Below are 55548 nucleotides of genomic sequence, written 5' to 3'. Positions count from 1 at the left end.
CCGCGCAGGTTGCGGCCGAGACCGCGCTCGAGGACCGGTTGAGCGAAGCGGACCAACGCCAACTCCTGCTGGAGCAGGCGCGAGACCGTCTGAACGCGGAAACCCAGCGGGCAACCGAGGCACAACGGCAGACCGAATTGCTCAATCAACAGGTGGGCGCGCTGCGGCGGCAATTGTCGTCGTTGCAGGCGCTTCTGGACGAAGCCCAGGCGCGGGACATGGAAGCGCAGATCCAGCTTGAGAGCCTTGGCAGCGAGCTCAACACAGCATTGGCGCGGGTGGCCGCAGAAGAACGGCGGCGGCGCCAACTGGAAGAGGCAGAGCGTATTCGGCTCGAGGAAGAGCGGCAGAGGCTTGAGGCAGAGAAACAACGCCTCGCGGGGGAAAATCAGGATCTGGAGCAATATCGGTCTGAATTCTTTGGCCGACTGCGCGAGGTTCTGGGCAACCGCGACGGCGTCCGGATCGAAGGCGACCGCTTTGTCTTTTCATCCGAAGTGCTGTTCCCTTCCGCACAGGCGTCGCTGTCGCCGGAAGGCCGGGCACAAGTTGCCAATGTTGCTGCGATCCTGCGGGATGTTTCGCAGGATATTCCCGAGGGCATCAACTGGATCATCCGCGTGGACGGACATACCGACAACGTACCCTTGTCCGGTCAGGGGCCTTTCGCGGACAACTGGGAATTGTCACAGGCGCGCGCCTTGTCTGTGGTGCGGTACATGATCGACGATCTGGGCATCCCGCCGCGCCGTCTGTCGGCCAACGGGTTCGGAGAGTATCAGCCGGTCAATACAGCAGACACGCCAGAAGCGCGGGCGCAGAACCGGCGGATCGAGTTGAAGCTGACCGAGCAATAGGCGCTATTCAACGATGACGTCGGCATGCCGGACAGCAAGAATGGTCCTGCCGCGCACCAACTGCACATAACCTCGATAGGCACCCTTGACCCAGCCAGCATCCGGCGCGCGTTTGCCATAGGCGCGCATGAGTTGCGCCTGATCGTCTTCCAGGTAGGCCGAGTGGGTGAAGACCTCACCGTCCGGCCCAATCATCGTAAAGTCGATCCGATCGTGGGCGTCACCGTGAAATGCGTGAGCATAAAGGACCATCGCATCCATTGGTGACAGCGTGGTCCGGCGGGCTGCCCCCGATTGGACCTGTGCGAGATCCGGCACCGCGTTCGAGACACCAACGGTGAAAAGGCCGGCATCTACATATCGAGGAGGCTCCAGCCATAACGTGTTTCGGGTCTCGGCGCAGGCATTGGTTTTGCCCGGCGCGAAGGGGTCAATGATGTCAGCGCCCTGGGTGATCGTCAGGTGCAGATGCGGGTAATTCGTCAGACCGCTCAGCCCAACCTCACCCAACAACTGGCCTTTGACCACGCGTTGGCCGGGCGTGACGCGCACGGACCCCAGCTTCATGTGGCAGTAGACCGATTGATAGCCGTTGCCGCGATTGATGCGAACCGCGTTGCCGCATTCCTGCCCGTTCAGGTCGGTCCCCGGAACATAGGGTTGATCGGGGCGCGTGTTGCGGATGGCCTCGACCCGGCCATCGGCTGCGGCAATCACACGAACGCCCGCATCCATCTGTTCAAAGCTGAGCAGGGCGAAATCCGTGCCGCTGTGCCCATCCCGGGTTTTCAGACCGCATCGGTAATCCGAAGTGGCGTCGGTTGGATCCACATCCGGGTAATCCTCGATCACGCAGGTTTCGCCCAGAACGCAATCAAGCGGCATCCCCAAAAAGGAAACGTCCGCCACAGCAGCTGTGGCGGACGCAAAGACTATGGCGATCAGACCGCGGATCACTCCGCCGTCAGAAGCGGGGGTTTCTTGCTGGACAGGCGCGGATTGTCCGGCCCGAAGGTTTCCAGCAACAGGTTGCCGTCCTTGATGGACACGCGCACCACACCGCCTTTGGCCAGCTTGCCGAAGAGCAGTTCCTCGGCCAGCGGTTTCTTGATCTCTTCCTGGATCACACGGCCCAAGGGACGTGCACCCATCTTGTCGTCGTAGCCTTTGTCGGCCAGCCATTCGGCGGCAGGCTTGGTCAGCTCGATGGTCACGTTGCGATCCATCAACTGCGCCTCGAGCTGCAGCACGAACTTCTCGACGACTTGCAGGATCACCGACTTCGGCAGCGGCGAGAACGAGATCACGGCATCCAGACGGTTGCGGAATTCCGGCGTGAACGTGCGTTCGATCGCGGCGGTATCCTCGCCCTCGCGGCGGTCACGACCAAAGCCGATGGCGGCTTTCGCCTGTTCCGCTGCTCCGGCGTTGGAGGTCATGATCAGGATCACATTGCGGAAGCTGACGGTGCGTCCATTGTGATCGGTCAGTGATCCGTGGTCCATCACCTGCAACAGGATGTTGTAGACATCCGGGTGCGCCTTTTCGATCTCGTCAAGCAGCAGCACGCAATGCGGATGCTGATCCACGCCATCGGTGAGCTGACCGCCCTGGTCGAAACCGACATATCCCGGAGGCGCACCGATCAGACGGCTGACGGCGTGTTTCTCCATGTATTCCGACATGTCGAAGCGCAGCAGTTCCACACCCAGCGTATCCGCCAGTTGCTTGGCAACCTCGGTCTTGCCGACACCGGTCGGACCCGCGAAGAGGTAGTTGCCGATGGGCTTCTCCGGTTCCCGCAACCCGGCACGGGCCAGCTTGATCGCCGACGACAATGCCTCGATGGCGGCGTCCTGACCAAAGACAACGCGCTTGAGCGAGCTTTCGAGATCCTTGAGCACCTCTGCATCGTCCTTCGACACGTTCTTTGGCGGAATGCGCGCGATCTTGGCCACGACTGCCTCAATCTCCTTGGCGCCCAGCGACTTGCGCCGCTTGGATTCCGCGACCAGATGCTGCGCCGCGCCCGCTTCGTCGATTACGTCGATGGCTTTGTCGGGCAACTTGCGGTCATTGATGTACCGCGCCGACAATTCCACGGCCGTCTTGATCGCGTCGGCGGTGTATTTGACGTTGTGATGCTCCTCGAAATAGGGCTTGAGGCCCTTGAGGATCTTGATCGTATCTTCCACCGACGGCTCGTTCACGTCGATCTTCTGGAACCGGCGGCTCAGCGCGCGGTCCTTTTCGAAGTGCTGACGGAATTCCTTGTAGGTGGTCGACCCCATCGTACGCAGTTTGCCACCCTGCAGCGCGGGCTTGAGCAGGTTGGAGGCATCCATCGCGCCACCAGAGGTCGCGCCGGCGCCGATCACCGTGTGAATCTCGTCGATGAAGAGCACCGCGTCGGGATGTTCCTCGAGTTCGTTCACGACCGCTTTCAGACGCTCTTCGAAATCACCGCGATACCGGGTGCCGGCGAGAAGCGCGCCCATGTCGAGCGAGTAGATGGTCGTCTTCGACAGAACCTCGGGCGTTTCGCCCGCAACGATCTTGCGCGCCAGACCTTCCGCGATGGCCGTCTTGCCCACGCCCGGATCACCCACCAGAAGCGGGTTGTTCTTGCGGCGGCGGCACAGCACCTGGATGCAGCGCTCCACCTCGGAATCCCGGCCGATCAGCGGGTCGATGTCGCCTTCGCGCGACTTTGCATTCAGGTCCACGCAGTACTTGGACAGCGCCGATTCCTTCTGTTCGCCTTGCGGTTCGGAAGACTGTGTTTCCTCTTCGTTTTCCGCAGCCCCCGTCACGGGGCGGCTTTCGCCATAGGCCGGGTTCTTGGCCACGCCATGTGCGATGAAGTTCACCGCGTCGTAACGGGTCATGTCCTGATCCTGCAGGAAGTAGGCGGCATTGCTTTCGCGTTCGGCAAAGATTGCGACCAGAACGTTCGCTCCGGTCACTTCGCTGCGGCCCGAGCTTTGGACATGGATCGCCGCGCGCTGAATGACGCGCTGGAATGCGGCGGTCGGGACCGCTTCGGACCCTTCGATATCGGTGACGAGGTTCGACAGATCGTCGTCAATGTAATCGACAAGCGTCGTTCGCAGCTCTTCGGTGTCGACCGAACACGCTTTCATCACGCGGACTGCGTCGGGTTCGTCGATCAGCGCCAGCAACAAGTGCTCCAGCGTTGCGAACTCATGCGATCTCGAATTGGCCAGAGCCAATGCCGAGTGGATTGCCTGCTCAAGGGTATTCGAAAATGAAGGCACGATTGAGTGCTCCTTCTTTTGGGTGTCGTGACGCACGCTACGGCACAACTGTCATCTTGGTATTAAACTGTGGTCGTTACCTACAAACCTTCAAGTTTTTTCTTCGTCTTGACAGGGTACTCTGGTGCGATTGCGCGCACGTTCTTGTGAAATTGCCTCAGAAGCGATCCTTACGGGCGCGAATTTCGGCAAATACGTCAACGGGCTCTGCGCCCAGCATGTCCAGATGCGCTTGAATCGCGGGGTCAGCGGCGCGCAGGAAGGGGTTTGTCGCCGCTTCGTCGGAAAGTGTGCTGGGAACCGTCGGTTCATTGTTATCCCTCAATGAACTTATGCGGTCCACCCGTGCTTTCAAGTCCGGATTGTCGGGGTCGATTGTGACGGCAAAGCGTGCATTGGCCTGCGTGTATTCATGTCCCGAGCAAATCAGGGTGTCAGGGGCCAGTGCGGCCAGTTTTTGCAGGCTGTCCCACATCTGCGCAGCCGTGCCTTCGAACAGGCGACCACATCCCAGCGCCATCAGGCTGTCGGCCGTGAACGCATAGCCCGAGCCTTTGGCGACGAACGCGACATGGCCCAGGGTGTGCCCCGAGACGTCGAGCACATCGATCGCCTCGCCCCCGAATTCGAAACGGTCGCCATCTTCCACTTCCCGGTTCAGCGGCGGGAGGCGGTGCCGGTCGGCCTTGGCGCCGGTGATCTTGGCATCGTGCACGGCCAGAAGATCATCGACGCCGCCGATATGGTCATGATGGTGATGCGTCAGCCAGATCTCGGTCAGCCGCCACCCGCGCAGGGACAACTCATCAAGGATCGGTTTCGCCTCAGGCACGTCGATGCAGGCCGTGTCGCCGCTGTCGCTGTCATGCAGCAAATACGTGTAATTGTCTGACAGCGCGGGCAAGGTGACGAGTTCAAGAGGCATGGCGTTTCTTTCCGTGGAGGTTACATTCGGTTTAACCTAGGCCAAATCAAGTGGAGGCCCAAATGCATCTCGACGTTCATCGGCTGCACGGCTTCTACTACCGCAGCGCGTTGGGACGGGTTGCGCAGCGTGTCGTTCGCGATCAGGTCACCGCCTTCTGGCCCGAAGCAAAGATGCAATCGGTCGGCGGGTTCGGGTTCGCCGTACCGTTGCTCCGTCCCTACCTGGCCGATGCCCGCAGGGTGATCGGGCTTATGCCGGCACAGCAGGGGGTCATGCCCTGGCCTGCGGGGATGCCCAACGTTTCCGTGCTGTGCGAGGAAACGCTCTGGCCGATCGAAAACGGGCGGTTCGACAAGTTGATCGTGATGCATGGGCTGGAAACCTCGGAGCGGCCCTCGGCCTTGCTCGAAGAATGCTGGCGCGTGCTTGGGCCGGGAGGGAAGGCGCTTTTCATCGTGCCGAACCGATCCGGTCTCTGGGCACGTTCGGATGCCACGCCCTTCGGGTATGGCCGTCCCTATTCGATGGGCCAACTCGAGGCACAACTCAAGGACCACAATTTCGCGCCCCAGCGCCATACTGCGGTGCTCTATCAACCCCCGTCCACGCGGCGCTTCTGGATGAAGACCGGCCGCTTCTGGGAAAAGATGGGGCGCAGCGTGTCCGCCTTGATCGCTGGCGGCGTGCTGATGGTCGAAGTCACCAAGACGAACCCGACACCCCGGGGCACGAAAGCGCAGAGCCGTGTGCTCAACCCGCTTGGCAATCTCGTTCCGACGCCATCGGCCAAGCCGGCGCGGGCGCGGGTGCAGGGCAAGAGCACGGTGTTGGAGCATGGGAAATCCTGACGTCATTCACAGTCTGCCTCGTTTTTGTGCAAGAGGGGTGCCATTCCAAACAGCCTCGGACATGCAGAACATGGCGTTGTGCGCGGGCAGGAATCGCCATTCATGACCAATCCGCTCGGAAAAGATGCAACTTTCTTGCGCGCAATAGGTCGCACTTGCACTTAACCCTTTGTTAACATGGTGAATGTGGCTGATTTCAAAATCACCATACCGTGTTGCGGGCTGAGGAAGCCTCTGCTACATCCGCGCTGATTTCTATGCCATGCGGCATTTGCCAAACTGAAAACGCCTCTGACCACCGGTAATTCGGGGGATCGGAGGCAGAATAGCGGAAGGGTGGACGTGTCTGAATCAGCATCCATTTCCTCGGGCATCGCGGATCGCTATGCCACGGCGGTCTTCGACCTCGCCAAAGAGGGTAAAGAGCTCGACAAGCTCGAAGCGAATCTCGACGATCTGTCGGCCGCGCTTGCCAGCAGCCCGGAATTGGCCGATCTGATCCATTCGCCTGTCTATACCCGCGAGGCGCAATCGAACGCGATCTCGGCGGTGGCTGCGAAAATGGGTCTGACCAAGACCATGCAGAATGTGCTGGCCCTGATGGCGTCCAAGCGTCGCCTCTTTGTTCTGCCGCAGATGATCAACCGTCTGCGCGATCAGATCGCGGAAGAAAAAGGCGAAGTGACAGCCGACGTCGTGTCCGCCGTCAAACTGACCGCCGCTCAATCGAAAGAGCTTGCCAGCACGCTCAAGGCCAAAGTTGGCAAAGATGTTAAGATCAATGCGACCGTTGATGAATCCCTCATCGGCGGTCTTGTCGTTAAAGTGGGCTCGAAGATGATCGACACGTCGATCCGCTCCAAGCTCAACTCCCTGCAAAATGCTATGAAAGAGGTCGGATAAATGGGTATCCAAGCAGCCGAGATTTCTGCGATCCTGAAGGAGCAGATCAAGAACTTCGGGCAGGACGCCGAAGTCACCGAGGTGGGCCGCGTCCTGTCCGTTGGTGACGGTATTGCGCGCGTTTACGGCCTCGACAACATTCAGGCCGGTGAGATGGTCGAATTCCCGGGTGGAATTCGCGGCATGGCTCTGAACCTTGAAGCCGACAACGTCGGTATCGTTATCTTCGGGTCGGACCGCGACATCAAAGAAGGCGACACCGTCAAGCGCACCAACGCCATCGTGGACGTTCCGGTGGGCGACGAGCTGCTGGGCCGCGTTGTTGACGGTCTGGGCAACCCGATCGACGGCAAAGGTCCGATCAAGACCGCCAACCGCTCCATCGCGGACGTGAAGGCACCGGGCATCATTCCGCGTAAATCCGTGCACGAGCCGATGGCAACCGGCCTCAAGGCCGTTGACTCGATGATCCCGATTGGCCGTGGCCAGCGCGAGCTCATCATCGGTGACCGTCAGACCGGCAAGACCGCCGTGGCTCTGGACGCCATCCTGAACCAGAAATCCTATAACGACGCCGCTGGCGACGACGAGAGCAAGAAGCTCTACTGCGTCTACGTTGCTGTCGGTCAGAAGCGCTCCACCGTGGCGCAGCTGGTGAAAAAGCTCGAAGAGAGCGGCGCAATCGAATACTCAATCGTCGTGGCCGCAACCGCGTCGGACCCCGCGCCGATGCAGTTCCTCGCACCGTACGCTGCAACTTCGATGGCCGAGCACTTCCGTGACAACGGCCGTCACGCGCTGATCATCTACGATGACCTGTCCAAGCAGGCCGTGGCCTACCGCCAGATGTCCCTGCTTCTGCGTCGTCCGCCGGGCCGCGAAGCGTATCCGGGTGACGTGTTCTACCTCCACTCGCGCCTGCTCGAGCGTTCGGCCAAGCTGAACGAAGACAATGGCTCCGGGTCGCTGACGGCTCTGCCGATCATCGAAACCCAGGGTGGCGACGTGTCGGCGTTTATTCCGACCAACGTGATCTCGATCACCGACGGTCAGATCTTCCTTGAAACCGAACTCTTCTACCAGGGTATCCGCCCGGCCGTGAACACCGGTCTTTCGGTGTCTCGTGTGGGTTCGTCCGCTCAGACAAGCGCGATGTCCTCGGTTGCCGGTCCGGTGAAACTGTCGCTCGCTCAGTACCGCGAGATGGCTGCCTTCGCCCAGTTTGGCTCCGACCTCGACGCCTCGACCCAGCAGTTGCTGAACCGGGGTGCGCGTCTGACCGAACTGATGAAGCAGCCGCAGTATTCGCCGCTGACCAACGCGGAAATCGTCTGCGTCATCTTCGCAGGCACCAACGGCTATCTCGACAAGATCCCGCTGGATCGCGTCAAGGATTTCGAAGCCGGTCTGCTGGGTCACATGCGTGGCAAGCGTCAGGACATCCTCGAGTGGATCACCAACGACGATCCCAAGATCAAGGGTGACGCCGCCGACAAGCTCAAGGCCGCGATTGACGAATACGCCGCCGACTTCTCGTAAGGAGACGAGGCAATGCCAAATCTCAAGGATTTGAAAAACCGGATCGCGTCGGTCAAATCGACCCGCAAGATCACCAAGGCCATGCAAATGGTGGCCGCCGCAAAACTGCGGCGGGCACAGGATGCGGCCGAGATGGCGCGTCCCTACACCGAGCGGTTCAATGCCGTGATGGGTGCACTTGCAGCCAGCGTCGGTGACAGCGACAGCGCGCCGAAGCTGCTGAGCGGCACCGGCAAGGACGACGTGCATCTGCTCGTCGTCATGACGGCGGAGCGTGGTCTGTGCGGTGGGTTCAATGCGAACATCGCGAAGCTGGCCAAGCAGAAGGCGACCGAGCTCAAGGCCAAAGGCAAGACGGTCAAGATTTTGACCGTCGGCAAAAAAGGCCGTGACGCGATGAAGCGGGACTTCGGCAACCTGTCCGTTGGTCACATCGACCTGAGCGATGTGAAGCGGATCGGTTACGCGGATGCACAGGGCATCGCCAAGGATATTCTTGGCCGCTTTGATGCGGGCGAATTCGACGTCGCAACGATCTTCTATTCGAAGTTCGTCAACGTCGTAAGCCAGGTCCCCACGGCCCAGCAGGTCATCCCGGCGGCATTCGATGCGCCCGAGGAAGGGTCGGCTGAAGCCACAACGCTTTACGATTATGAGCCGGACGAAGAGGCGATCCTCGCTGATCTTCTGCCGCGCGGAGTGGCCACGCAGATCTTTGCGGCGCTGCTTGAAAACGGTGCGTCCGAACAAGGCGCCCGGATGAGCGCGATGGACAACGCAACGCGCAACGCGGGCGAAATGATCGAAAAGCTCACCATCGAATACAACCGTTCGCGTCAGGCCGTGATTACCAACGAACTGATCGAAATTATCTCGGGCGCCGAGGCGCTCTAAGAACCGGAGACGAAACATGGCAAACGCAAAAGGCAAAATCACGCAGGTGATCGGCGCCGTCGTGGACGTTCAGTTCGACGACCACCTGCCGGCTATTTTGAACTCGCTGACCACGGACAACAACGGCAAGAAGCTCGTTCTCGAAGTGGCCCAGCACCTTGGCGAAAACACCGTGCGCACCATCGCGATGGACGCAACCGAAGGCCTCGTTCGCGGTCAGGAAGTTGTCGACACCGATGGCCCGATTTCGGTTCCGGTGGGTGCCGCAACGCTCGGCCGCATTCTGAACGTCGTCGGCGAGCCGGTGGACGAAGGTGGTCCGGTCGAGGCGGAAGAGTTCCGTCCGATCCACGCCCCTGCGCCCGAGTTCTCGGAACAGTCGACCGAGTCCGAAATCCTCGTCACCGGCATCAAGGTGATCGACCTTCTCGCACCCTACTCCAAGGGCGGTAAGATCGGTCTCTTCGGCGGTGCCGGCGTGGGCAAGACCGTTCTCATCATGGAACTGATCAACAACATCGCGAAAGTGCACTCGGGGTACTCGGTGTTCGCGGGTGTGGGTGAACGGACCCGTGAGGGCAACGACCTCTACCACGAAATGATCGAATCCAACGTGATCAAGCCCGACAACCTCAAGGAAAGCCAGGTGGCCCTTGTGTACGGTCAGATGAACGAGCCTCCGGGTGCGCGTGCCCGTGTGGCCCTGACCGGTCTGACACTGGCCGAACAGTTCCGTGACCAGTCCGGTACCGACGTTCTGTTCTTCGTGGACAACATCTTCCGCTTCACGCAAGCCGGTTCCGAGGTGTCCGCTCTCTTGGGTCGTATCCCGTCTGCTGTGGGCTACCAGCCGACACTGGCCACCGACATGGGCGCGATGCAGGAACGCATCACCTCGACCAAGGCTGGCTCGATCACCTCGATCCAGGCCGTCTACGTGCCTGCGGACGACTTGACCGACCCGGCGCCTGCAACGACCTTCGCACACCTCGACGCCACCACCGTTCTGTCGCGTGCAATTTCCGAGCTTGGCATCTATCCTGCGGTGGACCCGCTCGACTCGAACTCGCGTCTGATGGATCCGCAGATCGTGGGCGAAGAGCACTACCAGGTTGCCCGTGACGTTCAGGGTATCCTGCAGCGCTACAAGTCGCTTCAAGACATCATCGCGATCCTCGGCATGGACGAACTGTCCGAAGAGGACAAGATGACCGTTGCCCGTGCCCGCAAGATACAGCGCTTCCTGTCGCAGCCGTTCGACGTGGCGAAGGTCTTCACCGGATCCGACGGTGTTCAGGTCCCGCTCGAAGACACGATTGCTTCGTTCAAGGCGGTTGTGGCTGGCGAATATGACCACCTCCCCGAAGGTGCCTTCTACATGGTTGGCGGCATCGAGGAAGTGAAAGCCAAAGCCGAAAAGATGGCTGCCGACGCGGCATAATCCGGGCGCTCATCAGCCCTCGCGGGCTTTCTCGCGAGGGTGCCCGTAAGGGCAGACGAGCGCTTCACCCCAAAGGAGATCCCACATGGCAGAGACCATGCAATTCGATCTGGTCAGCCCCGAGCGCAGCCTGATGTCGGCGCAGGTCAAATCTGTGCAGATCCCGGGTGCCGATGGTGACATGACGGCGATGCCGAACCATGCGCCGCTGATCACGACGCTGCGTCCCGGCGTTCTCAAGGTCGAGACCGACAAGGGCATCGAGGAATTCGTCGTGACAGGTGGTTTTGCCGAGCTTGGCGAAGGCCTGTCGGTTCTGGCGGAACGCGCTGTGCCGAAAGCGGATGTTGATCAGGCCACCTACGAGGCGATGGTCGACGAGGCGCATGCGGCCTACAAGCAGACCAAGGAAACCTTCAAGAACGAACCCGGTCCGGTCGATGACGCGGCCAAGCTGCTGGCCGACATGGTTGCGGTCGGCACGCATATCGGCCTTTCGCCGAAACAACCGTCGCTCTGATCCGGTTGCCGTTTCCAGATCAAAAGCCCCGCAGCGATGCGGGGCTTTTTTCGTTTTGTCCCTCTTCGCGTTGCGGTAGAACATCGTGACTTCAACGGACGGTGACATGCAAATCATCAACAGCTCCCGGATCGGGATCGCACAAGGGGCGGTCGATCTCTTTTCCGATTTCGAGGAAGGGGGCGAGATGTGGACCGGAGAGGGGTCGCGCATGCGGAGCCAGTGGATCGGGTTCGATCGACCGTTCAGCACTCCACCGCTTGTGCATGTGTCGCTTACGCTTTGGGACATGGACAGCGCGCATAATGTGCGGGCCGATCTTGCGGCTGAAAACATTTCGGAAAGCGGGTTTGATGCGGTGTTCCGCACCTGGCTCGACACCAAGGTTGCGCGTGTCCGGTTGTCCTGGATCGCCATGGGTGCTGTGGCCGACGACGACGCATGGGACGTCGTTTAGCGCAGAGACGCGCCAAGACCTGTCAGTCCGGTATCACCAGTTGACGAACCTGCGCCATGATTGCCTGATGGCATTCCCGCGCCGTCGCTCCCTGGAACACTGCGGCTCTTGTTCCCCAGGTGTAGATCGCCCAGATCGATTTGGCCGTCAGCATCGGGTCAAGCGATGACCGAAACTCGCCACTGTCACAGCCCTTCTGCACGAGAAGAGCAACGGCGTCCTTGAACCCGGCGCGCACGGTTTCGTTGTCTTTCTCTGTCTCCGGGGGCCACACCCAGGCATAGGATTGCATCACCGCAAGCAAACGGGTGTCTTCGATATCGCCATCAAGCCACGCATGCAGCATGTCGTCCATTTGCGCCAACGCCGACTTGGCGGCGTCCCCGGTTGCAACCGTGTCCACGTATTGCAGCGCGTTGTTTTGCCGAATGATCTCGTACAGCAGACCCGGCTTGCCGCCGAAATAGACGTTTATCATGCCATGCGTGACACCGGCCGCGCTCGCGATCTCCGTCACGGATACGGAATCGTAATCGCGTTCCGCAAAGAGCCTCCGGGCGGCATCCAGAAGGCGCGCGCGGGTTTCTTCGCGACGAATGTCCTTGGCGGTCCGGCGAGGGTAAGGTGCGTTTTGGTTCTGCGTCACGTTATCTGGATAGCAACTGCGCGAAACCAGTCAATTCCAATCCTGTCGTGGCGTCAAAAGATACCACGGACATTGACAATGTCATAAACATTGATAATAACATTATCAGCAAGTGGAAATGATTGACCGATCTGCCTTGCTGGAGCCTGCTTTCGTTCTTGGGCAACCCCAACTGTCCAAGATCGGAAGCAGGACTTCCCGCGCCCTCCCAATGCTGCACGGGCGCATCTGCGCCGAACCATTCAACCAGGTCGGGGATGCCTTGTCAGAGGATGCCTTCATAGATCGGTCCCAGAGTTTCGGTCTCGAAGAGGGACGATACGGACGTACCATTCCAGATGTTCAGGATTGCCTGCGCGAACATCGGTGCGGTCGGAACGATGCGGATGTTCTTGGCGCTGGAAACCGCGTCTGTCGCCTGGATTGAATCCGTGATGACCAAAGACTTCATAACAGACTTGGTGATCCGCTCCACGGCGGGACCGGAAAGAACACCGTGTGTGATGTAGGAATGTACTTCGGTCGCACCGTGCTGCATCAAGACTTCGGCCGCCTTGCACAGCGTTCCGGCGGTATCGCAGATGTCGTCCACGATGATGCACTTCTTGCCGGTCACGTCGCCGATGACGGTCATCTCCGCGACCTCGCCGGGCTTCTCTCGGCGCTTATCCACGATCGACAGCGGCGCATTGATCCGCTTGGCCAACTCCCGCGCGCGGGCCACACCGCCCACGTCCGGCGAAACGATCATGATATCCGACATTCCGTCTTTGAACTGTTCCATGATGTCGAGCGCAAAGATCGGCGAGGCGTAGAGGTTGTCCACCGGGATATCGAAGAACCCCTGAATCTGCGCTGCGTGCAGGTCCATCGTCAGAACGCGTTCGATCCCCGCCTCGACGATCATGTTCGCGACCAGCTTGGCACTGATCGGCGTACGGGCCTTTGAGCGACGGTCCTGGCGGGCATAGCCGAAATACGGGATCACGGCGGTGATCCGCGCGGCCGATGACCGACGCAGGGCATCGGACATGATCAGCAGTTCCATCAGGTTGTCGTTCGCCGGGTTCGATGTCGGCTGGATGATGAACATGTCCTCGCCGCGCACGTTCTCGTACACTTCGACGAAGATCTCCTGATCGTTGAACCGCTCGACCCGCGCATCCACCAGTCCGACACTCATGCCGCGATACATCGTCATGCGGCGTGCGATGGCCTTGGCCAATGGCATGTTCGCATTGCCGGAAATCAGTTTGGGTTCATCAATGCTGGGCATGGCGGCAGGCTCCGTGGGCGGTCAGGTATGACAGATTCGTGACGTTGCGCTCGCCTTAGCATGGGCCTAACGTCGCGCAAAGCAGGTGAACCCCGGAAGGACCAAATGGCCCACATTGATTACTTTTTCTCAACACTGTCGCCATATGCCTATCTTGCGGGCACGCGGATGGAGGAGGTCGCCGCGAAACATGGCGCGACCATCACCTACAAACCACTCGACGTTGTTGCCCTGTTCGGGCGCACTGGCGGCACTCCGCCCAAGGAACGGCACCCCAGCCGTCAGGAACTGCGCGCACAGGAACTGACGCGCCAGTCGAAGAAGCTGGGAATGGCGCTCAATCTGCAACCGGCCTTCTGGCCGACCAATGGCGCGCCGTCGTCTTATGCCATCATCGCGGCGCAGAATGCCGGGGGTGGCGATCTGGGCAAGTTGGTGCATGGCTTCCTGCGGGCCGTCTGGGCCGAAGACAAGGATATCGCTCAGGACGACGTGGTGCGCGCCACGCTGTCTGACGCGGGGTTTGATCCGGCCCTGGCCGACAGCGGATTGCTCAGCGGTGCTGAAACCTATGCCGCCAATCTCGAAGAGGCAGCGTCGCGCGGCGTGTTCGGAGCGCCCTTCTATATCACCGACACCGATCAGCGGTTCTGGGGACAGGACCGGATCGAGGATCTGGACCTGCATCTGTCCGGAAAGATCTGATGCTTGACGAGGTCAAAGCCGGCTTTCCGGTGTTCACCCGGTCGTTCGGGACCGGGCCGCAACCGGCTGTCTTGCTCCATTGCGCCTTGGCCCATTCCGGGGCCTGGACGCCTCTGGCTGCGCGCTTGTCTGACGATCTGTCCATGATCGCGCCGGACATGCCAAGCCATGGGCGCAGCGCCGCGTGGGATCACCGGTCCGACCTGCACGATCAGGTCACGGCCATCGCACGGGAATGTCTGGGAGCAGGCGGGCATGTCATAGGGCACAGCTTCGGCGCGACCGTCGCGTTGAGGTTGGCGATGGAAACGCCCGAGGCCGTGCGCAGCCTGACCCTGATCGAACCCGTGTTCTTCGCCGCCGCGCGGGAAAGCGATCCGGACGTGTTTCAGGCCTACCATGAGACATCTCGTGCCTTTGGCGCCGCATTGGTGGAGACTGACTGGGTCTCGGCGGCGGCCGCATTTTTCACCGTGTGGGGCGATGGCCGGCCTTGGGATGCGCTCAGCGAGAAAGAGCAAACCGCGTTCTGCACCAAGATGCCGTTCATCGCCGAGACCGAACCGTGTCTGTTCGAGGATGACAAATCGCTTTTGGAACCTGGCCGCCTTGAGAGGATCACCTGTCAGACCCGACTGATCCGGGGCTCGAAGACGGAGCCCGTGATCGAAGCGATCCACAGAACACTGGAACGTCGCATCCCGAACGCGGTCGATGTGATCGTGGATGGTGCCGGACATATGGTGCCAATCACGCATCCTGACCAAGTGGCCCGCATCATCGCCGAGATCATAAGCGGCTGACCCCCTTGCAAGACGGGGTCCGGTGCGCCATCTACGCCGTGTCTGGACGGTAACGGCGACAGGAGACACAGATGATCGAACTTGGACAAAGCCCGGCACAGGCTGACCTGATCAAGGATGTGTCACAGGACGCCTTCATGGCCGAAGTAATCGATGGCAGCATGGAGACTCCAGTTATCGTCGATTTCTGGGCGCCGTGGTGTGGTCCGTGCAAGACATTGGGCCCGATGCTCGAAGCCGAAGTGCTTGGCGTGCGTGGTGCGGTCAAAATGGCCAAGGTCAATGTGGACGAGGCGCAGGGCTTGGTTCAGGCGCTGGCGCAACAGGGTCTGCCGATCCAGTCGATCCCAACCGTTGTCGCCTTCGTCAAGGGACGCCCGATCGACATGTTCCAGGGCGCCTTGCCGGGATCGGAGATCAAGGCCTTTGTCGAACGTGTCGTCAAGGCAGCGGGCGGCGATGCCAGCGGTGGTCTGGATGCGGCGGTGGACGCTGCGGAAGAAATGCTCGAAGCCGGTGCCGCCGCAGATGCGATGCAGACTTTCGCGGCAGTGCTCGAGGAAGACCCGATGCATGCCCGCGCCTATGCCGGTCTTGTCCATTGCGCAATCGCAGTCAACGATCTCGAGCAAGCTGAAGCGATCCTGAACGGCGCGCCGGCCGAGATCTCGGGCAAGCCGGAACTGGAAGCGGCGCATGCCAAGCTGGAACTCGCAAAGCAGGCGAGCAACTCGGGGCCCGTCGCGGAATTGCTTGCGGCAGTGGAGGCGGATCCGGACAATCATCAAGCCCGCTTCGATCTTGCGCAGGCGCTGTATGCCAAGGGTGACGGGCAGGGTGCGGTCGATCACCTGCTGGAGCTGTTCCGTCGCGACCGCGAATGGAACGACGCCGCCGCGAAAACGCAGCTCATGACGATTTTCGAAGCGCTGAAACCCAATGATCCGGTTGCCCTGAACGGACGTCGCAGATTGAGCTCGATGATATTTGCCTGAGCCGTCCGTCAGGCTAAGTCCTTTCGCATGACAAGAGTCACTGAACTTCCGGGGTCCATTCCCGTGTTTCCGTTGCCCGGGGCGCTGCTGCTGCCCCGCGCGAGGTTGCCATTGCACCTGTTCGAGCCGCGCTATCTGCAGATGCTTGAAGATGCACTGAAAACGCCCACCCGTTTGATCGGTATGGTCCAGCCCAACGCACGCCCGAATGGCGACAAGGGGGCGCTGCACCGCATCGGCTGCGCGGGTCGCGTGACGCAGTTCTCCGAGACCGAGGACGGGCGCTACATGATCACCCTGTCAGGCATATCGCGGTTCCGGCTTGGCGACGAGTTGGAAGGCTTTACGCCCTATCGGAAGTTCGAGGTCAATTGGGACGGGTTCGATCGGGATCAGGGCGGGCCCGAGCAGGACCGCGGGTTCGACCGTGATGCGTTTCTGGGCCTTTTGGACCGCTACTTCTCGGCGCGGGATCTGTCGGCGGATTGGGCAACGCTGAAAGAAGCGGATAACGAGCTGCTGATCAATTCGCTGTCGATGCTGCTGGATTTCGAACCGGAAGAGAAACAGGCCCTTCTCGAAGCGCCCTCGTTGTCCACCCGCCGTGAGACTCTGGTGACATTGATCGAATACGCCCTGCGCGGCGGACAATCCGAGGACATCCTGCAATGACAGACACTCCCGCATTCGACCGCAAGATGCTGGAAGCGCTGGTCTGCCCGCAAACGCAGGGCCGGCTTGAATATGACGCCACGCGCCAAGAGTTGATCAGCCACACCGCGCATCTGGCCTATCCGATCCGGGACGGGATCCCGATCATGCTCGCCGATGAGGCGCGCGAGATCGACTGACATGATCCTGTTGAATTGACAGCCATCCTGCCCTGAGCTACCTCGCCGGTCTTTCAAGGACGCGAGAGACAGAATGGCACGCAAACGCAAGGGGCGCGATATTTCCGGATGGCTGGTGGTGGACAAACCTGCCGGCCTCACCTCGACCGCCGTGGTAAACAAGGTGCGATGGGCGCTTGATGCGCGGAAGGCCGGACATGCCGGCACGCTCGACCCCGAAGCGACAGGCGTGCTGGCGGTGGCGCTTGGCGAGGCGACCAAGACCGTGCCTTATATCACCGACGCCCTGAAGGCGTACGAGTTCACCGTACGGTTCGGACAGGCCACCCGTACGGATGACGCCGAAGGCGACGTGATCGCAACCTCTGATCTGCGGCCCTCCGATGACGAGTTGAAGGAAGCACTGCATCGGTTTGTCGGAGAGATCGAACAGGTTCCACCGCAGTTTTCCGCAGTGAAGATCGACGGTGAACGGGCCTACAAACGCGCCCGGGACGGCGAAGACATGGATCTCGCAGCACGCCCGCTTTACGTCGACGAACTGACCCTGCTGGATCGGCCAGATGCAGATCATGCCGTCCTGATGCTGGTCTGTGGAAAGGGCGGATATGTCCGTTCAATTGCCCGCGATCTTGGTGAGGCTTTGGGGTGTTACGGTCATGTCCTGCAGCTGCGTCGTGTCTGGTCTGGGCCCTTTGAGGCCGAGGAAGGGTTAAGCCTCGAAGCGATCGACGCAATGGCGCGCAGTCCCGAATTGGACAGCCATCTCAAGCCGTTGGAGATTGGTCTCGCGGACCTTCAGGAGCTGACCTGTTCGCCGGAGTCAGCGGCGAAACTGCGCAACGGCAACCCCGCCTTGGTGATCGCCTCTGGTGTCGAATACGGCGAGGAGTGTTGGGTGTCCTGCGACGGTGTGCCTGTCGCGGTGGGGCGCTACAAGTCAGGCGAGGTGCATCCTTCGCGGGTTTTTGTCTTGGCATGACCGACTTGCCCCCAGACCTCCAAACCGGCCTGAGGTACCGCTCGCACGAGGCCGAGGGGAGCATGTCGCGGGTCTGGTATTCGGAATGCGATCAGTACCGCTTTGGTTTGTCCCGGCAATGGGATTCGGATCGACCCGCGCTTTTTTTCATCATGTTGAACCCGTCAACGGCGGATGAACACCGCAATGACCCGACCGTCGCCCGGTGTGAAAGCCGGGCAAGGGCGATGGGCTTTGGCGGTGTGGTCGTCGCCAACCTCTTTTCCTTTCGCGCGACGCGCCCCACGGACCTCAAGAGAGCTGACGCGCCGATCGGCGATCGGACGGATGCGGTGCTCGACCATTGGGCGCGCTCCTCCGGAATGACAGTGGCAGCGTGGGGCGTACACGGTGCGCATCAGGATCGGGGCAAGACGGTGGCCCGGCGTCTTTCGGCACCGATGCATCACTTGGGACTCACCAAAGACGGCCATCCGCGACATCCGCTCTACGTGGCTTTCGACACAGCGCCGATGCCTTGGCCGATGGCAGGCCGTTACACGCCGCACTGACAGCTGGATCGTCACCCAATTGGTTTCAAACCTTTCTTCACGGTTTTTCAGGTAGTCTGGGCAAGCCATTTGAACAGGGTTGATCCAGATGATGTCGCACTTTCGCAGACTGGCTGCCGTCGTTTCGGTCTTCGTGCGGTCCAGGCCTTCAGCCCGGATCACTGTGGTGCAAGGGGGTAGCGTTCCGGTGCGGAACCTGGGCCTTTTCCAACCTTTCGGACGCATTCACGAGCATCCGATCCGATCACGTCCGGTTCGGGTGTTTACGCTGGATGCGGCGCGCGCCTGCGTCCTCGAACGGGTGAAAACAGCCAGCCCGGACATGGCGCTGCGGTTGAGTCCCGGGGCACCCGACTGGATCGATGTGCTGCTTGACGGCAAAGTTGTGCTTCAAATGCCGACGCGGATCCTGAGGGCGCGATAGGGCAGATGTGCGACCCGTCGCAATAGTCTTTCCAAGACGGACTTTTTCGCCTATACGCCCGCATCCGCACGCGGTGCGGAGATTCTCCACGGGCCCTGCTGGACGACATCCCGGCTTGTGCCATCCACACAAACCTTCGAAAGGAGACCCCGATGTCGATCACTGTTGAAGAAAAGAACCGCCTGATCAAGGAATTCGCAACCAAGGACGGCGACACCGGTTCGCCCGAAGTCCAGGTCGCCATCCTGACGAGCCGTATTGCCACGCTGACCGAGCATTTCAAGACCCACAAGAAAGACAACCACTCGCGTCGTGGGTTGCTCAAACTGGTGGCACAGCGCCGTAAGCTTCTGGACTACACAAAGGCCAAGGATGAAGCGCGCTATCAGAACCTGATCCAGCGCCTTGGTATCCGCCGCTGATACGATCAGACGATTTCCCGCCTTGGGATATGTCGACCAAGGGCCGCGCAGAAGGATGCGCGGCCCTTTTTTGTCGCACCGTCAAAGATCTGTGGTCTGGCGATTAGGACATTAACCGTAAATTAGTTTGTGGGCCCGAATTTTCGCAGAAAATTCGGGCCCGTGAAAAACTCGACATACGAGCTCGACATACGGGAATGACCTCTCTGGGTGACGGGCGTCACCCCCTCAGTCGTCGGCTGTTTGGACTTGAAGATAACGGCGTGTCCGCAAATCAGAGCAATCGGTGAACCGGCGCATCCGAACAGATGACAATGAACTGTCCGGCGCATTCAAGAAGGTGGAACCCGCGCTGCTCGATCTCCGCGAGAAACCGTTCGCGTCCGATCTCGCGTTCCACCCACGGTACGGCGCGTCGCACGATACCGCCCTTGGTCACGGCTTTTGCCGCAAAAACCTGTTCGATCCAGTGATCGGGAATGTCACGTTCAACGCTCTCCATGCGCCATCGTGGCGCGCCCAGGGTTAAGGTCCGGTAAAGGCGGATCAACCTCCTTTCCAAACACCGCATAATCCTGTATGGCCCCCGCATCTGAGACGTGACGCTTCGACCCTGGCGCATGGCATGATGAAAGGGTCGGCGGCAATGGGGCCGCCATGAAAACGGGAGACCCGGAGGGCCGGGAGCGCTCCCATACAGGATACGATGATGTTCAACATTTCGACGAAAAGCATGCAGTGGGGCGAGGAAACGCTCACACTGGAAACGGGCAAGATTGCCCGCCAGGCTGATGGCACCGTGATCGCCACTCTGGGCGAAACCTCGGTCATGGCCAACGTGACCTTCGCCAAACAGCCGAAGCCGGGTCAGGATTTCTTTCCGCTGACCGTTCACTACCAGGAAAAATACTATGCCGCCGGCAAGGTGCCGGGTGGCTTCTTCAAGCGCGAGGCGCGCCCGACCGAAAAGGAAACGCTGACCGCGCGCCTGATCGACCGTCCGATCCGCCCGCTCTTCGTGCCGGGCTTCAAGAACGAAGTGCTGGTCATGTGCACCGTGCTTTCGCACGACCTCGTCAACGATCCGGACATCGTTGCGATGATCGCGGCCTCCGCCGCGTTGACCATTTCCGGAGCACCGTTCATGGGTCCGATTGCGGGCTGCCGCGTGGGGTATGTCGACGGCGAATACATCCTCAACCCCGAGGTCGAGGATATGGACCAGCTGCGCAACAATCCCGAGCAGCGGCTTGACCTTGTTGTCGCAGGCACAAAAGACGCCGTGATGATGGTGGAATCGGAAGCTTACGAGCTGACCGAGGACGAGATGCTGGGTGCCGTGACTTTCGCGCACGAGCAAATCCAGCCGGTGATCGACCTGATCATCTCGCTGGCCGAAGAGGCCGCCAAGGAGCCGTTCGACTTCCAGCCGCCGGATTACTCGGAGCTCTACAACGCTGTGAAATCCGCGGGCGAAGACAAGATCCGCGCCGCTTACGCGATCACCGACAAGCAGCAGCGCACGACCGCTGTCGCCGAAGCCAAAGCCGCGATCCTCGAAACGCTGAACGAGGAACAGCTCGAAGACCCGAACCTCGGTTCGGCTCTGAAAAAGCTCGAAGCGTCTGTCCTGCGCGGCGATGTCGTCAAGACGGGCAAGCGGATCGATGGCCGGGCTCTGGACGAAGTCCGCGACATCGTCTGTGAAACCGGTCTGCTGCCGCGCACCCACGGCTCTGCTCTCTTCACCCGCGGTGAAACACAGGGCTTGGTCGTGACCACGCTCGGCACCGGTGACGACGAACAGATCATTGATGCGTTGCATGGAAACTTCCGTTCGAACTTCCTGCTGCACTACAACTTCCCGCCGTACTCGGTCGGTGAAGTGGGTCGCGTGGGTTCTCCGGGTCGCCGCGAAATCGGTCACGGCAAACTGGCATGGCGCGCGTTGCAGGCGGTTCTGCCGGCCGCTACCGATTTTCCCTACACCATCCGCGTCGTGTCCGAGATCACGGAATCGAACGGCTCGTCCTCGATGGCATCGGTCTGCGGTGGCTCCCTGTCGATGATGGACGCAGGTGTGCCGCTCAAGTCGGCTGTGGCTGGCGTGGCCATGGGCCTGATCCTCGAAGAGGACGGCTCCTACGCGGTTCTGACCGACATCCTGGGTGACGAAGATCACCTCGGCGACATGGACTTCAAAGTGGCCGGCACAGAGAACGGCATCACGTCGCTTCAGATGGACATCAAGGTTGCGGGCATCACGCCCGAGATCATGAAAAAGGCCCTCGCGCAGGCGAAAGAAGGCCGGTTGCACATCCTGGGCGAGATGGCCAAGGCACTGACCGGTGCTGCGGAATTCTCGATCCACGCACCGCGCATCGAAACCATGCAGATCCCGACCGACAAGATCCGTGAAGTGATCGGTTCGGGCGGCAAGGTCATCCGCGAAATCGTTGAGGTTTCCGGCGCCAAGGTCGACATCAACGACGACGGTGTCATCAAGATCGCCAGCCCGAACGGAGAAGCCATCCAGAAAGCCTATGACATGATCTATTCGATCGTGGCAGAGCCGGAAGAAGGCCACATCTACAAGGGCAAGGTCGTGAAGATCGTCGATTTCGGTGCCTTCGTGAACTTCTTCGGCAAGCGCGACGGGCTGGTGCACGTGTCCCAGATCGAAAACCGTCGCCTGAACCATCCGTCGGATGTGCTCAAGGAAGGCCAGGAAGTCTACGTCAAGCTCTTGGGCTTCGACGACCGTGGCAAGGTGCGCCTTGCCATGAAGATGGTCGATCAGGAAACCGGCGAAGAGCTGGCACCTGAGAAAAAGACGGAAGATGCGGAGTGACATCTCGTCGCTCAAGTCATTGAAAGAAAAGCGCCTCTTGCGAGGCGCTTTTTTTATGTGCAAGGCGGGCTATGTCCGGTGCAGGGGTCTTGGGGGAAATGTCATGTCTATCATGTTTGTGGGTCAATCGCTGACGGACACGGTTTTTGACGATTTTTCCGGCGACGCGGCGGCGCGCTGGGATTTTGTGGCCGATGGTGTCATGGGGGGCGTTTCGTCGGGATCGCTTGAACGGTTCGACGCAGGTTTGCGTCTGCATGGCATGGTCAGCACGAGGAACAACGGTGGCTTCATCCAGATGCGGCGTCGGTTCTCCGAGCCATGGTCCAAGGACGCATCCGGTTTGCGGCTGAGCGTTCGTGGCAACGGCGCGCGCTACTATGTCTTTCTGAAAACGCCGGGCCTTGCGCGGGTCTGGCATTCCTTCCGGGCAGCTTTTGACACGACCGAAAGCTGGCAGGATATTGATATTCCATTCGACATGTTCGCCCCGTCCCATATGGGCATGCCCGCGATGGTTCGCCCGTCCGAGGTGAACAGCATCGCCATTGTCGCCTATGGGGACGACTACGAAGCCGATGTCTCGGTTCGCGAAATCCGCCTGTACTGAAAAAAAGACCCCGGAAAAGATCCGGGGCCAGGTCCAACAGGGAGGTGCATATGATGACCCGCATATGCGACGGGAACCGTTACGATTCACTTAAAGATGTGCATGCCATGCTTCTTTGATCTGAATCAAAATGGACTTAGGTCTTAAGATACCAAACGGTATCCTCCGGACTCTGTCACGAGGAGCCGCGCGTTTGACGGATCAGGTTCGATTTTCTGGCGCAGACGATAGATATGGGTCTCGAGCGTGTGGGTCGTCACACCCGCGTTATAACCCCAAACCTCGTGCAGCAGCGTATCGCGTGCAACCACACCGTCAGTGGAGCGATACAGGAATTTGAGGATATTGGTCTCTTTTTCCGTCAGCCGGATCTTCTTGTCGTCTTCCGTCATCAAGAGTTTCATCGACGGCTTGAACGTGTACGGCCCAAGCGTGAAGACCGCGTCTTCGGATTGTTCGTGCTGCCGCAGTTGCGCACGGATGCGGGCCAGAAGCACCGGGAACTTGAACGGCTTGGTGACGTAGTCGTTCGCACCCGCATCAAGGCCCAGAATGGTGTCGGCATCCGAATCATGCCCGGTCAGCATCAGAACCGGTGCCTTCACACCCTGCTTGCGCATCAGCCGGCACAATTCGCGGCCATCGGTGTCGGGCAGACCGACATCCAGAATGATCAGGTCATATAGCTGTTCCTTGACCCGGGCCATGGCGGCGGTTCCGCAATCGGCCTCGAAGACTTCGAAGTCTTCGGTCATGACAAGCTGCTCGGCCAGCGCTTCGCGCAGATCGTCATCGTCATCAACCAGAAGGATATTCTTGAGCTGTGCCATCGTGTTGCCTCTCCGTCGCTTTCCAGACACATGGGCGAGACGTTGCGTGTCAGCAAGAATTGCTGCAAGTGTTTCACGGCCTCGTGTATCCAGGGGGCAAATGTTTCACAAATCGGGGCTCTTTGTTGCAAAGGGCCGCCGCAGGACCGCTTCTGTTACATGACCCTTGCGCCCGACATCACCGATCTCCTGGCCCGGGCGCGGGCGGATCTGCGCATGGGCGTGCCGATCGTTCTGGGGCAATCACACGGTCTTCTTGTGCTCGCGGTCGAGTCGCTGGGCCCGGATCGCCTTGCCGATGTGATGGCATTGGGCGCAGATGTTGATCTTGTCCTGACAGGTCGTCGTGCCGAAACCCTGAAGGCGCGGGCGTATGACGGTGACGTTGCGCGCGTGATTTTGCCGTCCGATGCGACCTTGCGTTGGGTGCAGGCTGTGGCCGATCCCGCTGACGACCTGTCCCATCCGATGAAGGGGCCGCTTGTCACGCGTCGCGACGGGGACGCAGCGCTGCATCGTCTGGCCATCACGCTCGCGAAATCGGCGCGCCTCTTGCCTGCGGTGATCGTAACCCCCTTGGCGAACGCCAGAACCTTCGCGGCGGAGCATGCGCTGACCCTGCTCGATCCGGTGTCTGCCGCACCTCGTCTGGGCGCTTCCGCTGTCTTCGACAGTGTTGTGTCGGCACGGGTCCCGTTGCGTGCCGCGTCCAACGCCCGGCTCCATGTCTTCCGTCCCGAGGACGGCTCGGAAGAGCATTACGCGATCGAGATCGGTCGCCCGGATCGCGCTCAACCCGTTCTGGCGCGTCTGCATTCCGCCTGTTTCACCGGCGACCTGCTGGGCAGCCTGAAATGCGATTGCGGCCCGCAGCTCAATGGGGCGCTGAATGCGATGGGGGCTGCTGGTGAGGGCGTTCTGCTCTACCTGAACCAGGAAGGGCGGGGTATTGGCCTTGCCAACAAGATGCGGGCTTATGCGCTTCAGGATCAGGGGTTCGACACGGTCGAGGCCAATCACCGTCTGGGATTCGAGGATGACGAACGGGATTTCCGGATCGGCGCAGAACTGCTGCGCAAGCTGGGCTTCGATGCGGTGCGCCTGATGACCAACAACCCGGCCAAGATCGCGATGATGGAAAAGCACGGCATCACCGTGGCCGAACGGGTACCGCTCAAGGTCGGAGAAAACCCGCACAACACCAACTATCTCGCCACGAAGGCGCGCAAGTCGGGACACCTGTTGTGACGCCTCTGGACATGGTTCTGACCCGGCAGGGTCTGCGCTTCATGGGTCGGATGTGGCCCTGCACCATCGGCAAAGGCGGCATCCGCGCCGACAAGCGCGAAGGCGACGGTGGCACGCCTGTGGGGGTGCATCGCATCGTGGGCCTACTCTACCGTCCCGACCGCATGGCGCGTCCGGCCGATTGGGCGGTGCCCATCCGCCCCGGCGATCTCTGGTCCGACGACCCGACTCATGAGGATTACAACCTCATGGTCCGCGCTCCCTATCCGTACAGCCACGAAAGGCTGCGACGGGGGGATAGGCTTTATGATCTGGTGCTTCTCACCGATTGGAACTGGCCGCATGCCGAAAAGGGGCGGGGATCGGCGATCTTTCTGCACCGCTGGCGCAGGCCCGGCTATCCCACTGAAGGCTGTGTCGCGTTTCGCCCCGATCACCTGCACCGGATCGCCGGGCTGATCCGCTACGAAACCCGTCTGATCGTGCCAAAGACTTTGGTTTGAGCCAAAGCGCCTTACATTCCGGGTCATGACCCTTCAGAACCGCCTGTCCGACTGCACCCTCTGTGCCGACCGCTTTGCCGTCACCGCCACCCGGCACCGCCCGAAACCCGTGGTCTGGTTCCGCCCCGGGGCGCGCCTTTTGATCTGTTCTCAGGCACCTGGACTGCGCGCGCATAACAGCCGGACCCCGTTTGACGATCCCTCGGGCGACCGCCTGCGCGACTGGCTGGGGCTGGACCGCGCGGCGTTCTACGACCAGAGCCGCGTTGCCATTGTCCCGATGGGCTTTTGCTTTCCCGGCTATGATGCGGCTGGGTCAGACCTGCCGCCCCCCGCGATCTGCCGCCAGACCTGGCATGCGGAAGTTCTGGATCACGTCGGAAATGTGCCGCTGAAGCTGGTGGTCGGGGGGTATGCCCACAAGTATCACCTGCGGACAAAGGCCGGTGTGACCGAAGTGGTGCGCACCTGGCGCGACCATTGGCCATCGGTTCTGCCCTTGCCGCATCCAAGCTGGCGCAATACGGCATGGATCAGGAAAAACCCGTGGTTTGAGGCCGAGGTGCTGCCCGCCCTGCGGACCCGGGTGCAGGAGGTGATGGCATGACATTGCAGACCCCGCTCGATCACGCGCATGCCTCGATGGAGGCAAACCCCGACGCCGACGCTCTGCGCCTGCGCTTCTATGACCGTCTGGCCGAGGCAGAGCTGTTTCTGATGCTCGCCCGCGAGGCCGAGGGCGATCAGGCCGAGCCGGAGCTTTTCGATCTGGGCGATGCGCGGTTTGTCCTTGTGTTCGACACCGAGGAGCGGCTGGGCGCTTTTGCTGGCCGCGTTGTGCCCTATGCCGCTTTGTCGGGGCGGTCGATTGTCGGAATGCTGGCGGGGCAGGGGATCGGCATTGCGCTGAACCCCGAGGTGGCGCCTTCGTCGATCCTGTTGCCCTCCGAGGCGGTGGATTGGCTGGCCGAAACCGTGTCCCAAGGCCCGTCAGAAGCCGAAGCGCGCCCGGAAGAACTGCGCGCGCCGGGAGCGTTGCCGGATGGGTTGCTCGAAGCCATCGACGCCAAGCTGCGGACGGCCTCGGGGCTGGCCCGGCGCGGGTATCTGGCGGAAGTGCTGTATGAGAATGGCGTTCGCGGTCACCTGATCGGGTTCACTGGTGCGGTGCCGGGAGCCGAAGGTGCGTTGGCGCGGGCCATTCAGGAGGCGCTGATCTTCTCGGGTCTGGAGGCCGCAGCACTTGACGTGGTGTTCCTGCGCGACAGCGATCTCGTCACGGCACAGCTTGCTCGGGTGGGCCTGCGGTTCGATCTGCCGGAGCCGGAAGCGCCTGTAAGGGTCGAGCGGATGGCACCGGGCAGCGATCCTGAGAAACCGCCGATCCTGCGCTGAGTGCCAACCTGCAAAGTCAGGTTTGCAAAATCTCCTGCCGCGCCGTCGGAAGGGCGTCATTGGCACTGGGCGTCGCCTCCCAGATCGCGCGGGCAATGGCGCGCGCCATGCAGACCGACGCGAAATGCCCCAGCATCGGCATGACCTCGTCCGAAGGCGGACCACGTCGCCCGGTGCTGGAGGCAAAGATCAGATCGCCATCGTAAGGTGTGTGCGCAGGCACCAGTGCCCGGGCATAGCCATCATGCGCCGCCGTCGCCAGCCGCTTGCACGCCGCCTTGTCGAGCGTGGCATCGGTGGCGACGATTCCGATGGTCGTGTTGCCATGCTGCGCCATTGCCGCAGCCTTGCGGCTGGGGCGCAGGGGTTGGAGATTGCTGGCCGGATCTGGGCCCAGCCCGCCGAATTCGTCGCCGATCTCGAACGGGGCGGCCCAGAAATGCCGTCCGGACGGGGTGGTCGCACTGCCAAGCGCATTGACCACGACAAGCGCGCCAATGGTGGTGCCATCCGGCAGAACCAGCGAGGCCGATCCCAGCCCGCCCTTGTGCTGCGCATCCGTCGCCCCGGTTCCCGCACCGGTGGTGCCAAGCACAAAGTCCTGCGAAGCGTTCGCGAGCGCTTGTTGTCCCAAGGTTGGGTAGGGGTTGTCCGTCCAATCCTTCTGCCCGTTGTTGAGAAGGTCGAAGACGATCGCCGCCGGCACGATGGGCACGCGGGCCGAATGTACCTGGAACCCGCGCCCCTGCCGCGCCAGTGCGTCCATCACACCCTGTGCTGCGGCAAGGCCAAATGCGGACCCGCCCGACAGGACAATGGCATCGACGCCGGGCACCGTCTTGTCCGGTTCCAGAAGATCTGTGTCCCGCGTGCCCGGAGCACCGCCCATGACCGAATAGCTGGTGGTCATCGGGCCGTCTTGGGACAGCAGCACCGTGGTGCCGGATTTCAGCGCATCATCCTGTGCGTTGCCAACAGCCAGACCTGCGACGTCGGTGATCAGATTGCGCGGGCCGGGCGTCATCTCGGCGCTCCTCTTGTGGCTGCGTCGGAGTGAGGGGCCAGCCCCTCACACTCCCCGAAGTATTTGTGAACCAGAGAAGCACAGGTCATATGCAGCGGCCTCCGTCCACTTCCATGCAGACGCCGGTGATCATGCTGGCCTCGTCCGAGCAGAGGAAGGCTGCGGCGTTGCCCAGGTCTTCGGGTTGCGAGAAGCGTCCGAGCGGGATGGTCGCCAGGAACTTGGCGCGAATTTCGGGCGTGTCCTCGCCCATGAAGCTTTTGAGCAGCGGTGTTTCCCCCGCCACCGGGTTGAGGGCGTTCACGCGGATGCCGTCGGGGGCGAGTTCGACCGCCATGGTGCGCGTGGCGGTGATCATCCAGCCCTTGGAGGCGTTGTACCAGTTCAGACGCGGGCGCGGCGAGACACCGGCGGTGGAGGCGATGTTGAGGATGGTGCCCGATCCGCGATATTTGAAATGCGGCACAAGGCTGCGCGCGCTGAGGTAGACGGATTTGCAGTTCACGGCAAAAACACGGTCGAAATCTTCTTCGGTGATGTCCTCCATCGGGCCGGGCAAGTGGGTCACACCGGCATTGTTCACCATAATGTCCACATGGCCCATCGTGGTGATCGCGGTTTCGACCATGTCGGCCACCTGATCGCCGTTCGACACATCGGCAATGTGGGCGCGGCCGCCGATTTCCTGCGCGATGGTTTCGGCGGCGTCGGTGTTCAGGTCGACGACCATCACCGTGGCACCCTCGACTGCGAATTTGCGCGCGATGCCTGCGCCAAAGCCCGAAGCGCCTCCGGTGACGATGGCCGTCTTGTCCTTGAGCCTCATGGTGGTCCTCCCTTACCCGTGTTTCGCGGCGACGGTCTTGAGCGTCGAGAAGCCATAGAGCGCCTCGAACCCCTTTTCGCGGCCATGGCCGGATTTGCCGATGCCGCCAAAGGGGAGTTCGACCCCACCACCCGCGCCGTAATTGTTGAGGAAAACCTGCCCGGTTTTCAGCGCCTTGGCCAGCCGCATCTGGCGGGCGCCACTGTCTGTCCAGACCCCGGCGACGAGGCCGTAGATCGTGCCGTTGGCGATCTTGATCGCCTCATCTTCGGTGTCAAAGGGGATCAGCACCTGCACGGGGCCAAAAAGCTCGTCCTGTGCCAGTGGGTGATCCGATGGCACCGGGCCGTAGAGCCGGGGTTGGACATAGGCCCCCTCGCGCGGCAGGTCGGCTGGCATTGGGGTTTCGGCGATGCAGGGCAGATCCTGCGCTGCCCCGAGCAGGGTCTCAAGGCGCATCTTCTGCTTGGTCGAAATCAGCGGGCCAATGTCCGGATCGCTATTCGCCGGACCGATGCGTTTGGCGCGATACGCCTCGGCCATGCGGGCCGCGACCGCGTCGTAGACGCCGCGCTGGATCAGGATGCGCGAGGCGGCGGAGCAAGTCTGACCTGCGTTTTGGAGGCCTGCGTTGACCAGAAATGGCAAGGCCGCATCGAGATCGGCATCCTCGAACACGATCTGGGGGGATTTGCCCCCAAGTTCCAGCGTGACGGGCACGACGTTCTCGGCGGCGAGCGTCTGGATAATGCGACCGGTCTGGACCGATCCGGTGAAGCTCAGATGGTGCACACCGGGATGGCGGGCCAGCGCGGCACCCGCCTCAGCGCCCAGGCCGGGGATCACGTTCAGCGCGCCATCGGGAAAGCCGGCCTCTTTCGCGAGATGTGCGAACATCAGCGCGGTGAGGCAGGCATCTTCGGCGGGTTTCAGAACGCAGGCATTGCCCATGGCAAGGGCGGCCCCGACAGAGCGGCCGATGATCTGCATCGGGTAGTTCCACGGCACGATGTGCCCCGTCACGCCATGCGGTTCGCGCAGGGTGTAGACGGTGTAGCCGTCGAGATAGGGGATGGTTTCCCCATGCACCTTGTCGGCCGCGCCACCGTAGAATTCGCAATACCGGGCCAGCGCGATGGCATCCGCGCGGGCCTGCGTGACGGGTTTGCCGACATCGAGGGTTTCCAGCGTGGTCAATAGCTCGGTGTGGTCCAACACAAGCTGGCCCAGTCGCGTCAGGCATCGCCCCCGCTCCAGGGCGCTCATGCGACCCCACGTGCTATCAAGGGCGTGTTGAGCAGCTTTGACGGCGTCATCGACAGCGGCGTCATTGCTACGAGCGATCTCGCAAAGCGTGTTGCCATCGGACGGGTTGATCAGCGGGACTGTCTTTTCGGTCGCGCGCCATGAGCCGCCGATCAGGACGTGACTGGGATCAAAGGGCAGGCTGGGGAGCATCTTGGGCCTCCGGAAAATCGGGCAGGTGTGGGGCGGCGTCCATCAATTCGCGCGTATAGGGGTGATCAGGGGCTGCGAAGATGTCTGCGGTGGGTCGATCCTCGACGATCTCGCCCGCGCGCATGACCATCACGCGGTCGGTGATGGAGCGCACGACGCTCAGGTCGTGGCTGATGAAGAGATAGGTCAGGCCATAGGCGCGGCTGAGATCGGCCATCAGGTCGAGGATCTGCGCCCGCACCCGCACGTCGAGGGCGGACACTGCTTCATCGAAGACGATGAGGTCGGGCTTGATGATCAGCGCGCGGGCAATGGCGATGCGCTGGCGCTGGCCGCCAGAGAAGGCGTGGATGTGGCGGTCGGCATCTTCGGGTTTGAGGCCCACGGCGGTGAGTGCCTCGGCAATCGCCGTGTCACGCGCGGCGCCTTTTGGCGGATCGGGCAGAAGGTGAAAGGGTTCGGTGATCAGGCGAGCAACCCGGTGGCGGGGATTGAAGCTGCCATAGGGGTCCTGAAACACCACCTGCATCTTGCGCCGCACTTGGAGGTTCGGATGGCCGTCCTGCCAGACCGGATCGCCGTCGAGTGTGATCTGTCCGCCTTGCGTGGGCTCCAGCCCGAGGATGGCCCGTGTCAGGGTGGATTTGCCACAGCCGGACTCGCCGACAAGACCCACGCGTTCACTGCGTTTGATCTCGAAGCTGACGTTTTTCACGGCGCGGAACAGTGGCCGTGTTCCGACGAGGGATGTTCGCGGGAGGGGATAGTCGCGGTTGACGTTCTGGACTGAAAGGAGCGGCGCGTTTGCCTTGGCTGTCCCAAGATCGGCCTGATGGCGGGAGGCTTCGAAAAGGGCGCGTGTGTAGGGGTGGCGCATCTCGCGCAGGATCTGCGCGGTTGGCCCGGATTCCAAGATTTCGCCGTCGCGCATGACGTTCAGCGTGTCGGCCATGTCGCTCACCACAGCCAGATCATGGGTGATCATCATCAAAGCCATGCCGTCCTCTTTGACCAGCCGTTTGAGCAGGTCGAGGATTTGCGCCTGTGTGGTGACGTCGAGCGCCGTCGTCGGCTCGTCCGCGATCAGCAGGCGCGGGCGCAGGGCGATGGCCATGGCGATGACGACGCGCTGGCGCTGGCCGCCGCTGAGTTCATGCGGGTAGCGGGACAGAGGGAAACGGTCAGGCGGCAGGCCTACGCGGGCAAGGACGTCGCGGGCGCGCTCTTCCGCCTTCTCGGGCGGCATCGCTTTATGGATGAGGATCGTCTCCATCACTTGCGCGCCGATGGTCTGCACCGGGTTCAGCGCCGTCATCGGTTCCTGAAACACCATGCCGATCTCACGCCCGCGCAGGTCGCACATCTTCGGCTCTGCCAATGTCAGCAGGTTCGTTCCATCAAAGGTGACAGCGCCACTGGTCGTCGCCCCTTTCGGCAGCAGGCCCATCGTGGCGAAGGCGGTCATGGACTTGCCGGAGCCGCTTTCGCCGGTGAGCGCAGTGATCTCTCCCTCGGCAATCTCCAGCGAAATCCGCTTGAGGATCGGCGTGCCGTGGATCGCAAGCGACAGGGTCTCGATGTTGAGCAGGCTCATGCGCGGACCACCTTGAGGCGGGGGTCCAGCGCATCGCGCAGTCCGTCGCCCAGCAGGTTGAGCCCCAGCACCATCGCCACGATGGTCAGTCCGGGGATCAGTGCCACATGGGGGGCCAGCGACACCATGGTCTGCGCATCCGCCAGCATCCGCCCCCAGCTTGGGATTGGCGGTTGCGCACCAAGGCCGACATAGCTGAGGCCCGCTTCGGCCAATATGCCAAGACTAAACTGGATGGTGCCCTGAACGATCAGCAGGTTCGCCACGTTCGGCAGGATGTGTTCAGCGCTGATGCGGGTGCGCGTCTTGCCGGCCACCTGCGCGGCCATGATGAATTCGCGCTTCCACAGGCTAAGCGCGGCACCACGTGTGATGCGGGCGAAAACAGGGATGTTGAAGATACCGATGGCGATGATCGCATTGGTGGCCGAAGGGCCGAAAACTGCGGTGATCAGGATGGCGATGACCAGTGACGGGAAGGCGAAGATCAGGTCATTCATCCGCATGATGACCTCGTCCAGCATCCCGCCGCGCCGGGCAGCGGCGGCCAGACCCAGGGGCACCCCGATTCCCATACCGATGCCCACCGCGACCAGCGCTACCGCGATGGAGGTGCGCGCGCCGACCATCAGCATCGACAGAATGTCCCGTCCGAAATGATCGGTGCCCAGCAGGTTGTCGGCGCTGGGCGGTTTGAGGCGGTTCGCGATGTTCATCGCCTCGACGCTGTCCGGCGTCCAGACGAAGGACAGAAGCGCCGCAATCACGAAGACCCCGGTCAACAGCCCGCCAAGGATCAGGTTGCGGCTCATGTCCGTGTCCTCAATCGGGGATCGACCGCGGCGTAGGCCAGATCGACAAGGAAGTTCACCATGATGACGGCAAAGACCAGAAGCATCACCACCGACTCCACCACGATCAGATCGCGCTGCGTGATGGCCTGAAAGATCAGCCGCCCAAGTCCGGGCAGAAAGAACACCTGTTCAATGATGATCGCGCCCGCCATCAGGAAGGCGAATTGCAGGCCGATGATGGTCAGCACCGGGATCAGCGCATTGCGCAGCCCGTGCCGCCAAAGCGCTTGGCGCGCGGAAAGGCCCTTGGCGCGGGCGGTACGCATGAAATCCTCGCCCAGAATGTCCAGCAGCGAGGACCGCATCACCCGCGTCAGGATCGCGGCCTGTGGCAGGGCAAGGGCAATGGCGGGCAGGGTCAGCGCCTTCATCCCTCCCCAAAAACCCTTGTCCCAACCGGGAAAGCCCCCGGCGCTGAACCAGCGCAACTGGATTGCAAAGATCAGCACGAGCATCATCGCGAACCAGAAGTTCGGGATCGCCACACCCAACTGGGTTGCGCCTGTTACCGCCAGATCGCCCGGACCGCCCCGGCGCGCGGCCGCAAAGATGCCTGCCGGAAACGCGATCAGGGTGGAGAGGGTCAACGCATAGAGCGCAAGCGGCAAGGACACCCACATCCGGTCCGCGATCATCTGCGCAACCGGCGTGCGGTAGGTGTAGGAGGTGCCGAAATCGCCGGTCAGCATTCCGCCCACCCAGCTCAGGTAGCGGTCCAGTTTCGACTGATCCAATCCAAGCTCTGCGCGCAGGGCCGCGACTGTGTCGGGCTGTGCGTTGATCCCCAGCATGAAGCTGGCGGGGTCGCCCGGGGCCACCTCGACAACGACGAAGATGACCACCGAGGCCACGATCAGGCTGATGGCAAGGGAAACCAGTCGTTTGACGATATAGCCCAGCATTGCGGGCAGGTTAGGCGAAGCGTTTGGGCAAGGGAACGTGGAAAACGGTGCAATCCCCTGCCTTTCTGCGTCCGACTCACGGGGCGGGGGCGAGGACTTTGGAAGGACGCTGTTCTGGCATCGGTATCGGCGAGATGGCCGCGGCTGATGCGGTGTCTGGCAACACACCCTCGCGCAAAGCCGCCTGATGAATCACAAAGCCCAGCTGTGGTTCGAGGAGCATCAGCCAAGCCAGCTTGAACCCGGACAGGCGCGTGATGCCGGGCAATCCAACCGATCTCAGAAAATGACGTGTTCCCATCGGGCATAACGGAGAACTGTGCGCATCCTCGATCAGGATGTCGAACCGCATGCGCCGTTGCCGCAATGCACGGGCGACCCGTCGGACCTCGTCCCAGCGCGTCTTGATCCTTCGGCGCTGGTCAAGTGCCGTGCGCGCCTCTTCAAATGCGGCGAAGGGACAGGTCGCTTCGGAATGATATCCGCGCGACTTGCCTTTCGAGAAGACGAACCAGAGGAATTCGCCCCGGGTTGTGATGGCACGATAGGCAAACTGGCTGCCATCATCGGATGTCACCTTGTGGCCGCTGTCATAAAACAGAGAGACCCAGTCGGACCTCTCGGGGATGAAGTCGCCGCCGAGAGCTATGATGTCCCGATCAATATGTGATATCATCTGGCGTTCTTTTGCCAGGCGCTCGTAGGCAGCGACATTCGTCAAAATGCTTGGCATTACAATGGCTTCTCAAAAAATTTTGGTGCTTAAAAAGGCTCAGTAAGATGACCTTAGGGAAGGCCGTCGCGGTGCAATATCCCCAAACGGGGACAAAGTGCCGTAAGGGTCAGACTGGCGGGATCGTATAGGTCCGGTCATAGGGCGGCACGTCCAGACCGGCTGCCCGCGCGACCATCCAGGGCCAGCTGGAAATGTGCTGATAATGTCCCCTGTCGTTGAACAGGGTGAACCGGGCATTGGGCAGATGCTGCGAGAGAAGCTGGCCACCTTGGGCCGGCGCGACATTGTCATCGGCACCGTGGTAGATCTCGACCTCGGCCAGGATATGCCGCACGTCGAAATCCCATCCGCGCGAGTTCAGCAGGTTCTCCTCGACCATGCCATTCACGCCACCTGCGGTGCGCTCTTCCAGCATGCGCGAAGAGCGGATGCCGATGGTCGGGTGAGACAGCAGCTCCACATCATGGGCGCTTGGCGTGCGGTTGCAATAGCGTTCCATATAGCGGGGCGCGTTCTGGATGATTGACCGCACCAGGAACGGAATCAATTGTCGGAACATCGCGGGCCAGCGCTGTGCGAGCACGGCAGACAGATGGTAGAACTGGTCCAGTTCGCGCCAGTTGTCGTGCTTGTAGACGGGATAGCTGGGTGAGGACAGCAGCACCTTTCGAATGCGGTCCGGCATTTCATGCGCCGTCGCAAGCGCGATGCCCGATCCGAAGGAAAAGCTCATCAACGACACCTGCGCATAGCCCAGAGTGTCGATCAGGCATTCCAGATCGGGCGCAAAATCGCGCAGGCTCGTCATCTTCTTGAAGTCCGACCGGTAGATCCCCGGACGACAGGGCATGATCAGGCGCACCCCGTAGTGGTCCAGATGTTCAAGGTACTGGCGTGGAAAGCCGGTGAGGTCGATGGATGAACCCGACAGCGCGTCGAACAGAACCACGGGGCGGCCGTCTTCAGGCCCGAGAATGAAATATTCGAGCATGCGCCCATCGGGCAGGCGCAGAAGGCGTCGCACCTGAAACCGTTCGGCGTCGGTGGTCTCGCGCTGCCGGAACATCGACAAAGGGCTTTTCGCAATCGTGTTGATCAGGTCGACCTGGCTGGTCAGCCCGGTCTTTTCGAACACCCGCTTGAGATAGGTCCGTCCGGATTCGTAGCTGATCCCCATGGCCTCGCTGGCGGCCCGGAGATCGCTGGTCTCCATAAGGCCACGCACCAACGCCTGCTCGCGCAGTGTAAGGCCATGGGCGCTTGCCAAGGCGCGCAGGCCATCGGCCGTGTTGGGGTTGGTTGCCACCAGAACCGCCGCCGCCTTGGCCGGAAACCCCATGCGAATGGCCTCTTGCCGAGGCAGCAAGAGGTAGGTGGTGTCACTGTCGCGGGTCATCAGCGATTGAGGTGCCTCAAGCCGGTTGGACTCCGACACCCAACGGGACAGGGGCTTGGCCTTGTCTTCGGTGTCACTTGGGCTGCCCGCGGGCAGAAGCCGGATCGGGGCATCCAGCGCAAGCCCGGTTTCGCGCATCGCCTGATTGATGACCAATGGCGCACCGCTGTCATCGACAAGAGCGATGCCGACGGCAAAGGTTCCCAAAACAGCGGCAAGATCGGATTCCCGTTCCTGAAGTCGCACCATCTTTTCCGAGATTTCGATGGCGCGGCGGAAATGGATCATCAGGTCGCTCAGATCGTGCCGCTGATCCGCCTCGATCATGCGACCGTCGGTTGCCATCTGCACCTGTTCCGTCAGTTCAAGGATCAACTCGGGCAACAGCGAATTGTCGAGCGACGCTTCGTAGACAAGGTGCGTCAGACGTTCATTTGTCGAAAGAGACATACCATCACACGGAAATGACCAAACTCAATGTCCGAGATGCTAGCAGACTTGCGTCTGTTCCCTCACTGAAAAAACCGTGAAATCGTAGTCGTGGGGCGTCCGAAAACGCGACCGATCAAAGCGAATCCAGTTTTCGCGCCAGTTTGGCATCCAAGGTCGACAGTCCGCCCACGTCATGGGTCGTCAACGTGACATCGACCTTGTTGTAGACGTTGAACCATTCGGGGTGGTGGTTCCATTTCTCGGCCCAGAGTGCGGCGCGCGCCATCCAGCCGAACGCTTCGGTGAAGTCCTTGAACTGATAGGTCTTCGTGATGGCGTCCTTGTCGTCGACAAGCGTCCATCCCGCCTCGAGCAGCGGTCCCAGAACGGTCTTGCGTGCGGTATCGGATAGTTTTTCGGTCATTGATGTTCCTCCGTGCTGACTTTGCGGAACGGGCCATAGCTGGTCAGAACCTCGATATCCTGACCGACTGCCTCGGTTTCGGCCTGCAGGTACCGGGCAATCGCGTCCGAAAATCCGGGATCCGCGATCCAGTGCAGCGAATGGGTGTAGACCGGCAGATACCCGCGTGCGAGCTTGTGTTCCCCCTGCGCCCCGGCTTCGACCCGGGATTGACCCTGCGCGATGGCATAATCCATGGCCTGATAATAACACAGTTCGAAATGCAGGCAGGGGTGATCCTCGATACAGCCCCAATATCGACCGTAAAGCGTATCGCGGCCGATCACGTTCATCGCGCCCGCAACCCAGCGACCGTCACGTTCGGCCAGCACCAGCAAAATGTCATCGCGCAACCGCTCTTGTGCAATATCGAAGAACTTGCGGGTGAGGTAAGGCGTCCCCCATTTGCGCGCACCGGTGTCCTGATAGAATGTCCAGAATGCCTCCCAGTGATCGGGCTGGATCTGGTCTCCGGTGAATTGGTGGATTGTCCCGCCGAAACCCTGCGCCCGCTCGCGTTCCTTGCGGATGGTCTTGCGTTTGCGCGAACTCAGCTCGGCCAGAAAGCTGTCGAAATCAGCATAGCCCCGGTTTTCCCAGTGATATTGCTGCGTCCGCCGCCGCAGAAGACCGATCTGCTCTCCGGCAATCGCTTCGGCTTCGGTGCAGAAGGTGATGTGAAGCGACGAAAGCTGGTTCTCGGAAGCCACCTGCACCGCGCCCTGAACAAGCGCGCTGATGCCTTCCACCTCGAACCCGGGACGGGTCAGGAATCGGCGGCCCGTGGCAGGCGTGAAAGGTACGGCGATCTGCAGCTTGGGATAGTACCGCCCACCCGCGCGTTCCCACGCATGCGCCCAGTTGTGATCGAAGATGTATTCGCCCTGGCTGTGACTTTTGGCGTAAAGTGGCGCGCAGGCGATGATCTGATCGTCTATTTCCGCGGTCATGTAGCGCGGATCCCAGCCCGTCCCGGCCCCGACCGACCGGCTGTCCTCAAACGCCTTCAGCCAGCGATGGGTTGTGAACGGATCAAACGCCCGTCCGCCATCGGCCACTTCGGGGCACGCGCAGGCGTCCCAGTCCTCTGCCGCGATCTGCGACAGCGATCCGTGCATCGAAATGGCGATTGTGGGCGCGTCGGTTGGGTCGGACATGTCCGTTCCTTGGTTACGCGGTGCTACGTGGGTCTGATCAGGCGCGGATCAAGCCGCGTAGCCTTCAAACGTGATGTTGTCAGCAACTTTGCGGGAAAGGCGTTCCTGCTCTGCGCTGCGGATCGTCCAGCACAGGATCGGCACACCCCGCGCCTTGAGCTGTTCCACACGGGGCGCGTCGAGGTTCGTATGGTCGTGGCTCAAAAAATCTGCATCCATGTCTTCGAAACCGGGAATAGTGGCGAGTTCGGCCCGGCGATCCACGGGTACATGCGGCTCGTCGATCTTGCGCCACGCGCACCCGATGATCCCGCGCGGCGTGTCCGGCGACAGTTCCGCCACCTTGGCCACCATGCTGGGGTTGAAGGACATCAGGGCAAACGCGCCGTCATAGCCCTTGAGGACATCCAACGCCGCCCGCTCCAGCGCACCATCGGTGTCGCCCATCGCGCCGTGCTGGTCCTTCAACTCGATCAGCAGCGGAACCGCGCCGTTCACCTGATCCAGGACCTGTGCCAGCGTCGGAAGCCGGTCGGTGCCGCCCTTGATCGTCAGCGCTTGAAGGTCTGCCGCATCCCGGCCCCGCACCGCGCCTGTCTCTGCCGTCAGCCGATCCAGCGTGTCGTCGTGAAACACCATCGGCACGCCATCGCGCGACAGTTGCAGGTCAAGCTCGATCGGATATCCGGCGGCCATCGCCGCAGCAAAGGCCGAGGGGCTGTTTTCGATCACCCCTTCGGCCTTGTTGTGCAAACCGCGATGCGCAATCGGGCGGGTCAGAAACGCAGAGGGCAGCCGGGTCATAGCAGTTCGAAAATCCCTTCGATTTCGACCGCCACACCAAAGGGCAGCGACGCCGCCGACACCGCAGAGCGCGCATGACGGCCGTTGTCGCCCAGTACGTTGACCATCAGGTCGGACGCCCCGTTCACCACCTTGGGCTGGTCGCCGAAATCCGCGGTCGAGTTCACGAAACCCACCAGCTTGACCACACGCACCCGGCTCAGATCACCACCGGCAGCCTTGCGCGCCTGCGACAGCAGGGCCAGCGCGCAATATTTCGCGGCTTCGGCACCAGCTTCGGCATCCAGATCGTCGCCCAGCTTGCCCTTGATCAGCCCGTCCGGCCCGGTCGGCAACTGACCCGACACGTAGATCTGGTTTCCGGTCTGCACGAACGGCACATAATTGGCCGCCGGGGCCGGGGCATCCGGCAGGGTCAGGCCCAGCTCTGCAAGACGGGCGTCGATGGCGTTGGTCATGATGTCTCCCCTTTCTCGTTTGTGCGGACGCTATTGCGCACTGCCGGAAATGGGAAGGGGAAAGACGGCCCTTTTCCCCGTGATCGCAAGGCGTCAGTTCTGCCCGAGAATGTCGCGCAACAATTGGTTCAGTGCATTCTCGAGCGCATTGCCGCCCTGGCGCTGTTGCTGTTGGGGGGCGGGGGACTGCTGTTGCGGCTCGGCCACCTGGCGTGGCGGGGTCGGCTCGATCATCGGCAAGGGGCGCACGGGCAACCCATCATGTACGCGCACCATCGCCTCATGCCAGATCTCGGCCGGAAGGCCGCTCCCGGTGACACCGGCCAGAGGCGTATTGTCGTCATAGCCCATCCAGACCCCCGCGACGTAATCCGCGGTGAAGCCGATGAACCATGCATCCCGCGCTTCCTGCGATGTGCCCGTCTTGCCAGCAACCTGCCTGTCAGGCAGCTTTGCCCGCCGCCCGGTGCCCTGAGTGATGACCTTCTCCATCATCCAGACCAATTGCCGCGCCGCTTCTTCGTTGATTACGCGTTCCCCGATGCCGCCGCCCGATCCCATCAGAGGCTGCTCCTCACCCACCAGCCGCAATTCCTTGAGGCCATAGGGTGTCACGGACGACCCCCCGTTCAGGATGCCGGCATAGGCCCCTGTCATTTCCAGCAGCGAGGCTTCCGAGGCGCCCAGGGCCAGCGCGGGTGTATCCGTCAGGGAACTCTGGATGCCGAAATCCTCCGACACTTTGCGCACGAGATCGCGGCCCACGGATTCCGATACCTTGACTGCGGGGATGTTCAGGCTCTTGGCGAGCGCTTCGGTCAGCGTCACCGAACCATAGTGATTGCCCGAATAATTCTCGGGGCACCAACGGCCCGATCCGGGAATGTTCATGCAGAAGGGTTCATCCGTCACCCGGTCATAGGGGCTGTAGCCCAACTCCAGCGCAGTGGCATAGACAAACGGTTTGAAGGCCGATCCGGTCTGGCGCTTGGCCTGTGTGGCGCGGTTGAACACGCCCGAAACGTTGGTCTGTCGGCCACCCACCATGCCGCGTACCGCGCCATCGGCGGACATGACGACAATCGCCGCCTGCGCCTTGGACCCTTCGCGGACCTTGGTCGCGAAAACCGTCTTGATCGCATCTTCCGCCGCTTTCTGGATGCGCTGGTCCAGTGTCGTGGAAATCACCACATCCTCGGTCGTGTCGCGGGTGAAAAAGTCTGGTCCGGACTGCATGACCCAGTCTGCGAAATAGCCGCCCGTCTGGGTCTGGGCCTTGTCGGACAAGGTAGCGGGGTTGGCCTGCGCGGCCTGCATCTCGGCATCCGTCAGGTAGCCCTGCTCGTTCATGAGCCTCAGCACCGTAGCCGCGCGCGCCTGCGAGCGTTCGAGGTTCGATGTGGGCGCAAGGCTGGACGGGGCCGTCAGCAGACCGGCGATCATCGCGCTTTCCTGCGGGGTCAGCGCCGAGGCCGGTTTGGAGAAATATCGCTCTGCCGCCGCTGCCGCGCCGTAGGCACCGCCGCCCATATAGGCACGGTTCAGGTAGATCGAGAGGATCTCGTCCTTGGTGTACTTGATCTCCATCGCAAGTGCATAAACCGCTTCCTTTGCCTTGCGATAAAGCGAACCGCGTCGGCAATCCGCCACATACTCGGCCTCGTTCTTCCAGCTGTTGGGGTCATAGGTCACGCCCAGACACAGCAGTTTTGCGGTCTGCTGCGTGATCGTGGACCCGCCATGCCCGGACAGCGGCCCGCGCCCTTCGGACAGGTTGATCCGCACCGCCGAGGCGATGCCGCGCGGAGAAATCCCCAGATGGCTGTAAAAGCGCCGGTCCTCGGTGGCGATGACCGCGTTCTTCAGATGCGGCGACACAGTGTCGGTCGTGACCACCCCGCCGAACTGATCGCCGCGCCAGGCAAAGGCCACGCCGTCGCGGTCCAGAAGCTGCACCGAGCCGCGCGCGCGCCCATCCAGAGCGTCGGAAACTTCCGGCAGGGTGGTGTACTCATAGGCGACGAACCCGGCAATGATCAGCGCCGCGACAATCCCGGCCCGTATGAAAAGCCGAAAGAAGAACCGGAAGACCCAGCTGACGATCCCGGTAAAAAAGCCGATGATCCCGCCACGTTTGGCCTTTGTTCGCGTCGGTTTGCGCTTGGCCGGGGCGGCCTTGCGTGGCTTGGACGCCTTCGTTTGCGTCTTGGGATATCGCCGGTCCGCGACCAGACGGTTCTTCCCGCGTCGTGAATCAGTCATGGCGCCCGCCTGTGTTGCTGCTCTTTTTTATCAATTTAGTGGCTTTCACAGTCGATGTGGACTGGTCAAGAACCCGTTACTTGGTTTTTTAATTGATCAAAAAATAAGCAAATGAATATAATTGTGCAAAATTTGTGCAACTTGATGGGCTCTGACCCGTCCGGCTTGGTGCCAAACCTTCCCTTACCATCCTGCCTGCCTCTTTTCTGCGCATGCAAACACGATCGACCTGCAAGGGAAAGGGACCAAGGTGAAGTTCATCATAGCGACAATCAAGCCATTCAAGCTTGAAGAAGTCCGCGAGGCGCTCACAGACATTGGCGTCCGCGGCATGATGGTAACAGAGATCAAGGGGTTCGGCTCTCAGTCGGGCCACACCGAGATTTACCGTGGCGCGGAATACGCGGTGAACTTCGTGCCGAAAATCAAACTGGAAATCGTGGTCGCAGCCGACATGGCCGATCAGGTGATCGAAACCATCACCAAGACGGCCCGCACCGGCAAGATCGGTGACGGCAAGATCTTCGTGCTCGATGCGCAGCAGGCCATCCGCGTGCGCACCGGCGAAACCAATGGGGATGCGCTCTGAACCGGCGCTGTGACAGAGATTAGGGGACACATACAGATGAAACTACTCAAGACACTCCTGCCCGCTGCCGCGCTCGCTGCGCTGCCGGTCATGGGCCTGGCTCAAGAAGCCGCCGCACCGACCATGGACGAGGTCGGCCCGTATATCTTCACAACGCTGCTGTTCCTCATGGCAGGTTTCCTGGTGTTCTTCATGGCAGCAGGCTTTGCCATGCTCGAAGCGGGCCTTGTCCGGTCCAAGAACGTGGCCATGCAGCTCACCAAGAACATCGCGCTCTTCTCGATCGCGGCGATCATGTATTGGCTCGTCGGGTTCAACACCATGTATCCGGGCGACTTCAACGGCTACTTCGCGCTCGGCGGTCAAACCGTGCTCGACCCGGTGGGCGTAGCCGCTGCTGACGCAGCTCTGGATTATGCGTCGGTCGGCTCCGACTTCTTCTTCCAGCTGGTGTTCGTTGCCGCAACCGCGTCGATCGTGTCCGGTGCAGTGGCCGAACGCATCAAATTGTGGCCCTTCCTGATCTTCGTGGTTGTCCTGACCGGCATCATGTACCCGATCTCCGGCTCTTGGCAGTGGGGTGGCGGCTGGTTGTCCGAAATGGGCTTCTCCGACTTCGCTGGCTCGACCGTCGTGCACTCGGTCGGTGGCTGGGCAGCGCTCGCTGGTGTTCTGGTCCTTGGTCCGCGCATCGGCAAGTATAAAGACGGCCGTGTGAACCCGATCCCGGGCTCCAACCTGGCGCTCGCAACCCTCGGCACATTCATCCTGTGGCTCGGCTGGTTCGGCTTCAACGGTGGTTCGCAGCTTGCCATGGGCACTGTGGGTGACGTGTCCGACGTATCGCGCATCTTCGCCAACACCAACATGGCGGCTGCCGCTGGCTCCGTGACCGCGCTGATCCTGACCCAGATCCTTTACAAGAAGGTCGACCTCACCATGGTGCTCAACGGCGCGTTGGCGGGTCTCGTGTCGATCACCGCAGAACCTCTTGCTCCGACGCTCTTCGGCGCGCTCTGGATCGGTGCCGTCGGTGGTGTGATCGTTGTCTTCGCGATCCCGTTCCTCGACAAGCTCAAGATCGACGACGTGGTCGGCGCGATCCCGGTGCACCTCTTCGCAGGTATCTGGGGCACCATCGCCGTGATCTTCTACGGTGAAGCAAGCCTGATGACCCAGCTGACCGGTATCGTTGCCTACGGCATCTTCACCTTCGTGGCCAGCTTCATCCTGTGGTACATCCTCAAGCTCACCGTCGGCATTCGCGTCAGCGAAGAAGAAGAGATCAACGGTCTCGACATGGCCGAGCTGGGCATGGAAGCCTATCCCGAATTCTCCAAAGGCTGATCTCCTCCTTCCAATCAGCCTTTCGTGACCAACTGCCCGGGCGTTCGCGCCCGGGTTTTTTGTCTTCGTTAAACTGGCGGAAGCGCATTCGCTCTCCTGCGTCTTTGGTTAATGACCGGCGCTACCCGCTGCCGATCAGAACGCCCGCTGCAAAGACAAGCGCGCCCCCAAGCACCACCTGCAAGGCCGCCCGGAAGAACGGCGTATCCATGTATTTGTTCTGGATCCAGGCAATGGCCCAGAGTTCGATGAACACGACGATGAAGGCGGTCACGGTCGCAGTCCAGAAATCGGGGATTAGATAGGGCAGGGCATGCCCAAGCCCGCCCACGGTCGTCATGATCCCGGACGCAAAGCCACGTTTCCAAGGCGATCCCCGCCCCGAAAGCTGCCCGTCATCAGACGCCGCTTCGGTAAAGCCCATCGAGATCCCCGCGCCGACCGAGGCCGCAAGCCCGACGAGGAACGTCGTCCACGTGTCCTGCGTTGCAAAGGCGGTGGCAAAGATCGGTGCCAATGTCGACACCGACCCGTCCATCAACCCGGCCAGACCTGGCTGCACCCAGGTCAACACAAACTGACGCCGCGCATTTTCCTCCTCGCCGCTGCGCGAGTCCTCGGTCAGATGCTCCTGCTCCAGCCGTTCCGCCGTGCTCTGATGCCCTGCCTCCGCCGCCGCAAGATCTCCCAACAGCTTGCGGGTGGCTGCATCGCTCGTGCGTTTGGCGGCCTCGAGATAGAAACGTTCTGCATCCCGCTCCATGGCCTCGGCTTCGGCGCGGATACGGTCAATGCCAAGGTTCTCGACCAGCCAGACGGGCCGCCGCGCGTAATATCCCGCCACATGTTCCCGCCGAATGAGCGGGATCACATCCCCGAACCTGTCACGATGCAGATCGACCAACCGCTTGCGGTGCCCATCCTCTTCCGCCGCCATCCCATCGAAGATCGCCGCCGTCGCCGGAAAGTCGAGGCGCAGACGTTCGGCATAGGACCGGTAAATCCGGGCATCATCTTCTTCCGAGGAAATCGCGAGCGCCAGAATCTCCTGCTCGGACAGATCGGAAAAGCGGCGCCGGCTTGGTGAAAACAGCATGGCGTAAGTCCTTGTCTTGTGGTCGGGCGCTGGGTGAACCACCGACGTCACGCTTGCATTCCCGGCAGCAGGCCACACATCCCTACTTGCGAGACTAAACCGACCTGTTTAGCTTTTGAACGCGACATAAGGGAAGAGAATGGCAACCGCGCAGGCACAGATCCGAAAAGGCCGGAAGTTCGACCAGGTGGTCGACGGCGCGCGCGAGATTTTCCTGCGCGACGGCTTCGAAGGGGCCAGCGTCGATGACATCGCCCGCGCCGCCGGAGTGTCCAAGGCCACGCTCTACAGCTATTTCCCCGACAAGCGCCTTCTCTTCATGGAAGTGGCCACCCGCCAATGCGAGGAACAGGCGCGCATCTCGATCGAAAAGATCGACAGCACCCGCCCACCGCAAGAGGTTCTGACCTGCGTCGCGCAGCAGTTCCTGGGGTTCATCTATTCCGAGGTGGGACAGCGCATCTTCCGCATTTGCGTCGCGGAGTCCGACCGCTTCCCGCTGCTGGGACAAGAGTTCTATCACTCCGGCCCGATGATCATGCGCGCGGCGGTTGTCGATTATCTCAAACAGGCGGCAGGTCGCGGGGAATTGCGGATCGAGGATTACGATCTCGCCGCCGATCAGTTCGCGGAACTGTGCAAGGCAGACCTCTGGCCCAAACTGATCTTCGGCATCATTCGAAATGTTGCCGATCCAGACAGGGACCGGGTGATCGACGGCGCGGTGAAGACCTTCATGGCGCGCTACGGGACAGAGACGTCTGCACTCAGAACCGCCTGATAAAGCGACTCCAGCGTATCAACGCAATGATCCATCGACGCGGCGGCGGCATCCGCCCCAGTGCGGACGGCGATATCCCGGTCGATCTGCACGATATTGCCGCTGATGAAGATGAGCGACCTTGGCGCGGCGACGCGCAGTTCGACAATCACGCGCGTCAGCGCCCGCACGCGATCCGCGCCCGAGGCCGACAAACCGATGATCGGGTACCCGCCCTCGCGCGCGATCTGGCAAAGCTCGGCTTCGCTGCGGCCCACCTGAAGGTCGATGTGCCAGCCCTTGCTGCGCAGGATATCCGTCGCCATGGTCACACCCAGCACATGCTGTTCTCCGGGGACGGTCGCGAACAGAGCCTCGCGTTGTCCGCGCAACGGCACACGGGGCATCGCCATGCGCAGATCGCGCAACATGTGCAGCATCCGTCCTGCCGCGATGGCCATGTCGCTGAAATGGATGATGTCTCGCTCCCACCACTCGCCCAGCCGCTGCGCGGCGGCGGCGATATAGGACAGGCACAGCTTTTCATGGGTGGCACCGCGTTCATGGGCCAGCGTGACAATCCGCCGGGCCTGATCCGCCGTTGGCTCAACAAGCGCGATGCAGAATGCATCCAGATCGACGTCGCTCAGATCGGCATTTGCGTTGCGCGCGATATATGACAGCCGCGCAATCACCTCCTGTGCCATGACAAGCAGCGACGCGTCCGAAAGCCGACGCTCCTGTCCATGCATGGTGTCGTCTATGGCGCGGACGATGATCGGCGTGTCTACAGTCAGCATAACAGGGCCTCCGACGCGCATGGCGCAGACTCCCCCGTTCCCCCGGATAAGAATGGCACCTTCCGAAACGCACTGCAATGCTGCCGTGAAGCCGGGCGTTCAGTCCCGCCTGCGCACCATCAGCTGATTGTTTGAGCCGCGTTTGACTTCGAGCACCTTCATGTCCGCGACCAGATCGCTCAGCTTGCGCTTGCCATACGTGCGCGTGTCGAAATCGGGATTTGCCGACACGATATGCTGGCCCAACTGGCCCAACCGATACCATTCGTCATCCTGGTCGATGGCGTCCATCGCCTTGAGGATCAGGTTCCGCGCCTCGTTCAGATTGCTCTTGGCGGCGGGTTTGACGGTCGCCGTTTCCGTATCGGCCCCGTCTTCGAGATTCTCGAGAAAGATGAACCTCTTGCAGGCGCGCCGGAATGCTTCGGGTGTCTTCTGCATGCCCATGCCATAAACCTCGAGCCCCTGTTCCCGCAGCCGCTGCGCAAGTCGGGTGAAGTCGCTGTCCGAACTCACCAGCACGAACCCGTCGAACCGCCCGGTATGCATCAAATCCATCGCGTCGATGACCAGCGCGATGTCGCTCGCGTTCTTGCCCACGGTGTTGGCGGGCTGGTGATGCGGCACGATCCCGAACTCGGCCTGCACCTTGGACCATCCCGACATCTGCTGGCTGGAAAAGTCGCCATAGCAGCGCCGCACCGAGGCCTCGCCCAGAGATGCGATCTCTTCGAACAGCGCTCGGGCATATTTCGGCGACGTGTTGTCCGCGTCGATCAGCACGGCAAGCAGCGACGGATTGTCGGTCATGAGATGGCCCTTCGTCTGGTGTGACGCCGGAGGCAGGCTCCGGCGTGTGCAGGTTACTGCCCCAGGGCGATGCCCTCGCGGCGCGGATCGGCCCCGCCGGTCAGCCCGTCGCCGATGGCAATCGCGTGCAGACCCGAATTGAGCGAGGTCACGTTGACCTCGAACCCCAACTCGCTCAGCGGGCCTTCCAGCGCGCTCATCGGCATGTCGGCTTCGATGTCGAACGTGCCGAACCGGTTGACCAGATGCGGCATCGCCACGGCCTGCTGCACGTCCATGCCCCAATCGACATGGGCGATGATCGCCTGCGCAACATATCCGATGATGCGGCTACCTCCGGGCGATCCGATCACCAAAGACGGTGCGTTATTGGTCATCACGATGGTCGGGGCCATCGACGACCGGGGCCGTTTGCCCGGCTCCAGCCGATTGGCAATGGGCCGCCCGTCCGCATGGGTGCGGAACGAGAAGTCGGTCAGTTCATTGTTGAGCAGGAACCCCCGGACGAACAGCCGCGATCCGAACCCGTTCTCGATGGTCGTCGTCATCGAAAGCGCATTGCCGTAGATGTCCACGATCGAGATATGCGAGGTCGAGGGCAGCTCGAGGCTTTCGTCAGGCGCCAAATCCATCGCGTGATCCCATTCGGGTGTGCCCGGCGTCACTTCAGGCAGCGCATCATCACCGCTCAGAAGCTGACCGCGCTCCTGCAGATAGGTCGGATCGACAAGCCCCTGCGTCGGCATCGGCACGAAATCGGTATCGGCCATGTAAAGCCCGCGATCCGCAAAGGCGAGCCGCGACGCATCCCCGATCAACCGCCACGCCTCGGCGCTGTTGGGCCCAAGTGCGGCAAGATCGTAGCCTTCCAGCATGCCAAGGATCTGCCCAACGGTTAGCGCCCCCGATGACGGCGGACCCATGCCGCAGACCTCGTAGGCGCGATAGGGGACGCAGACCGGTTGACGTTCCTTGACCTGATACAGCGCCAGATCAGCGCGCGACAGCACACCGGGATTGCCCGCCGCCGTGCGCACCGTTGCCACGATGTCGGACGCGATGGGGCCGGTGTAGAACGCCTCTGCCCCTTCGGCAGCGATCAGGCGCAGCGTGTCGGCATACTCGGCATTGACCAGCGTATCGCCTGCCGCAATCGCCGTGCCACCGGGAAAGTAGTAATCCTGCGTCGCCTTGAACCGTCCCAGCCGGTCGGCATCCCCTGCCACGAGATCGGCCAGTCGCGGCGACACGGTGAACCCGCCCTCGGCCAGCGCAATCGCCTCGGCGAACAAGCCCGCCCACTCGTAGCGCCCCCATCTGTCATGCGCGGCCTGCATCAATGCCGGAGTCCCCGGTGTCCCGACGGATCGTCCACCGACCACCGCATCGAAGAACCCCATCGGTTCACCTTCGGGCGTCTGGAACAGCGTCGGTGTCGCGGCAAGCGGTGCGGTCTCGCGCCCGTCCAGCGTGGTGACCACGCCCGAGATGGCATCATACCAGACCAGAAACGCGCCGCCCCCAAGGCCCGAGCTTTGCGGCTCCACCAGCCCGAGCACCGCCTGAACGGCCACCATCGCATCCGCCGCCGATCCACCTTCGCGCAGCACTCGTGCGCCGGCTTCGACTGCCAATGGGTTCGCCGCGGCGACCATCCAGTTCTGCGCCTCGACAGGTGTGCCCGCGTCCTTGGCGGCCAATGCGGCAACCGCCGCGTCGGACAGGGTGCCAAAGGCGGTGCCTGTCTGCGTTGCTGCCTCTGGCGCGACGGCATCCGCCGTCTGTTGCGCAAAGGCGCATGTCCCGATCAGGCTTATCGCCCCGGCAACAGCGGATGTCTTCCAACGAACCATGACCTCAACTCCTTTTTCGAAATGAAAAGCTGCGCGCGGAACGGGCCGCGCGGGATGGAAACGTAAATCCGGGTCAGGCCGGGGGCATGGCGCCCCCGGTCAAATAGCTTAGTATACGACGACCGAGCGGATGCTTTCCCCCGCATGCATCAGGTCGAAGCCTTTGTTGATGTCATCCAGAGGCATGGTGTGGGTGATCATCGGATCGATCTCGATCTTGCCCTCCATGTACCAGTCGACGATCTTGGGCACATCCGTGCGACCGCGTGCACCGCCAAAGGCCGTGCCTTTCCACGTCCGTCCGGTGACAAGCTGGAAGGGCCGCGTGCTGATTTCGGCACCGGCCGGGGCCACACCGATGATGATGCTCTCGCCCCACCCCTTGTGGGCACATTCCAACGCATCGCGCATGACCTTGACGTTGCCGGTGGCGTCAAAGGTGTAATCCGCGCCGCCCTTGGTCAGGTTCACGAGATACGGCACCAGATCGCCCTCGACCTCCTTGGGGTTGACGAAATGCGTCATCCCAAAGCGTTCCGCCATCGGCACCTTGTCAGGGTTGAGGTCCACACCGACGATCTGATCGGCACCCGCCAGACGCAGGCCCTGAATGACGTTGAGCCCGATGCCCCCCAGACCGAACACCACGGCGCGGCTGCCGATCTCGACCTTGGCCGTGTTGATCACCGCGCCGATGCCGGTGGTCACGCCACAGCCGATGTAACACACCTTGTCGAAAGGCGCGTCCTCGCGGATCTTGGCCAGCGCGATTTCCGGCAGGACCGTGTGGTTCGAAAAGGTCGAACAGCCCATGTAATGCAGGATCGGCGTCCCATCGAGCATCGAGAACCGGCTGGTGCCATCCGGCATCAGGCCCTGTCCCTGCGTGCTGCGGATCGCCTGACAGAGGTTCGTCTTGGGATGCAGGCAGTATTCGCATTCCCGGCATTCCGGGGTGTAAAGCGGGATCACGTGATCGCCCGGTTTCAGGCTGGTGACGCCTTCGCCCACCTCGACGACGACGCCCGCGCCTTCATGGCCCAGAATCGCGGGAAACAGCCCCTCGGGGTCGGCGCCGGACAGGGTGAATTCGTCGGTGTGGCAGATGCCCGTGGCCCTGATTTCGACCAGCACCTCTCCGGCGCGGGGGCCGTCAAGGTTCACATCCATGATTTCCAAAGGTTTTCCGGCCTGAACGGCAACGGCGGCACGGGTGCGCATGATGACTCTCCCTCGTTGGTTTTTCCGAAACCTTGCGGGAAAGCGTCCGGTTTGCAAGCATTGGCTTGGATATTTGAAAGGTTTCTCTATGCGATTCTACGTGATGCTTGGTGCGTGTCTGGCGCTTGTGGCCTGTCAGGAAGCTACCGTTGCGGAAAAGCCGGCCGAGTCCTGTGGGGCCGAAGAGATGGCCCACCTGATGGGCCTTCAACGGTCGCAACTGGAAAACATCGCCTTCACCCAACCGCACCGTATTCTGGGGCCGGGCGATCCGATGACGATGGATTACCGGGGCGACCGGGTCAATTTTGCACTGAATGACAGCGGCGCGGTGGTGCGCATCTACTGCGGCTGATCACGGCGCGGTGCGCTGGGATCTCGACTCGTCGGGCGTCAAGGATATATAGAACAAAAGAAGAACATGTGCTGCCACGAATCTCATGCCCAACCGTCGCATCCTGTCCATCTGGTTTCCCCGGCTGGCCGCCGAACGCCATATCCGGCGCGACCCCAATCTGGGGGAGGTGCCCTTTGCGGTGGTGCGCGATGTGGGGCAGGCGCAGGTTCTCGCCTCGCTCTCTCCGCTCGCACAGGCGTCCGGGCTTTATGAAGGCCAGCCGCTCCGCGATGCCCACGCCATGTGCGCGGACCTGCTCACCCGGCTGTCGAACCCCCATGCTGAGGCGGCGTTTCTGGGCGTGCTGCACCGTTGGGCGGGCAAGTTTTCCCCATGGGTCGCGCGCGAAGAACCCGATGCGCTGGTGGTCGATCTGACGGGATGTGCGCATCTGTTCGGTGGTGAGGAACAGCTCGCGCTTCAGGTCGAACAGGATTGTACCGATCTGGGTCTTTCGGTGCAGCTTGGCATCGCCGACACGCTCGGCGGGGCCTGGGCGCTGGCGCGGTTCGGCGGCGGGCAGGGGAGGGATCACCATCGCAACGGCGACGCCATCGACCAGGAGGCCCGCGCGACCCGCTCCCGCGCGGGCAAGCGGCGGCACTGGGAACGCGGCGGTGCGGCCCCTTCGGTCACGCTGGCCCCGGTGCAGGCGCGCGCGCGCATCGCGGCCCCCGGCAAGACCTATGACGCGCTGGCCCCGCTGCCGATTGCCGCGCTGCGGCTTGAGCAACACACGATGGCGCAACTGTCGCGCCTTGGCCTGCGCCGGGTGAAAGACCTGGTCGCGCAACCCCGCGCCGGGCTGGCCCGGCGTTTCGGGCGCGGGTTGGTGGCACGGCTCGATCAGGCGCTGGGTGCGCTGCCCGAACCCGTCAGCCCGGCCCCGCCGCCCGACCGCTTTGCCACCCGCCTGAGCCTGCCCGATCCCATCGGTCTGGAAGACGACGTGATGGCCGCCATCGACCGGATGCTGCCCCGGCTCTGCGAGGCGCTGCGCAAGAAGGGACGCGGCGCACGCACGCTCCGGTTCGAGGCGTACCGCGCCGATGGCACGATGCAGTGGATGAATGTCACGATGGCCAAGCCCTCGGACGATCCCCATCACATCCGCCCGCTGCTGCGGCTCAAGGTCGAGGATCTGGATGCGGGCTATGGCATCGACATGCTGCGGCTTGAGGCGGTGCTTCACGAACCCATCCACCTGCGCACCGCGTCAGGCCATCTCGAGGCGGCCGAGGCGGGCCGCGCGCGTATGGCGGGACCGAAGCCCGGAACGCTGGATACGTTGATCGGGCGGCTGGGCACACGGCTCGGGGTCGAGGCGATCACCCGCGTGCAGCCTGCCGACAGCCACATCCCGGACAAGACATGGATCACCGTGGCGGCCGCCTGGTCCGATCCGGTGACGGACTGGCCCCGCCCCACCAAACCGCGCCCGCTGCGGATGTGGCCGCCGGAGCCGGTGATGATCCCGGATGTGCCGCGCCTTCCTGACGTGTTTCGCTGGCGTGGCAGGGATCACAAGGTGCACAGCACCCGTGGCCCCGAACGCATTGCGCCGGAATGGTGGCTGGACGACCCCGCGTGGCGCAGTGGGCAACGCGACTATTGGGACGTGATCACCGATGAGGGGCACCGCCTTTGGCTTTTCTATGCGCATGGGGCCGCAAAATCCTCGGGATGGTTCTGCCAAGGGGCCTTTGCGTGACCTGGCGTGGCCGGGCGAAATGCTTTGACGCATTTCGGTTTTCTTCAAAGAAAAGAGCCCGCCCATCTCGGAACGTCTATGCATTAACCAAAGGTTAAAAGGCCCGATCCGGTCCTTTTGTTTCGCGCGCGAAACATTGGGTCCGGACCGGACCTGTCAGGCCTTTGCGGTCAAGGCGTTGGTTCAGCTCTGGTTCGCGCCGCGCATCTGACGGATGCTGCCCCGGATCGAGCGCCAATAGGCGGCCTCGTCCATGTTGCCGGCATCGGTGAATTCATTCTCACGCTGCGCGGCTTCCGCCTCGGCTCTGTCTCCATGAGCGCGGTAGAGCGCCCGTGCGATTTCGCTGGCTTTGACCATGTCCATGGCATGTCCTCCTGTGCCGTGCGGCGATGAGGCGTCCAACCGGACCGAATTTCTGTGCCGGGCGTGCAGCCTGCCCGACCGGCATCCGTCGGCTGGATCGAACCGGCCCCGCAGCCCCGCCTCGCGCGACGGCTGCCATCGCCTGGGACCGCAACACTACACCCGATGGCGCTTTCGATCAAACTTTGGGCCACGTTCGCTGCGAAACTCTGCTCATGGGCCACACGCAAGACGGATTTGCCACGCTGTCGGGCGGCGGTCTTCAAAACGCTTGATTTACCCGCGAGCCTGACCACATCATGAGATATGAACAGTATCACGCCGTTCCCGACACCGCTTTCGACGCCCGAACAGGTGGCTTTTCACCGGACCGAGCTCAACGTGATATTGTCGCTCTATGGGCGCATGGTGGCTGCTGGCGAATGGCGCGATTACGGGATTTCCACGCTCAAGGACATGGCCGTGTTTTCGGTCTTCCGGCGCACCGCCGAGAACCCGCTCTACCGCATCGAAAAGCATCCCAAGCTGCGCAACCGGCAGGGGCAGTACGCGGTGATCGGCATGGATGGGCAGGTGCTCAAGCGAGGGCATGATCTGCGCACGGTGCTGCGGGTGCTCGAACGCAAATTGATCCGCGCGGTCGAATAACGCCTCTCCACAAACCCGCACAGACGCGGTAATCGGCGGTCATGACGACCTTGCCTGACATCTATGCCGCGCGTGTGGCTGATGGATCGCTGACCCGCGATCCCGCGCAGGAAGCGGCGCTGCCCGAGTTCGAGCGCATCCGCACCGCGCTGGCCGAACCGGTGAAGAAGGGGCTGTTCCGCAAGGCCCCTGAGCCACCCAAGGGGCTGTATCTCTGGGGAGGGGTCGGGCGCGGCAAGTCGATGCTCATGGATCTCTTCGTCGAGAGCCTGACCGTCCCGGCGCGACGGGTGCATTTCCATGCCTTCATGCAGGAGATCCACGCGGCCATTCACAAGGCCCGGCAGGACGGCGTCGAAGACGCGATCAAGCCGGTGGCGAAATCTGTGTCGGACTCGGTGCGGTTGCTGGCCTTCGACGAAATGCAGATCACCGACATAACCGACGCGATGATCGTCGGACGGCTGTTCGAAAAGCTGTTCGCTGCGGGCGTTGTGGTGGTGACCACGTCGAACCGGGTGCCGGATGATCTTTACAAGGATGGTCTGAACCGCCAGATTTTCCTGCCCCTCATCGACATGCTCAAGACCCGCATGGTGGTGCATGAACTGGCGTCACCCACCGATTACCGGCAGGATCGGCTGGCGGGGGCGCAGGTCTATTTCACGCCGAACGATGCGGCGGCCAAGGACGAGATCAACCGCATCTGGCAGGAGCTGACCGGCGGCGAACAGCACAGTCTGACGCTGCATGTGCAGGGCCGCCAGATCGAGCTTCCGCGTTTTCACAACAGTGTGGCGCGGGCGAAGTTCTATGACCTGTGCGGACGCATGCTGGGACCGGCTGATTACCTTGCGCTGGCCGATGCGGTGCGGGTGCTGATCATCGAAGACATCCCGCGCCTGAGCCGCAGCAACTTCAACGAGGCAAAGCGCTTTGTGACACTGATTGACGCGCTTTATGAGGCGAAGGTGCGGTTGATCGTGTCGGCCGCTGCGGAACCGGAAATGCTTTATATCGAAGGTACCGGAACCTTTGAGTTCGAACGCACGGCCAGCCGTCTGCGAGAGATGCAGGCCGAGGGTTGGGGCGAGGCGTAAGGCAAAAAAAGAGGTCCCGAAGGACCTCTAAGGCTGCTCGATATATCTCGCCTGTGTTCAGGTCCTTGCTATACCTTACGTCGATGGTGGCGCGAGGGAGCGCCCGAGGGGTCTTCGAGGTCTTGGTGGTCGTTTCGTGCGGTGTTCTCGAACGCCCAGAGGCCCGAAAAAGCCAAGGTCGCAGATACTTGGGTACTCAATAACACCTGAACATCCCCCGTTCCGTGGTCACTTTGAAAGCAAGTCACGAAGTCTGGCACTGTTGTGCCATAGTGATTCGCACCGGTCAACATTTAGGTGAGGTGCGGTTGACTTTTTCCAACTGTAGCGCGAACGCCCAGATGTTGGGGTCAGGGTGTGGGCAGTTTCAGCACCATTCCGGGCTTCAGGCTGTCCGGGCTGGTGAGGATATTCGTGTTGTGCCGAAAGATCTCGGAGGACATCGTCGTGTCGCCGTAGACTTCCTTGGCAATGCTGAGCAGCGTGTCGCCGGGACGCACGAAGTAAGAGCCTGTGGTCGGTATCCGTGGGGTCGCGGTGCTGACCGGTTCGATCTGTGTGACCGGAGGCTGTGACGCTTGCGCAGGTGTGGTCTTCGCGATGCTGCGTTGGACCACGCTGTGCAGAAGGCTGCCCGGCTGACCCGGTGCCGGCGCTTCGCCGGTGGTCACGGATTTGAGGTTCGAGATCGCGCTGAACGTCATGTCGCGCATGTTGGTGGGATCATCGCCTGACCGCACCGTGGGTGCAATCGGTGGCAGCGGCGCAGGTGTCGCAGAGATGACAGGGGCAGGGGCCGCCGGGGCGGGGGGCGTCACCACGGGGGGCGTCTCCAGCGGGTCGGCGACGCGTGTGACGGTTGTGGCGGTGTCGGGTTCGAAGGTGGTCTGGGCGTGGCGCGGTGAACCCGGCTGAAACACCACGAGGACTATGGTGAGGGCAATGAAGGCAGTGCCCATGAGCGCCATCCGGATATAACCCGCACTTCTGGATGTCTGTGTCATTGTCCCACCGAGATATTCAGGCCAAGCGCGCTCCAGGTCGTGGCGCCGCCGCGGTAATACTTGATCTTGCTTGGCGGGTATCCCGCGCCCAGAAGATGCGTGATCGCATCCCGCGCTGCCGCGTCATCGGGTCCGTTGCCAAAAAGCACAAGTGTGAAGGCCCCGGCAAAACCGGGTGCAGTTTCCGGCGTGCTGACCCCAAGAGCGGACAGCAGATCATTGCGATAGGGGTTTTCGGGAAGAAAGGTTGCGACGGGCACATTCACCGCGCCAGGCACCGAGCCCGAGGAAAAGGTGCCGGGCATGCGTACATCGACCAGAAGCCCGGTGCCGGTGCTCACTGCGTTCTGCAGAAATCCGATGACTTCAAGCTCGCCCAGCGTTTCGACCCCGGCTGCGGCACTCATCGGCTGGATGCAGGACGACGGGCAGGACGGGCCGCTGCGCGTGATCGTCATCTCGACGCCATTCATGGTAAACGAGTACGCGCTCGCACCTTCGGTGATCGCCGCGGATTGGGCGATCAACGGACTGCCTGCAGCAATACCCGCTGCAAGGACGGCGCGCCGTACTGATACCATTGTGCCACCTATCGGCCTCGCTTGTGCGGGCACTGCTCTTTTTTGTCGATATACTCATGCGCCTGAATTGACCTGATGTCGTTTCAGACGATTTTGTATTTTTCTAGGGATACGACGCGGAAGTTGTCGGTTACGGTATCGC

At 61.7% G+C, this 55548-nt stretch carries 57 protein-coding genes (1 of these 57 only partly in view); 29 read left to right on the top strand and 28 right to left on the bottom strand.

The features are described from left to right. Window positions 1-857, top strand: the end of a protein-coding gene (locus MRY75_RS03625) for a peptidoglycan -binding protein (RefSeq protein WP_292305785.1). The gene continues 1408 nt to the left of window position 1, outside the view; only the last 857 of its 2265 coding nucleotides appear in the window; its start codon lies off the left edge, out of view; it ends in the stop codon at window positions 855-857. Window positions 858-860: 3 nt separating this feature from the next. Here the strand turns inward: MRY75_RS03625 and MRY75_RS03620 are convergent, their stop codons facing one another. The 3 genes from MRY75_RS03620 to gloB form a co-directional block, all read right to left on the bottom strand. Next, window positions 861-1814: a M23 family metallopeptidase gene (locus tag MRY75_RS03620; protein WP_292305784.1), complete on the bottom strand. Its 954-nt coding sequence runs from the start codon at window positions 1812-1814 to the stop codon at window positions 861-863. Beyond that, window positions 1811-4135 carry an ATP-dependent Clp protease ATP-binding subunit ClpA gene (gene clpA, locus MRY75_RS03615; RefSeq protein ID WP_292305783.1) on the bottom strand — a complete coding sequence of 775 codons (2325 nt, stop codon included), beginning with the start codon at window positions 4133-4135 and terminating at the stop codon, window positions 1811-1813. The genes MRY75_RS03620 and clpA overlap by 4 nt, the downstream gene beginning before the upstream one ends. 157 nt (window positions 4136-4292) lie before the next feature. Next, complete coding sequence (gloB, locus tag MRY75_RS03610; protein ID WP_292305782.1) at window positions 4293-5060, bottom strand: hydroxyacylglutathione hydrolase; 768 nt, start codon at window positions 5058-5060, stop codon at window positions 4293-4295. Between the two features lie 62 nt (window positions 5061-5122). On the opposite strand from gloB, the gene MRY75_RS03605 reads away from it, so the two are divergent. The 7 genes from MRY75_RS03605 (at window position 5123) to MRY75_RS03575 (ending at window position 11665) form a co-directional block, all read left to right on the top strand. Further along, complete coding sequence (locus MRY75_RS03605) at window positions 5123-5911, top strand: class I SAM-dependent methyltransferase (RefSeq protein ID WP_292305781.1); 789 nt, start codon at window positions 5123-5125, stop codon at window positions 5909-5911. Between the two features lie 336 nt (window positions 5912-6247). Then, window positions 6248-6814: a F0F1 ATP synthase subunit delta gene (locus MRY75_RS03600; protein ID WP_292305780.1), complete on the top strand. Its 567-nt coding sequence runs from the start codon at window positions 6248-6250 to the stop codon at window positions 6812-6814. Next, a complete protein-coding gene (gene atpA, locus MRY75_RS03595) occupies window positions 6815-8353 on the top strand; it encodes a F0F1 ATP synthase subunit alpha (protein ID WP_292305779.1) in 1539 nt (512 codons plus the stop codon). Between the two features lie 12 nt (window positions 8354-8365). Next, a complete protein-coding gene (locus MRY75_RS03590) occupies window positions 8366-9247 on the top strand; it encodes a F0F1 ATP synthase subunit gamma (protein ID WP_292305778.1) in 882 nt (293 codons plus the stop codon). Window positions 9248-9263: 16 nt separating this feature from the next. Beyond that, window positions 9264-10688 (top strand): F0F1 ATP synthase subunit beta, encoded by a 1425-nt coding sequence (gene atpD / locus MRY75_RS03585; protein ID WP_292305777.1) that lies wholly within the window; start codon window positions 9264-9266, stop codon window positions 10686-10688. An 85-nt stretch (window positions 10689-10773) separates the two neighbouring features. Then, window positions 10774-11208, top strand: coding sequence for a F0F1 ATP synthase subunit epsilon (locus tag MRY75_RS03580; protein ID WP_292305776.1), 435 nt, complete (start codon window positions 10774-10776; stop codon window positions 11206-11208). 106 nt (window positions 11209-11314) lie between these two features. Further along, window positions 11315-11665, top strand: a complete 351-nt coding sequence (locus tag MRY75_RS03575) for an H-type lectin domain-containing protein (protein WP_292305775.1) — start codon at window positions 11315-11317, stop codon at window positions 11663-11665. 22 nt (window positions 11666-11687) lie between these two features. On the opposite strand, the gene MRY75_RS03570 is transcribed toward MRY75_RS03575, so the two are convergent. Together MRY75_RS03570 and MRY75_RS03565 are read right to left on the bottom strand one after the other, a co-directional pair. After that, window positions 11688-12311: a TetR/AcrR family transcriptional regulator gene (locus MRY75_RS03570; RefSeq protein WP_292305774.1), complete on the bottom strand. Its 624-nt coding sequence runs from the start codon at window positions 12309-12311 to the stop codon at window positions 11688-11690. 265 nt (window positions 12312-12576) lie between these two features. Beyond that, on the bottom strand, window positions 12577-13587 hold the full coding sequence (locus MRY75_RS03565; protein ID WP_292305773.1) for a ribose-phosphate pyrophosphokinase: 1011 nt from the start codon (window positions 13585-13587) through the stop codon (window positions 12577-12579). Window positions 13588-13692: 105 nt separating this feature from the next. Here MRY75_RS03565 and MRY75_RS03560 point away from each other — a divergent pair, with 105 nt between their 5' ends. The 8 genes from MRY75_RS03560 (at window position 13693) to rpsO (ending at window position 19320) form a co-directional block, all read left to right on the top strand. Next, window positions 13693-14292, top strand: coding sequence for a 2-hydroxychromene-2-carboxylate isomerase (locus MRY75_RS03560; RefSeq protein WP_292305772.1), 600 nt, complete (start codon window positions 13693-13695; stop codon window positions 14290-14292). Beyond that, complete coding sequence (locus MRY75_RS03555; protein WP_292305771.1) at window positions 14292-15095, top strand: alpha/beta hydrolase; 804 nt, start codon at window positions 14292-14294, stop codon at window positions 15093-15095. Before MRY75_RS03560 ends, MRY75_RS03555 begins: the two co-directional genes overlap by 1 nt. Before the next feature lie 71 nt (window positions 15096-15166). Further along, window positions 15167-16090, top strand: coding sequence for a co-chaperone YbbN (locus MRY75_RS03550; RefSeq protein WP_292305770.1), 924 nt, complete (start codon window positions 15167-15169; stop codon window positions 16088-16090). A 27-nt stretch (window positions 16091-16117) separates the two neighbouring features. Continuing rightward, the gene (locus MRY75_RS03545) at window positions 16118-16762 is read left to right on the top strand and encodes an LON peptidase substrate-binding domain-containing protein (protein ID WP_292305769.1); all 645 of its coding nucleotides are present in this window, start codon (window positions 16118-16120) and stop codon (window positions 16760-16762) included. After that, on the top strand, window positions 16759-16941 hold the full coding sequence (locus MRY75_RS03540) for a Trm112 family protein (RefSeq protein WP_292305768.1): 183 nt from the start codon (window positions 16759-16761) through the stop codon (window positions 16939-16941). Before MRY75_RS03545 ends, MRY75_RS03540 begins: the two co-directional genes overlap by 4 nt. A 73-nt stretch (window positions 16942-17014) precedes the next feature. Continuing rightward, the gene (truB, locus tag MRY75_RS03535; RefSeq protein WP_292305767.1) at window positions 17015-17923 is read left to right on the top strand and encodes a tRNA pseudouridine(55) synthase TruB; all 909 of its coding nucleotides are present in this window, start codon (window positions 17015-17017) and stop codon (window positions 17921-17923) included. Between the two features lie 62 nt (window positions 17924-17985). Further along, window positions 17986-18474: a DUF1643 domain-containing protein gene (locus MRY75_RS03530; RefSeq protein ID WP_292305766.1), complete on the top strand. Its 489-nt coding sequence runs from the start codon at window positions 17986-17988 to the stop codon at window positions 18472-18474. 576 nt (window positions 18475-19050) lie between these two features. Next, window positions 19051-19320, top strand: a complete 270-nt coding sequence (rpsO, locus tag MRY75_RS03525) for a 30S ribosomal protein S15 (RefSeq protein ID WP_292305765.1) — start codon at window positions 19051-19053, stop codon at window positions 19318-19320. A gap of 274 nt (window positions 19321-19594) precedes the next feature. Here rpsO and MRY75_RS03520 read toward each other — a convergent pair whose 3' ends face one another. Beyond that, on the bottom strand, window positions 19595-19822 hold the full coding sequence (locus MRY75_RS03520) for an N-(5'-phosphoribosyl)anthranilate isomerase (RefSeq protein ID WP_292305764.1): 228 nt from the start codon (window positions 19820-19822) through the stop codon (window positions 19595-19597). Window positions 19823-20029: 207 nt separating this feature from the next. Between MRY75_RS03520 and pnp the strand changes: the two genes are divergently transcribed. After that, the gene (gene pnp / locus MRY75_RS03515) at window positions 20030-22171 is read left to right on the top strand and encodes a polyribonucleotide nucleotidyltransferase (protein WP_292305763.1); all 2142 of its coding nucleotides are present in this window, start codon (window positions 20030-20032) and stop codon (window positions 22169-22171) included. A 103-nt stretch (window positions 22172-22274) separates the two neighbouring features. Further along, a complete protein-coding gene (locus MRY75_RS03510) occupies window positions 22275-22781 on the top strand; it encodes a CIA30 family protein (RefSeq protein WP_292305762.1) in 507 nt (168 codons plus the stop codon). A gap of 143 nt (window positions 22782-22924) precedes the next feature. Here the strand turns inward: MRY75_RS03510 and MRY75_RS03505 are convergent, their stop codons facing one another. After that, window positions 22925-23611, bottom strand: coding sequence for a response regulator transcription factor (locus MRY75_RS03505; RefSeq protein ID WP_292305761.1), 687 nt, complete (start codon window positions 23609-23611; stop codon window positions 22925-22927). Between the two features lie 159 nt (window positions 23612-23770). On the opposite strand from MRY75_RS03505, the gene ribA reads away from it, so the two are divergent. From ribA to MRY75_RS03485, 4 genes are read left to right on the top strand one after another with little or no spacing between them, the layout of a single operon-like run. Then, on the top strand, window positions 23771-24859 hold the full coding sequence (ribA, locus tag MRY75_RS03500) for a GTP cyclohydrolase II (RefSeq protein ID WP_292305760.1): 1089 nt from the start codon (window positions 23771-23773) through the stop codon (window positions 24857-24859). Further along, window positions 24856-25362, top strand: a complete 507-nt coding sequence (locus tag MRY75_RS03495; protein ID WP_292305759.1) for a L,D-transpeptidase family protein — start codon at window positions 24856-24858, stop codon at window positions 25360-25362. The genes ribA and MRY75_RS03495 overlap by 4 nt, the downstream gene beginning before the upstream one ends. Window positions 25363-25387: 25 nt before the next feature. Then, window positions 25388-25969, top strand: a complete 582-nt coding sequence (locus MRY75_RS03490; RefSeq protein WP_292305758.1) for a uracil-DNA glycosylase family protein — start codon at window positions 25388-25390, stop codon at window positions 25967-25969. Further along, on the top strand, window positions 25966-26757 hold the full coding sequence (locus MRY75_RS03485; RefSeq protein ID WP_292305757.1) for an SseB family protein: 792 nt from the start codon (window positions 25966-25968) through the stop codon (window positions 26755-26757). The genes MRY75_RS03490 and MRY75_RS03485 overlap by 4 nt, the downstream gene beginning before the upstream one ends. A 16-nt stretch (window positions 26758-26773) precedes the next feature. Here MRY75_RS03485 and MRY75_RS03480 read toward each other — a convergent pair whose 3' ends face one another. From MRY75_RS03480 to MRY75_RS03420, 13 genes are all read right to left on the bottom strand, one after another. Continuing rightward, window positions 26774-27781, bottom strand: coding sequence for a P1 family peptidase (locus tag MRY75_RS03480; RefSeq protein WP_292305756.1), 1008 nt, complete (start codon window positions 27779-27781; stop codon window positions 26774-26776). Window positions 27782-27866: 85 nt separating this feature from the next. Further along, complete coding sequence (locus tag MRY75_RS03475) at window positions 27867-28607, bottom strand: SDR family oxidoreductase (RefSeq protein WP_292305755.1); 741 nt, start codon at window positions 28605-28607, stop codon at window positions 27867-27869. A 12-nt stretch (window positions 28608-28619) separates the two neighbouring features. Then, window positions 28620-30065 (bottom strand): aldehyde dehydrogenase family protein, encoded by a 1446-nt coding sequence (locus MRY75_RS03470; RefSeq protein ID WP_292305754.1) that lies wholly within the window; start codon window positions 30063-30065, stop codon window positions 28620-28622. Then, complete coding sequence (locus tag MRY75_RS03465) at window positions 30043-31659, bottom strand: ABC transporter ATP-binding protein (protein WP_292305753.1); 1617 nt, start codon at window positions 31657-31659, stop codon at window positions 30043-30045. Before MRY75_RS03465 ends, MRY75_RS03470 begins: the two co-directional genes overlap by 23 nt. Continuing rightward, window positions 31656-32471: an ABC transporter permease gene (locus MRY75_RS03460; protein WP_292305752.1), complete on the bottom strand. Its 816-nt coding sequence runs from the start codon at window positions 32469-32471 to the stop codon at window positions 31656-31658. The genes MRY75_RS03465 and MRY75_RS03460 overlap by 4 nt, the downstream gene beginning before the upstream one ends. Beyond that, the gene (locus tag MRY75_RS03455) at window positions 32468-33415 is read right to left on the bottom strand and encodes an ABC transporter permease (protein ID WP_292305751.1); all 948 of its coding nucleotides are present in this window, start codon (window positions 33413-33415) and stop codon (window positions 32468-32470) included. The genes MRY75_RS03460 and MRY75_RS03455 overlap by 4 nt, the downstream gene beginning before the upstream one ends. Window positions 33416-33491: 76 nt before the next feature. Further along, complete coding sequence (locus MRY75_RS03450) at window positions 33492-34091, bottom strand: hypothetical protein (protein WP_292305750.1); 600 nt, start codon at window positions 34089-34091, stop codon at window positions 33492-33494. A 166-nt stretch (window positions 34092-34257) separates the two neighbouring features. After that, the gene (locus MRY75_RS03445) at window positions 34258-35997 is read right to left on the bottom strand and encodes an alpha/beta hydrolase (protein ID WP_292305749.1); all 1740 of its coding nucleotides are present in this window, start codon (window positions 35995-35997) and stop codon (window positions 34258-34260) included. A gap of 115 nt (window positions 35998-36112) precedes the next feature. Then, window positions 36113-36403, bottom strand: coding sequence for a 4a-hydroxytetrahydrobiopterin dehydratase (locus tag MRY75_RS03440; protein ID WP_292305748.1), 291 nt, complete (start codon window positions 36401-36403; stop codon window positions 36113-36115). Beyond that, the gene (locus MRY75_RS03435; RefSeq protein WP_292305747.1) at window positions 36400-37599 is read right to left on the bottom strand and encodes a GNAT family N-acetyltransferase; all 1200 of its coding nucleotides are present in this window, start codon (window positions 37597-37599) and stop codon (window positions 36400-36402) included. Before MRY75_RS03435 ends, MRY75_RS03440 begins: the two co-directional genes overlap by 4 nt. Before the next feature lie 48 nt (window positions 37600-37647). Then, window positions 37648-38403: a glycerophosphodiester phosphodiesterase family protein gene (locus MRY75_RS03430; RefSeq protein WP_292305746.1), complete on the bottom strand. Its 756-nt coding sequence runs from the start codon at window positions 38401-38403 to the stop codon at window positions 37648-37650. After that, a complete protein-coding gene (locus MRY75_RS03425) occupies window positions 38400-38861 on the bottom strand; it encodes a RidA family protein (protein WP_292305745.1) in 462 nt (153 codons plus the stop codon). Before MRY75_RS03425 ends, MRY75_RS03430 begins: the two co-directional genes overlap by 4 nt. A gap of 93 nt (window positions 38862-38954) precedes the next feature. Continuing rightward, on the bottom strand, window positions 38955-41123 hold the full coding sequence (locus MRY75_RS03420; protein WP_292305744.1) for a transglycosylase domain-containing protein: 2169 nt from the start codon (window positions 41121-41123) through the stop codon (window positions 38955-38957). Window positions 41124-41373: 250 nt separating this feature from the next. Between MRY75_RS03420 and MRY75_RS03415 the strand changes: the two genes are divergently transcribed. Continuing rightward, window positions 41374-41712 carry a P-II family nitrogen regulator gene (locus tag MRY75_RS03415; RefSeq protein WP_292060931.1) on the top strand — a complete coding sequence of 113 codons (339 nt, stop codon included), beginning with the start codon at window positions 41374-41376 and terminating at the stop codon, window positions 41710-41712. Window positions 41713-41748: 36 nt separating this feature from the next. Continuing rightward, window positions 41749-43059, top strand: coding sequence for an ammonium transporter (locus tag MRY75_RS03410; RefSeq protein ID WP_292305743.1), 1311 nt, complete (start codon window positions 41749-41751; stop codon window positions 43057-43059). 121 nt (window positions 43060-43180) lie between these two features. Here MRY75_RS03410 and mbfA read toward each other — a convergent pair whose 3' ends face one another. Then, window positions 43181-44155 carry an iron exporter MbfA gene (gene mbfA, locus MRY75_RS03405; RefSeq protein WP_292305742.1) on the bottom strand — a complete coding sequence of 325 codons (975 nt, stop codon included), beginning with the start codon at window positions 44153-44155 and terminating at the stop codon, window positions 43181-43183. Window positions 44156-44294: 139 nt separating this feature from the next. Between mbfA and MRY75_RS03400 the strand changes: the two genes are divergently transcribed. Further along, on the top strand, window positions 44295-44936 hold the full coding sequence (locus MRY75_RS03400; RefSeq protein ID WP_292305741.1) for a TetR/AcrR family transcriptional regulator: 642 nt from the start codon (window positions 44295-44297) through the stop codon (window positions 44934-44936). Here MRY75_RS03400 and MRY75_RS03395 read toward each other — a convergent pair. From MRY75_RS03395 to MRY75_RS03380, 4 genes are all read right to left on the bottom strand, one after another. Further along, window positions 44900-45715, bottom strand: a complete 816-nt coding sequence (locus MRY75_RS03395; RefSeq protein ID WP_292305740.1) for a cobalamin-dependent protein — start codon at window positions 45713-45715, stop codon at window positions 44900-44902. The two genes, MRY75_RS03400 and MRY75_RS03395, sit on opposite strands and share 37 nt — an antisense overlap. Before the next feature lie 99 nt (window positions 45716-45814). Then, window positions 45815-46525, bottom strand: a complete 711-nt coding sequence (locus tag MRY75_RS03390) for an NYN domain-containing protein (protein WP_292305739.1) — start codon at window positions 46523-46525, stop codon at window positions 45815-45817. Between the two features lie 53 nt (window positions 46526-46578). Beyond that, a complete protein-coding gene (gene ggt / locus MRY75_RS03385) occupies window positions 46579-48378 on the bottom strand; it encodes a gamma-glutamyltransferase (protein WP_292305738.1) in 1800 nt (599 codons plus the stop codon). 108 nt (window positions 48379-48486) lie between these two features. Further along, the gene (locus tag MRY75_RS03380; RefSeq protein WP_292305737.1) at window positions 48487-49599 is read right to left on the bottom strand and encodes an S-(hydroxymethyl)glutathione dehydrogenase/class III alcohol dehydrogenase; all 1113 of its coding nucleotides are present in this window, start codon (window positions 49597-49599) and stop codon (window positions 48487-48489) included. An 88-nt stretch (window positions 49600-49687) separates the two neighbouring features. Between MRY75_RS03380 and MRY75_RS03375 the strand changes: the two genes are divergently transcribed. Continuing rightward, window positions 49688-49954 carry an I78 family peptidase inhibitor gene (locus tag MRY75_RS03375; RefSeq protein WP_292305736.1) on the top strand — a complete coding sequence of 89 codons (267 nt, stop codon included), beginning with the start codon at window positions 49688-49690 and terminating at the stop codon, window positions 49952-49954. 85 nt (window positions 49955-50039) lie between these two features. Continuing rightward, window positions 50040-51707, top strand: coding sequence for a DNA polymerase Y family protein (locus MRY75_RS03370; RefSeq protein WP_292305735.1), 1668 nt, complete (start codon window positions 50040-50042; stop codon window positions 51705-51707). 183 nt (window positions 51708-51890) lie between these two features. Here MRY75_RS03370 and MRY75_RS03365 read toward each other — a convergent pair whose 3' ends face one another. Then, window positions 51891-52073: a hypothetical protein gene (locus MRY75_RS03365; protein WP_292265432.1), complete on the bottom strand. Its 183-nt coding sequence runs from the start codon at window positions 52071-52073 to the stop codon at window positions 51891-51893. A gap of 306 nt (window positions 52074-52379) precedes the next feature. On the opposite strand from MRY75_RS03365, the gene MRY75_RS03360 reads away from it, so the two are divergent. After that, window positions 52380-52721, top strand: a complete 342-nt coding sequence (locus tag MRY75_RS03360) for a DUF2794 domain-containing protein (protein WP_292305734.1) — start codon at window positions 52380-52382, stop codon at window positions 52719-52721. A 41-nt stretch (window positions 52722-52762) separates the two neighbouring features. Next, window positions 52763-53821 carry a cell division protein ZapE gene (gene zapE, locus MRY75_RS03355; RefSeq protein WP_292305733.1) on the top strand — a complete coding sequence of 353 codons (1059 nt, stop codon included), beginning with the start codon at window positions 52763-52765 and terminating at the stop codon, window positions 53819-53821. Window positions 53822-54171: 350 nt separating this feature from the next. On the opposite strand, the gene MRY75_RS03350 is transcribed toward zapE, so the two are convergent. Further along, entirely contained in the window at window positions 54172-54825 is a 654-nt protein-coding gene (locus MRY75_RS03350; protein ID WP_292305732.1) for a LysM peptidoglycan-binding domain-containing protein, read from the bottom strand. Next, window positions 54822-55406: a rhodanese-like domain-containing protein gene (locus MRY75_RS03345; RefSeq protein WP_292305731.1), complete on the bottom strand. Its 585-nt coding sequence runs from the start codon at window positions 55404-55406 to the stop codon at window positions 54822-54824. The genes MRY75_RS03350 and MRY75_RS03345 overlap by 4 nt, the downstream gene beginning before the upstream one ends. Window positions 55407-55548 lie beyond the last annotated feature (142 nt).

Origin of the sequence: Marivita sp. (assembly GCF_022763305.1) — a bacterium.
Lineage (GTDB): Bacteria > Pseudomonadota > Alphaproteobacteria > Rhodobacterales > Rhodobacteraceae > Marivita.
Note: the sequence above shows the minus strand (reverse complement) of the source record. Positions and strands in the feature narration are given on the sequence as shown.

What these genes read in the sequence shown, in the direction of transcription:
- gloB (WP_292305782.1), bottom strand. Translation starts at nt 5,060, where the DNA reads ATGCCTCTTGAACTCGTCACCTTGCCCGCGCTGTCAGACAATTACACG.
- MRY75_RS03605 (WP_292305781.1), top strand. Translation starts at nt 5,123, where the DNA reads ATGCATCTCGACGTTCATCGGCTGCACGGCTTCTACTACCGCAGCGCG.
- atpA (WP_292305779.1), top strand. Translation starts at nt 6,815, where the DNA reads ATGGGTATCCAAGCAGCCGAGATTTCTGCGATCCTGAAGGAGCAGATC.
- MRY75_RS03590 (WP_292305778.1), top strand. Translation starts at nt 8,366, where the DNA reads ATGCCAAATCTCAAGGATTTGAAAAACCGGATCGCGTCGGTCAAATCG.
- atpD (WP_292305777.1), top strand. Translation starts at nt 9,264, where the DNA reads ATGGCAAACGCAAAAGGCAAAATCACGCAGGTGATCGGCGCCGTCGTG.
- MRY75_RS03580 (WP_292305776.1), top strand. Translation starts at nt 10,774, where the DNA reads ATGGCAGAGACCATGCAATTCGATCTGGTCAGCCCCGAGCGCAGCCTG.
- MRY75_RS03575 (WP_292305775.1), top strand. Translation starts at nt 11,315, where the DNA reads ATGCAAATCATCAACAGCTCCCGGATCGGGATCGCACAAGGGGCGGTC.
- MRY75_RS03565 (WP_292305773.1), bottom strand. Translation starts at nt 13,587, where the DNA reads ATGCCCAGCATTGATGAACCCAAACTGATTTCCGGCAATGCGAACATG.
- MRY75_RS03560 (WP_292305772.1), top strand. Translation starts at nt 13,693, where the DNA reads ATGGCCCACATTGATTACTTTTTCTCAACACTGTCGCCATATGCCTAT.
- MRY75_RS03555 (WP_292305771.1), top strand. Translation starts at nt 14,292, where the DNA reads ATGCTTGACGAGGTCAAAGCCGGCTTTCCGGTGTTCACCCGGTCGTTC.
- MRY75_RS03550 (WP_292305770.1), top strand. Translation starts at nt 15,167, where the DNA reads ATGATCGAACTTGGACAAAGCCCGGCACAGGCTGACCTGATCAAGGAT.
- MRY75_RS03545 (WP_292305769.1), top strand. Translation starts at nt 16,118, where the DNA reads ATGACAAGAGTCACTGAACTTCCGGGGTCCATTCCCGTGTTTCCGTTG.
- MRY75_RS03540 (WP_292305768.1), top strand. Translation starts at nt 16,759, where the DNA reads ATGACAGACACTCCCGCATTCGACCGCAAGATGCTGGAAGCGCTGGTC.
- truB (WP_292305767.1), top strand. Translation starts at nt 17,015, where the DNA reads ATGGCACGCAAACGCAAGGGGCGCGATATTTCCGGATGGCTGGTGGTG.
- MRY75_RS03530 (WP_292305766.1), top strand. Translation starts at nt 17,986, where the DNA reads ATGTCGCGGGTCTGGTATTCGGAATGCGATCAGTACCGCTTTGGTTTG.
- rpsO (WP_292305765.1), top strand. Translation starts at nt 19,051, where the DNA reads ATGTCGATCACTGTTGAAGAAAAGAACCGCCTGATCAAGGAATTCGCA.
- MRY75_RS03520 (WP_292305764.1), bottom strand. Translation starts at nt 19,822, where the DNA reads ATGGAGAGCGTTGAACGTGACATTCCCGATCACTGGATCGAACAGGTT.
- pnp (WP_292305763.1), top strand. Translation starts at nt 20,030, where the DNA reads ATGTTCAACATTTCGACGAAAAGCATGCAGTGGGGCGAGGAAACGCTC.
- MRY75_RS03510 (WP_292305762.1), top strand. Translation starts at nt 22,275, where the DNA reads ATGTCTATCATGTTTGTGGGTCAATCGCTGACGGACACGGTTTTTGAC.
- MRY75_RS03505 (WP_292305761.1), bottom strand. Translation starts at nt 23,611, where the DNA reads ATGGCACAGCTCAAGAATATCCTTCTGGTTGATGACGATGACGATCTG.
- ribA (WP_292305760.1), top strand. Translation starts at nt 23,771, where the DNA reads ATGACCCTTGCGCCCGACATCACCGATCTCCTGGCCCGGGCGCGGGCG.
- MRY75_RS03490 (WP_292305758.1), top strand. Translation starts at nt 25,388, where the DNA reads ATGACCCTTCAGAACCGCCTGTCCGACTGCACCCTCTGTGCCGACCGC.
- MRY75_RS03485 (WP_292305757.1), top strand. Translation starts at nt 25,966, where the DNA reads ATGACATTGCAGACCCCGCTCGATCACGCGCATGCCTCGATGGAGGCA.
- MRY75_RS03480 (WP_292305756.1), bottom strand. Translation starts at nt 27,781, where the DNA reads ATGACGCCCGGCCCGCGCAATCTGATCACCGACGTCGCAGGTCTGGCT.
- MRY75_RS03475 (WP_292305755.1), bottom strand. Translation starts at nt 28,607, where the DNA reads ATGAGGCTCAAGGACAAGACGGCCATCGTCACCGGAGGCGCTTCGGGC.
- MRY75_RS03470 (WP_292305754.1), bottom strand. Translation starts at nt 30,065, where the DNA reads ATGCTCCCCAGCCTGCCCTTTGATCCCAGTCACGTCCTGATCGGCGGC.
- MRY75_RS03465 (WP_292305753.1), bottom strand. Translation starts at nt 31,659, where the DNA reads ATGAGCCTGCTCAACATCGAGACCCTGTCGCTTGCGATCCACGGCACG.
- MRY75_RS03460 (WP_292305752.1), bottom strand. Translation starts at nt 32,471, where the DNA reads ATGAGCCGCAACCTGATCCTTGGCGGGCTGTTGACCGGGGTCTTCGTG.
- MRY75_RS03455 (WP_292305751.1), bottom strand. Translation starts at nt 33,415, where the DNA reads ATGCTGGGCTATATCGTCAAACGACTGGTTTCCCTTGCCATCAGCCTG.
- MRY75_RS03450 (WP_292305750.1), bottom strand. Translation starts at nt 34,091, where the DNA reads ATGATATCACATATTGATCGGGACATCATAGCTCTCGGCGGCGACTTC.
- MRY75_RS03445 (WP_292305749.1), bottom strand. Translation starts at nt 35,997, where the DNA reads ATGTCTCTTTCGACAAATGAACGTCTGACGCACCTTGTCTACGAAGCG.
- MRY75_RS03440 (WP_292305748.1), bottom strand. Translation starts at nt 36,403, where the DNA reads ATGACCGAAAAACTATCCGATACCGCACGCAAGACCGTTCTGGGACCG.
- MRY75_RS03435 (WP_292305747.1), bottom strand. Translation starts at nt 37,599, where the DNA reads ATGTCCGACCCAACCGACGCGCCCACAATCGCCATTTCGATGCACGGA.
- MRY75_RS03430 (WP_292305746.1), bottom strand. Translation starts at nt 38,403, where the DNA reads ATGACCCGGCTGCCCTCTGCGTTTCTGACCCGCCCGATTGCGCATCGC.
- MRY75_RS03425 (WP_292305745.1), bottom strand. Translation starts at nt 38,861, where the DNA reads ATGACCAACGCCATCGACGCCCGTCTTGCAGAGCTGGGCCTGACCCTG.
- MRY75_RS03420 (WP_292305744.1), bottom strand. Translation starts at nt 41,123, where the DNA reads ATGACTGATTCACGACGCGGGAAGAACCGTCTGGTCGCGGACCGGCGA.
- MRY75_RS03410 (WP_292305743.1), top strand. Translation starts at nt 41,749, where the DNA reads ATGAAACTACTCAAGACACTCCTGCCCGCTGCCGCGCTCGCTGCGCTG.
- mbfA (WP_292305742.1), bottom strand. Translation starts at nt 44,155, where the DNA reads ATGCTGTTTTCACCAAGCCGGCGCCGCTTTTCCGATCTGTCCGAGCAG.
- MRY75_RS03400 (WP_292305741.1), top strand. Translation starts at nt 44,295, where the DNA reads ATGGCAACCGCGCAGGCACAGATCCGAAAAGGCCGGAAGTTCGACCAG.
- MRY75_RS03395 (WP_292305740.1), bottom strand. Translation starts at nt 45,715, where the DNA reads ATGCTGACTGTAGACACGCCGATCATCGTCCGCGCCATAGACGACACC.
- MRY75_RS03390 (WP_292305739.1), bottom strand. Translation starts at nt 46,525, where the DNA reads ATGACCGACAATCCGTCGCTGCTTGCCGTGCTGATCGACGCGGACAAC.
- ggt (WP_292305738.1), bottom strand. Translation starts at nt 48,378, where the DNA reads ATGGTTCGTTGGAAGACATCCGCTGTTGCCGGGGCGATAAGCCTGATC.
- MRY75_RS03380 (WP_292305737.1), bottom strand. Translation starts at nt 49,599, where the DNA reads ATGCGCACCCGTGCCGCCGTTGCCGTTCAGGCCGGAAAACCTTTGGAA.
- MRY75_RS03375 (WP_292305736.1), top strand. Translation starts at nt 49,688, where the DNA reads ATGCGATTCTACGTGATGCTTGGTGCGTGTCTGGCGCTTGTGGCCTGT.
- MRY75_RS03370 (WP_292305735.1), top strand. Translation starts at nt 50,040, where the DNA reads ATGCCCAACCGTCGCATCCTGTCCATCTGGTTTCCCCGGCTGGCCGCC.
- MRY75_RS03365 (WP_292265432.1), bottom strand. Translation starts at nt 52,073, where the DNA reads ATGGACATGGTCAAAGCCAGCGAAATCGCACGGGCGCTCTACCGCGCT.
- MRY75_RS03360 (WP_292305734.1), top strand. Translation starts at nt 52,380, where the DNA reads ATGAACAGTATCACGCCGTTCCCGACACCGCTTTCGACGCCCGAACAG.
- zapE (WP_292305733.1), top strand. Translation starts at nt 52,763, where the DNA reads ATGACGACCTTGCCTGACATCTATGCCGCGCGTGTGGCTGATGGATCG.
- MRY75_RS03350 (WP_292305732.1), bottom strand. Translation starts at nt 54,825, where the DNA reads ATGACACAGACATCCAGAAGTGCGGGTTATATCCGGATGGCGCTCATG.
- MRY75_RS03345 (WP_292305731.1), bottom strand. Translation starts at nt 55,406, where the DNA reads ATGGTATCAGTACGGCGCGCCGTCCTTGCAGCGGGTATTGCTGCAGGC.